General features: G+C 74.7%; 50 protein-coding genes and 2 tRNA genes (2 of these 52 running past the window's edge). 24 read left to right on the top strand and 28 right to left on the bottom strand.

The window, feature by feature from the left end:
• On the bottom strand, positions 1-932 hold the 5' portion of the coding sequence (locus tag ACIRBY_RS10945) for a pyridoxal phosphate-dependent decarboxylase family protein (RefSeq protein WP_403899606.1). Its footprint begins 442 nt before the window's first position; the window shows 932 of its 1,374 coding nt (coding positions 1-932); its start codon is at positions 930-932; the stop codon falls past the left edge of the window.
• Between the two features lie 292 nt (positions 933-1,224).
• On the opposite strand from ACIRBY_RS10945, the gene ACIRBY_RS10940 reads away from it, so the two are divergent.
• Positions 1,225-3,045, top strand: coding sequence for a hypothetical protein (locus ACIRBY_RS10940; protein ID WP_403899123.1), 1,821 nt, complete (start codon positions 1,225-1,227; stop codon positions 3,043-3,045).
• On the opposite strand, the gene pepN is transcribed toward ACIRBY_RS10940, so the two are convergent.
• The 5 genes from pepN to ACIRBY_RS10915 all read right to left on the bottom strand — a co-directional run bounded on the left by pepN (position 3,042) and on the right by ACIRBY_RS10915 (position 8,930).
• On the bottom strand, positions 3,042-5,537 hold the full coding sequence (gene pepN / locus ACIRBY_RS10935; RefSeq protein ID WP_403899120.1) for an aminopeptidase N: 2,496 nt from the start codon (positions 5,535-5,537) through the stop codon (positions 3,042-3,044). The genes ACIRBY_RS10940 and pepN overlap by 4 nt on opposite strands.
• Before the next feature lie 77 nt (positions 5,538-5,614).
• Complete coding sequence (locus ACIRBY_RS10930; RefSeq protein ID WP_366451337.1) at positions 5,615-5,953, bottom strand: chorismate mutase; 339 nt, start codon at positions 5,951-5,953, stop codon at positions 5,615-5,617.
• 120 nt (positions 5,954-6,073) lie between these two features.
• A complete protein-coding gene (locus ACIRBY_RS10925; protein ID WP_403899117.1) occupies positions 6,074-7,222 on the bottom strand; it encodes a sensor histidine kinase in 1,149 nt (382 codons plus the stop codon).
• Between the two features lie 19 nt (positions 7,223-7,241).
• The gene (locus ACIRBY_RS10920) at positions 7,242-7,898 is read right to left on the bottom strand and encodes a response regulator (protein WP_403899114.1); all 657 of its coding nucleotides are present in this window, start codon (positions 7,896-7,898) and stop codon (positions 7,242-7,244) included.
• Positions 7,899-8,111: 213 nt separating this feature from the next.
• Entirely contained in the window at positions 8,112-8,930 is an 819-nt protein-coding gene (locus tag ACIRBY_RS10915) for a serine protease (protein WP_403899112.1), read from the bottom strand.
• Between the two features lie 205 nt (positions 8,931-9,135).
• Between ACIRBY_RS10915 and ACIRBY_RS10910 the strand changes: the two genes are divergently transcribed.
• Positions 9,136-9,813, top strand: a complete 678-nt coding sequence (locus ACIRBY_RS10910; protein WP_366451341.1) for an HAD family acid phosphatase — start codon at positions 9,136-9,138, stop codon at positions 9,811-9,813.
• A gap of 133 nt (positions 9,814-9,946) precedes the next feature.
• On the opposite strand, the gene ACIRBY_RS10905 is transcribed toward ACIRBY_RS10910, so the two are convergent.
• From ACIRBY_RS10905 to ACIRBY_RS10890, 4 genes are all read right to left on the bottom strand, one after another.
• Positions 9,947-10,636 (bottom strand): DUF4360 domain-containing protein, encoded by a 690-nt coding sequence (locus ACIRBY_RS10905; RefSeq protein WP_403899109.1) that lies wholly within the window; start codon positions 10,634-10,636, stop codon positions 9,947-9,949.
• 65 nt (positions 10,637-10,701) lie between these two features.
• The gene (locus ACIRBY_RS10900; RefSeq protein ID WP_403899108.1) at positions 10,702-11,358 is read right to left on the bottom strand and encodes a DUF4360 domain-containing protein; all 657 of its coding nucleotides are present in this window, start codon (positions 11,356-11,358) and stop codon (positions 10,702-10,704) included.
• 799 nt (positions 11,359-12,157) lie between these two features.
• On the bottom strand, positions 12,158-13,066 hold the full coding sequence (locus tag ACIRBY_RS10895) for an SDR family oxidoreductase (protein ID WP_403899105.1): 909 nt from the start codon (positions 13,064-13,066) through the stop codon (positions 12,158-12,160).
• A gap of 109 nt (positions 13,067-13,175) precedes the next feature.
• Positions 13,176-13,979, bottom strand: coding sequence for an SDR family oxidoreductase (locus ACIRBY_RS10890; protein WP_403899103.1), 804 nt, complete (start codon positions 13,977-13,979; stop codon positions 13,176-13,178).
• A gap of 56 nt (positions 13,980-14,035) precedes the next feature.
• Here ACIRBY_RS10890 and ACIRBY_RS10885 point away from each other — a divergent pair, with 56 nt between their 5' ends.
• Genes ACIRBY_RS10885 through ACIRBY_RS10865 form a run of 5 tightly spaced genes read left to right on the top strand, consistent with a single transcriptional unit; the run spans position 14,036 to position 18,416 of the window.
• A complete protein-coding gene (locus tag ACIRBY_RS10885; RefSeq protein WP_403899100.1) occupies positions 14,036-14,782 on the top strand; it encodes an enoyl-CoA hydratase family protein in 747 nt (248 codons plus the stop codon).
• On the top strand, positions 14,779-15,630 hold the full coding sequence (locus ACIRBY_RS10880; RefSeq protein ID WP_403899098.1) for a CoA transferase subunit A: 852 nt from the start codon (positions 14,779-14,781) through the stop codon (positions 15,628-15,630). Before ACIRBY_RS10885 ends, ACIRBY_RS10880 begins: the two co-directional genes overlap by 4 nt.
• Entirely contained in the window at positions 15,627-16,355 is a 729-nt protein-coding gene (locus tag ACIRBY_RS10875; RefSeq protein ID WP_403899095.1) for a CoA-transferase subunit beta, read from the top strand. Before ACIRBY_RS10880 ends, ACIRBY_RS10875 begins: the two co-directional genes overlap by 4 nt.
• A gap of 1 nt (position 16,356) precedes the next feature.
• Entirely contained in the window at positions 16,357-17,454 is a 1,098-nt protein-coding gene (locus ACIRBY_RS10870; protein WP_403899092.1) for an NAD(P)H-dependent flavin oxidoreductase, read from the top strand.
• A 29-nt stretch (positions 17,455-17,483) separates the two neighbouring features.
• Positions 17,484-18,416, top strand: coding sequence for a tyrosine-protein phosphatase (locus tag ACIRBY_RS10865; RefSeq protein WP_403899089.1), 933 nt, complete (start codon positions 17,484-17,486; stop codon positions 18,414-18,416).
• Positions 18,417-18,495: 79 nt separating this feature from the next.
• Here ACIRBY_RS10865 and ACIRBY_RS10860 read toward each other — a convergent pair whose 3' ends face one another.
• The 5 genes from ACIRBY_RS10860 to ACIRBY_RS10840 form a co-directional block, all read right to left on the bottom strand.
• Positions 18,496-20,178 carry a DEAD/DEAH box helicase gene (locus ACIRBY_RS10860; RefSeq protein WP_403899087.1) on the bottom strand — a complete coding sequence of 561 codons (1,683 nt, stop codon included), beginning with the start codon at positions 20,176-20,178 and terminating at the stop codon, positions 18,496-18,498.
• A 102-nt stretch (positions 20,179-20,280) separates the two neighbouring features.
• Positions 20,281-20,484 carry a cold-shock protein gene (locus ACIRBY_RS10855; RefSeq protein WP_390685784.1) on the bottom strand — a complete coding sequence of 68 codons (204 nt, stop codon included), beginning with the start codon at positions 20,482-20,484 and terminating at the stop codon, positions 20,281-20,283.
• A gap of 278 nt (positions 20,485-20,762) precedes the next feature.
• Complete coding sequence (locus tag ACIRBY_RS10850) at positions 20,763-21,920, bottom strand: acetyl-CoA C-acetyltransferase (protein ID WP_403899083.1); 1,158 nt, start codon at positions 21,918-21,920, stop codon at positions 20,763-20,765.
• Positions 21,921-21,948: 28 nt separating this feature from the next.
• Positions 21,949-22,599 (bottom strand): TetR/AcrR family transcriptional regulator, encoded by a 651-nt coding sequence (locus tag ACIRBY_RS10845; RefSeq protein ID WP_403899080.1) that lies wholly within the window; start codon positions 22,597-22,599, stop codon positions 21,949-21,951.
• A gap of 15 nt (positions 22,600-22,614) precedes the next feature.
• A complete protein-coding gene (locus tag ACIRBY_RS10840) occupies positions 22,615-23,421 on the bottom strand; it encodes an SDR family oxidoreductase (protein WP_403899077.1) in 807 nt (268 codons plus the stop codon).
• 74 nt (positions 23,422-23,495) lie between these two features.
• Between ACIRBY_RS10840 and ACIRBY_RS10835 the strand changes: the two genes are divergently transcribed.
• Both ACIRBY_RS10835 and ACIRBY_RS10830 read left to right on the top strand, forming a co-directional pair.
• Positions 23,496-24,641, top strand: a complete 1,146-nt coding sequence (locus ACIRBY_RS10835) for an acyl-CoA dehydrogenase family protein (RefSeq protein WP_403899074.1) — start codon at positions 23,496-23,498, stop codon at positions 24,639-24,641.
• Positions 24,641-25,669, top strand: a complete 1,029-nt coding sequence (locus ACIRBY_RS10830; RefSeq protein ID WP_403899072.1) for an acyl-CoA dehydrogenase family protein — start codon at positions 24,641-24,643, stop codon at positions 25,667-25,669. The genes ACIRBY_RS10835 and ACIRBY_RS10830 overlap by 1 nt, the downstream gene beginning before the upstream one ends.
• Here ACIRBY_RS10830 and ACIRBY_RS10825 read toward each other — a convergent pair.
• The 3 genes from ACIRBY_RS10825 to ACIRBY_RS10815 form a co-directional block, all read right to left on the bottom strand.
• The gene (locus ACIRBY_RS10825) at positions 25,636-26,361 is read right to left on the bottom strand and encodes a class I SAM-dependent methyltransferase (RefSeq protein ID WP_403899069.1); all 726 of its coding nucleotides are present in this window, start codon (positions 26,359-26,361) and stop codon (positions 25,636-25,638) included. The two genes, ACIRBY_RS10830 and ACIRBY_RS10825, sit on opposite strands and share 34 nt — an antisense overlap.
• A 323-nt stretch (positions 26,362-26,684) precedes the next feature.
• Positions 26,685-27,041 (bottom strand): hypothetical protein, encoded by a 357-nt coding sequence (locus ACIRBY_RS10820; protein WP_403899066.1) that lies wholly within the window; start codon positions 27,039-27,041, stop codon positions 26,685-26,687.
• A gap of 42 nt (positions 27,042-27,083) precedes the next feature.
• Positions 27,084-27,434, bottom strand: coding sequence for a hypothetical protein (locus tag ACIRBY_RS10815; protein ID WP_403899063.1), 351 nt, complete (start codon positions 27,432-27,434; stop codon positions 27,084-27,086).
• A gap of 67 nt (positions 27,435-27,501) precedes the next feature.
• On the opposite strand from ACIRBY_RS10815, the gene ACIRBY_RS10810 reads away from it, so the two are divergent.
• Both ACIRBY_RS10810 and ACIRBY_RS10805 read left to right on the top strand, forming a co-directional pair.
• A tRNA-Ala gene (locus ACIRBY_RS10810) sits at positions 27,502-27,576 on the top strand.
• A 56-nt stretch (positions 27,577-27,632) separates the two neighbouring features.
• A tRNA-Ser gene (locus ACIRBY_RS10805) sits at positions 27,633-27,706 on the top strand.
• On the opposite strand, the gene ACIRBY_RS10800 is transcribed toward ACIRBY_RS10805, so the two are convergent.
• Positions 27,669-28,571: an alpha/beta hydrolase gene (locus ACIRBY_RS10800; protein WP_403899603.1), complete on the bottom strand. Its 903-nt coding sequence runs from the start codon at positions 28,569-28,571 to the stop codon at positions 27,669-27,671. The genes ACIRBY_RS10805 and ACIRBY_RS10800 overlap by 38 nt on opposite strands.
• Positions 28,572-28,630: 59 nt before the next feature.
• Entirely contained in the window at positions 28,631-29,359 is a 729-nt protein-coding gene (locus ACIRBY_RS10795; RefSeq protein ID WP_403899060.1) for an SDR family NAD(P)-dependent oxidoreductase, read from the bottom strand.
• Between the two features lie 107 nt (positions 29,360-29,466).
• Here ACIRBY_RS10795 and ACIRBY_RS10790 point away from each other — a divergent pair, with 107 nt between their 5' ends.
• The 3 genes from ACIRBY_RS10790 to ACIRBY_RS10780 are packed head-to-tail and all read left to right on the top strand — an operon-like array spanning position 29,467 to position 31,430.
• Positions 29,467-30,150 carry a PadR family transcriptional regulator gene (locus ACIRBY_RS10790; protein WP_403899600.1) on the top strand — a complete coding sequence of 228 codons (684 nt, stop codon included), beginning with the start codon at positions 29,467-29,469 and terminating at the stop codon, positions 30,148-30,150.
• Positions 30,147-30,884, top strand: coding sequence for a vWA domain-containing protein (locus tag ACIRBY_RS10785; RefSeq protein WP_403899057.1), 738 nt, complete (start codon positions 30,147-30,149; stop codon positions 30,882-30,884). The genes ACIRBY_RS10790 and ACIRBY_RS10785 overlap by 4 nt, the downstream gene beginning before the upstream one ends.
• Before the next feature lie 36 nt (positions 30,885-30,920).
• Entirely contained in the window at positions 30,921-31,430 is a 510-nt protein-coding gene (locus tag ACIRBY_RS10780; protein WP_403899054.1) for a pyridoxamine 5'-phosphate oxidase family protein, read from the top strand.
• A gap of 83 nt (positions 31,431-31,513) precedes the next feature.
• On the opposite strand, the gene ACIRBY_RS10775 is transcribed toward ACIRBY_RS10780, so the two are convergent.
• Positions 31,514-32,215, bottom strand: coding sequence for a hypothetical protein (locus tag ACIRBY_RS10775; RefSeq protein WP_403899051.1), 702 nt, complete (start codon positions 32,213-32,215; stop codon positions 31,514-31,516).
• 139 nt (positions 32,216-32,354) lie between these two features.
• Between ACIRBY_RS10775 and ACIRBY_RS10770 the strand changes: the two genes are divergently transcribed.
• The 3 genes from ACIRBY_RS10770 to ACIRBY_RS10760 all read left to right on the top strand — a co-directional run bounded on the left by ACIRBY_RS10770 (position 32,355) and on the right by ACIRBY_RS10760 (position 36,169).
• A complete protein-coding gene (locus tag ACIRBY_RS10770) occupies positions 32,355-35,285 on the top strand; it encodes an AAA family ATPase (protein ID WP_403899048.1) in 2,931 nt (976 codons plus the stop codon).
• A 70-nt stretch (positions 35,286-35,355) separates the two neighbouring features.
• The gene (locus ACIRBY_RS10765) at positions 35,356-35,766 is read left to right on the top strand and encodes a hypothetical protein (protein WP_365147566.1); all 411 of its coding nucleotides are present in this window, start codon (positions 35,356-35,358) and stop codon (positions 35,764-35,766) included.
• A gap of 169 nt (positions 35,767-35,935) precedes the next feature.
• Positions 35,936-36,169, top strand: coding sequence for a UTRA domain-containing protein (locus tag ACIRBY_RS10760; RefSeq protein ID WP_403899045.1), 234 nt, complete (start codon positions 35,936-35,938; stop codon positions 36,167-36,169).
• Here the strand turns inward: ACIRBY_RS10760 and ACIRBY_RS10755 are convergent.
• From ACIRBY_RS10755 to ACIRBY_RS10735, 5 genes are all read right to left on the bottom strand, one after another.
• A complete protein-coding gene (locus ACIRBY_RS10755; RefSeq protein WP_403899042.1) occupies positions 36,150-36,350 on the bottom strand; it encodes a DUF397 domain-containing protein in 201 nt (66 codons plus the stop codon). The two genes, ACIRBY_RS10760 and ACIRBY_RS10755, sit on opposite strands and share 20 nt — an antisense overlap.
• Positions 36,335-37,171 carry a helix-turn-helix transcriptional regulator gene (locus ACIRBY_RS10750; protein WP_403899039.1) on the bottom strand — a complete coding sequence of 279 codons (837 nt, stop codon included), beginning with the start codon at positions 37,169-37,171 and terminating at the stop codon, positions 36,335-36,337. Before ACIRBY_RS10750 ends, ACIRBY_RS10755 begins: the two co-directional genes overlap by 16 nt.
• Before the next feature lie 209 nt (positions 37,172-37,380).
• Positions 37,381-38,841 (bottom strand): glutamate synthase subunit beta, encoded by a 1,461-nt coding sequence (locus ACIRBY_RS10745; RefSeq protein ID WP_403899036.1) that lies wholly within the window; start codon positions 38,839-38,841, stop codon positions 37,381-37,383.
• Positions 38,834-43,372, bottom strand: a complete 4,539-nt coding sequence (gene gltB, locus ACIRBY_RS10740) for a glutamate synthase large subunit (protein ID WP_403899597.1) — start codon at positions 43,370-43,372, stop codon at positions 38,834-38,836. Before gltB ends, ACIRBY_RS10745 begins: the two co-directional genes overlap by 8 nt.
• A 406-nt stretch (positions 43,373-43,778) precedes the next feature.
• Complete coding sequence (locus tag ACIRBY_RS10735) at positions 43,779-44,510, bottom strand: VIT1/CCC1 transporter family protein (RefSeq protein ID WP_403899033.1); 732 nt, start codon at positions 44,508-44,510, stop codon at positions 43,779-43,781.
• A 269-nt stretch (positions 44,511-44,779) separates the two neighbouring features.
• On the opposite strand from ACIRBY_RS10735, the gene ACIRBY_RS10730 reads away from it, so the two are divergent.
• The 7 genes from ACIRBY_RS10730 to ACIRBY_RS10700 all read left to right on the top strand — a co-directional run bounded on the left by ACIRBY_RS10730 (position 44,780) and on the right by ACIRBY_RS10700 (position 53,308).
• A complete protein-coding gene (locus ACIRBY_RS10730; RefSeq protein WP_366451373.1) occupies positions 44,780-45,766 on the top strand; it encodes an ADP-ribosylglycohydrolase family protein in 987 nt (328 codons plus the stop codon).
• Positions 45,767-46,131: 365 nt separating this feature from the next.
• Complete coding sequence (locus ACIRBY_RS10725) at positions 46,132-47,529, top strand: ADP-ribosylglycohydrolase family protein (RefSeq protein ID WP_403899594.1); 1,398 nt, start codon at positions 46,132-46,134, stop codon at positions 47,527-47,529.
• Positions 47,530-47,537: 8 nt separating this feature from the next.
• The gene (locus ACIRBY_RS10720; RefSeq protein ID WP_403899030.1) at positions 47,538-48,683 is read left to right on the top strand and encodes an ADP-ribosylglycohydrolase family protein; all 1,146 of its coding nucleotides are present in this window, start codon (positions 47,538-47,540) and stop codon (positions 48,681-48,683) included.
• Positions 48,680-50,284 (top strand): ADP-ribosylglycohydrolase family protein, encoded by a 1,605-nt coding sequence (locus ACIRBY_RS10715; protein WP_403899027.1) that lies wholly within the window; start codon positions 48,680-48,682, stop codon positions 50,282-50,284. The genes ACIRBY_RS10720 and ACIRBY_RS10715 overlap by 4 nt, the downstream gene beginning before the upstream one ends.
• Entirely contained in the window at positions 50,281-51,249 is a 969-nt protein-coding gene (gene rbsK, locus ACIRBY_RS10710) for a ribokinase (RefSeq protein ID WP_403899024.1), read from the top strand. The genes ACIRBY_RS10715 and rbsK overlap by 4 nt, the downstream gene beginning before the upstream one ends.
• Before the next feature lie 86 nt (positions 51,250-51,335).
• A complete protein-coding gene (locus ACIRBY_RS10705) occupies positions 51,336-52,502 on the top strand; it encodes a CaiB/BaiF CoA transferase family protein (protein ID WP_403899591.1) in 1,167 nt (388 codons plus the stop codon).
• Complete coding sequence (locus tag ACIRBY_RS10700; RefSeq protein WP_403899021.1) at positions 52,499-53,308, top strand: HpcH/HpaI aldolase/citrate lyase family protein; 810 nt, start codon at positions 52,499-52,501, stop codon at positions 53,306-53,308. The genes ACIRBY_RS10705 and ACIRBY_RS10700 overlap by 4 nt, the downstream gene beginning before the upstream one ends.
• Before the next feature lie 187 nt (positions 53,309-53,495).
• On the opposite strand, the gene lgt is transcribed toward ACIRBY_RS10700, so the two are convergent.
• Positions 53,496-54,512, bottom strand: a complete 1,017-nt coding sequence (gene lgt, locus ACIRBY_RS10695; RefSeq protein WP_403899018.1) for a prolipoprotein diacylglyceryl transferase — start codon at positions 54,510-54,512, stop codon at positions 53,496-53,498.
• An 89-nt stretch (positions 54,513-54,601) separates the two neighbouring features.
• Positions 54,602-55,030, bottom strand: the final stretch of a protein-coding gene (locus ACIRBY_RS10690; protein ID WP_403899015.1) for a DsbA family protein. It continues 507 nt past the right edge of the window; 429 of the gene's 936 nt are visible here — the last part of the coding sequence; the start codon falls outside the window, past its right edge — the gene reads right to left on this strand; it ends in the stop codon at positions 54,602-54,604.

Below are 55,030 nucleotides of genomic sequence, written 5' to 3'. Positions count from 1 at the left end.
TGGGCGAGGGGGGCCAGCAGGCGGGTGTCGGGGACGGCGAGGAGTCCTGCGGCGACGGGTTGCCAGCCGAGTTTGTGCAGGTCGAGGGTGAGGGAGCGGGCGCGGTCGAGGCCGGCGAGGCGGGGGCGGTGGCGGGGGCTGAAGGTGAGGGTTCCGCCGTAGGCGGCGTCGATGTGGAGGTCGGCGCCGTGGTGGTCGCAGACGTCGGCGAGGGCGGGGAGGGGGTCGATGAGTCCGGCGTCGGTGGTTCCGGCGGTGGCGGTGACGAGGACGGGGCCGGGGGTGCGGGTGAGGGCGGCGTCGAGGGTGGCGGGGTCCAGGGTGCCGGCGGGGGTGGGGAGGGTGAGGGTGGGGGGCAGGCCGAGGAGCCAGGCGGAGCGGGGGACGGAGTGGTGGGCGTTGGCTCCGTGGACGACGGTGAGGCGGGGGCCGTGGCGTTCGCGGGCGAGGAGGAGGGCGAGCTGGTTGGCTTCGGTGCCGCCGGTGGTGAGGAGGGCGTCGGGGCGGGGGGTGTCGTAGAGCTCGGCGGCGAGGGCGGTGGTGAGGAGTTCTTCGATGGCGGAGGCGGCGGGGGCCTGGTCCCAGGAGTCGAGGCTGGGGTTGAGCGCGCTGACGGCGAGGTCGGCGGCCGCGGCGACGGCGAGCGGGGGGCAGTGGAGGTGGGCGGCGCACAGGGGGTCGGCGGGGTCGGCGGCGCCCGCGGTGAGGGTGTGGACGAGGGTGGTGAGTGCTTCGTGGTCGCCGGTGCCGTGGGCGGGGAGGACCTCGCCGAGTGCGGCGCGGACGCGGGCGGAGGCGGCGCGGGGGCCGCCGGCGGGGAGGGGGCCGCCGCGTGCGGCGGCTCCGGTGCGCAGGGCGTGCACGACGGTGTCGAGGAGGGGCCGCAGCGCGTCGGCGCCGCCCTGTCCGCCGGCGAGCGGGGGTGGGGGCAGGGGCGCTGTCATGGAGGGCCTCCGGGGCTGGGCGGGTGGGGTGCGCGGGCCGGGGGGCTCGGTGGCCGAGGCCGGGCGGGACACCCGGCCGGTACAACGATCAGACCCGAATGGGGTAACCACCGGGATCCGGCGGGGGTCGGTTTTCGGCCGTCCGACCGGTACGGGCGCGGGGTGGGGGCGGCCGGGCCGGGATGGGGAAACCTTGGGGATCCGGGCTCTGGGAGGCAGGTCGCGGCGGTACTACAGTGCCGTCGGCACGGGGCGCGCGTGCGCTGCGGGAGGGGACCCGATGGCTGGATCCGGGGTGTGGGCGAAGGTGGCCGGCGCGGTCGGCGGGAAGACGGCCGCGGCGGTCGCGGCGGGGGCCGTGGTGGTCGCGGGCGCGGCCGGGGCGGGGGTGTGGTGGACCTCGCGGGGGCCGGAGCCGGTGGTGGTGGTCCAGCGCAGTACGTCGGTGTCGGTGCCGGCGGGCGCGGAGCAGCTGACGGTGGCGGGCTGCCTGCCGCACGAGACGGCGCTGGGCGGCGGATACGCGATCGCGGGGCCGGGGTTCGCGACGAACAGCCGTTTCCTCGGGGGTGCGTGGCTGGCGTCGGCGTTCAATCCGGGTGCCGCGCCGTCGACGTTGACCTCGTACGCGCTGTGCGTGAACGCGAAGCCGGAAGTGCAGGGCAACCTCGATTTCCAGTGGACCGCGTACGCGTTCCTGGACAAGCCGAACAAGCTCGCCGGTCCGGGGGGCATTCACGACGTGACGACCGAAGGTCCGTTCAAGGGGGTGACGGCCACGACGCGGGCCACCCCGCACTGCTCCGGCGGATTCACGATGGTGGGGGCCGAGTTCAAGGCCGACCGGGTCCTTCAGGGGAGGCCGGTGGCGCCGGTTCCGCTGGACCGGCTGACGCCCTTGGCGGCCGTACCCGGTCCGGCTGCCGGCGGGAGCGATTTCCTGGTGACGCTGAACCCGGGTACGGAGTTGAGCTCCCGTCCGTTCCCGCTGGGGGATTCCACGGACGTGCTGCGCATGACGCAGCTCCAGGCTCCGCAGCCGCCGCAGGCGAACTTCGCGGTCGGGGTGCGGCCGGTCTGCGTGAAGCTGAGGAGCGTGTCGGTGGTGACGGCCCGGGTGGCGGTCGCGGCGGGTGGCAGTGCGCGGGCGACGGTGGCCTGTCCGAAGAGCCGGCTGCTGCTGGGGGGCGGATTCACCTTCCCGGCGGCCAACGAGACCGGTGCGCCGGAGGCCCCGCAGCGGTACTTCGGGGACGGCTGGCTGTTCGCCGGGACGAACGGGCCCGCGGTGGCGGGTACGCCGTCGGGGGGCCGGGTGCGGGAGTGGCACGTCACGGGGGTGAACCAGCAGAAGGCGGGCGGGCTGTACCACGATTCGGCGTGGGTCGAGCACAGTGACGCCGAGACCTCGACGGGGAACGTCTACCTCGACGCCCAGGCGCACGGCGGGGACGACCAGAGGCTGCGTCCCTCCTCGGTACCGGACGCGCAGCCGATGATCGCCAGTGCGCTGTGCGCGACCATCGACGCGAAGGCCACCTCGCCCTCGAAGGGGCCGGCGCCGACCTCGGTGGGACGGCCGGACGTCCCGTCGGTGCCGGGGGTGGCGGATCCTTCCGTTCCGGCGTCGGGGCCGCCGTCCGCGTCTCCCGATCCGTCCTCGCCCCCGCCCCCGTCGCAGTCGCCGGGGCCCAGCGCCCCGCCCCCGTCCGGCTCCCCGAACTCCCCCTCCCCCGGCCGGCCCACGAACGGCGGGAACCCCCGGCCGTCGACGGGCGCCCCGCAGCAGCCGCAGCCCCCGGCGGTGGCGATCCGGCAGCCGGGGAGCGGCGGGCAGCTGCGGCGGGGCTGCGAGGAGGCCTTCTCCGCGTCGGCGCGGACCCGGCCGGGTGACCGGGCCATCACCGATCCGCAGTACACGGCCTGGCAGCTGAAGGGGCCGAACGGGCCGGTGGCGGTGGGGGCGGGCCCGTCGGGCGGCTTCCTGGTGCCGCTGCTGCCCGACGGGACGTATCCGCTGGTGTTCACCGCCACCGACCCGGACAGCGGCCTGACGGCCAGTGCCCAGGTGTCGGTGCGGATCGTCGGCTGTATCCGTTAGGCGCCGCGGACCCGCAGGGTGCGGGCGAGGTCGTCGAGCTGGTCGACGAGCACGCGGCGCATCATCGGGGTGATCTCCGGGTCCTCCAGGGCGGCGTGGCCGGCCCGGAGGTTGGCCTCGTCCACGGCGTGGGAGGGGAAGGCCCAGCGGCCGGCGGCCTCGCCGATGGCGGGACCGCGGCGGGCTCCGACGGCGACGGCCTCGGGGTAGTAGCGGGCCACGTACTCGTGTACGAGTTCGCCCTGTTCGGGCTGCCAGAAGCCCTGGGCGGTGGCGCTGAACAGGTAGTTGGACAGGGTGTCGTCGTGGAAGAGGCGCTGCCAGGCGGCGGCCTTGGCCTCGGCGGTGGGCAGGGCGGCGCGGCAGCGGGCGGCGCCCTGCTGGCCGGTGGCGCTGGGGTCGGCGGCGAGGGCGGCGTCGACGGCGTCCTCGTCGACGGCTCCGAGGACGGCGAGGCGGGCGAGGGCCCGCCAGCGCAGTTCGGGGTCGAGCACGGGTCCGCCGTCGACGGTGCCGTCGGCGAGCCAGGCGGCGATGGTGTCGGGCTGGGTGGCGCTGTCGATGAAGGCGCGTACGGCGGCGAGGCGCAGGCCGGGGTCGCTGCCGTCCTCGGTGCGGCGCAGGAGGTCGCGGGCGATGGTGGTGAGGGTGGTGAGGGCGGCGGTGCGTTCGGCGGGGGCGGTGTAGAGGTCGGCGACGTGGTTGCGGGCGAAGCCGAGGACGCCCTGGACGATCGCGAGGTCGCTCTCGTCGGGGAGGTGGGCCGCGGCGGTGGCGAGGTAGTCGGCGGGGGCGAGTTCGCCGTCGCGGACCATGTCGCGCAGGGAGCCCCAGACGACGGCGCGGGTGAGCGGGTCGGGGATGCGGGAGAGGTCGCGCAGGGCGGTTTCGAGGGAGGTCTCGTCGAGGCGGACCTTGGCGTAGCCGAGGTCGCCGTCGTTGAGGACGAGGAGGTCGGGGCGGGGGCCGGCGGCGGAGAGGACCTCGTCGGTGGGGACGTCGAGGTCGAGGAGCGCGGTGCGCTCCAGGAGGCCGTCGGTGGCCCGGCTGTAGGTGCCGGCGGTGATGCGGTGGGGGCGGCTGCCGTGGCGGTCGACGGTGAGGGTCCAGCCGCCGGCGCCCTCCTGGATCCGGGGGGTGAGGGTGTCGATGCCGGTGGTGCGCAGCCAGATCTCGGCCCAGGCGTGGACGTCGCGGTCGGTGTGGGCGGCGAGGGAGTCCACGAAGTCGGCGAGGGTGGCGTTGGCGAACTTGTGGCGGGCGAAGTGGGTGTTGATGCCGGCCAGGAAGTCCTTCTCGCCGAGCCAGGCGACGAGCTGGCGCAGGGCGGAGGCGCCCTTGGCGTAGGAGATGCCGTCGAAGTTGAGGAGGGCGGAGGCGGTGTCGGGGACGTCGTCGGGGCCGGGGGCGACGGGGTGGGTGGAGGGGCGCTGGTCGGCGGCGTAGCCCCAGGGCTTGCGCTCCATGCCGAACTCGGTCCAGGTGCCGGTGAAGCGGGTGGCTTCGGTGAGGGTCTGGTAGCCCATGTACTCGGCGAAGGACTCGTTGAGCCAGATGTCGTCGAACCAGGCGAGGGTGACGAGGTCGCCGAACCACATGTGGGCCATCTCGTGGGCGATGACCATGGCGCGGCGCTGGCGTTCGGTGTCGGTGACGGCCGAGCGGAAGACGAACTCGTCGCGGAAGGTGACCAGGCCGGGGTTCTCCATGGCGCCGGCGTTGAACTCGGGGACGAAGGCCTGGTCGTAGGAGTCGAAGGGGTACGGCTCGGTGAACTTCTCGTGGTAGCGGTCGTAGCAGGCGGTGGTGACGGAGAGGATCTCGTCGGCGTCGGCGTCGAGGTGGGGGGCGAGGGACTTGCGGCAGTGGATGCCGAAGGGCAGTCCGGCGTGTTCGGTGGTGACGCTGTGCCAGGGGCCGGCGGCGACGGCGGCGAGGTAGGTGGAGATGACGGGGGTGGGGGCGGAGGTCCAGACGCCGTCCGCGTCGCGGTCGCCGGTGCGGGTGGTGATGCCGTTGGCGAGGACGGTCCAGTGGGCGGGGGCGGTGACGGTGAACTGGAAGACGGCCTTGAGGTCGGGCTGGTCGAAGGCGGCGAAGACGCGCTGGACGTCGTCCATGAACATCTGGGTGTAGACGTACGTTTCGCCGTCGGCCGGGTCGGTGAAGCGGTGGAGGCCCTCGCCGGTGCGGGAGTAGCGCATGCGGGCGTCGATGCGCAGTTCGTGGCGGCCTTCGGTGAGGCCGGTGAGCGGGAGGCGGTTGCCGCTGAGGCCGGCGGGGTCGAGGGGGGTGCCGTCGAGCGTGGCGGAGCGCAGTTCTTCCGGCTTCAGTTCGACGAAGGTGTCGGCGGGGGTGCGGGCGCTGAAGCGGATGACGGTGGTGGAGTCGAAGGTCTCGTCGCCGGTGGTGAGGTCGAGGGTGACGGCGTAGTGGTGTACGTCGAGGAGCTGGGCTCGGAGCTGCGCTTCGTTGCGCGTCAGTGCGGACATGGGGCCATGCTGCCGGATGGGCGGCCGGGGTCCTAGGGGGTCTCCGGCCGGGGCGGGGAGGCCCGCCCCGGGGCCGGTCAGTCCTCGCCGGCGGCGATGGTCTCGTGGTGGCGGATGACCTCGGCGATGATGAAGTTGAGGAGCTTCTCGGCGAAGGCCGGGTCGAGCTTGGCGTTCTCGGCGAGCTGGCGCAGGCGGGCGATCTGGCGGGCCTCGCGGCCGGGGTCGGCGGGGGGCAGCTGGTGGCGGGCCTTGAGGTGGCCGACCTGCTGGGTGCATTTGAAGCGTTCGGCGAGCATGTGGACCACGGCCGCGTCGATGTTGTCGATGCTGTCGCGCAGGCGGGCCAGTTCGGCGGTGACGTTCTCGTCGATCGCGTCGGGGTCGGTGCCGCTGTCGCGGTCGCTGGTGTTCATGGTCATCGAGAATACGTGGCGGGTGCGTGCGGCACCGCCGGCATGTCGCTGGGTGAGACGGGCCGGGGGGCGGGGGCCGGGCGGGGCCTGGAGGTGGGGCCTGATCAGGGGGAAGAGGGGTCACAGGGGCAGGGTGGCGGTGACGAGCCAGCCGCCCTCGGGGGCCGGGCCGGCGGTGAGGCGGCCGCCGAGGGCTTCGGCGCGTTCGGTCATTCCGACGAGGCCGTAGCCGCCGCCGCGGGCCTTCTCGGAGAGCCGGGCGGGGTGTCCGCCGTCGTCGGCGACGCGTACTTCGAGGCCTTCGGGGACGGTGCGCAGGCCGATGCGGACGGCGGTGGCGGTGGCGGCGTGTTTGCCGATGTTGGTGAGGGCTTCGAGGACGATGCGGTGGGCGGTGGCGGCGACGTCGCCCGGGATGCGTGCTTCCAGGCCCGGCTCGATGGACAGGACGACGGGCGGGCCGGCGAAGCGGCGGGCGAGGTCGCGGATGTCGGCGAGGCCGGCGACGGGGGTGGTGGCGGGGGCCGTGGCGGCCGCGTCGTCCTCGCGCAGGACGCGGACGAGGCGGCGCATGGATCCGAGGGCTTCGCCGCCGGCGGTTTCGATGCGGCCGAAGACCTCGGCGGCGCGTTCGGCGCTGACGCGGGTGAAGCGGGCGGCGCGGGCCTCGACGACGATGCCGGTGACGTGGTGGGCGACGAGGTCGTGGAGTTCGCGGGCGAGTTCGAGGCGTTCGGCGGTGCGTACGGCCTGGAGGTCGCGCAGGCGCTGGACGGACTGCAGGCGCAGCAGGAGCGAGTAGGCGGTGACGACGGCGGTGAGGACGGAGAAGAGGAGGGTGAAGCGGCCGGGGTCGGCGTCGCGTACGGGTACGGCCATGCAGCCGAGGCCGAGGACGGGGCCGAGGACGGCGGCGGTGCGGGCGGGGGCGCGCAGGAGGACCTGGGAGAGCAGGACCAGGAGGGCGACGGCCTCTCCGGCGCCCCAGACGACGGTCGGCCGGGAGCCGAGGACGAGCAGGAGGGTGACGGTCCAGGTGGTGGCGGCGGCGAACCAGGCGCGGGCCAGGAGGGGCAGGCCGGGCCAGGGGGCGGCGCTGAGGCAGACGAGGGTTCCGGAGACCCAGACGGCGGTGTGCGGGGGGCGGGGCTGGCGGGCGAGGACGATGCCTTCGAGGGTCACGAGGCCGAGGAGGAGCACGGGGAGCAGCACCCGGATCGCGTCGGCCGTGCGGGGGTGGCGGCGGGCCCAGGAGGCGAGGGGGCTCATGGGGCCGGCCGGGGCGTGATCACGCGCCGGTGGCGGCGAGGCCGCTTTCCCAGGCCCAGGCGGCGATCTCGACGCGGTTGCGGGCGGTGATCTTGGCCTGGACGCTCGCCAGGTGGGTTTTGACGGTGGAGAGGGAGACGTACAGCTCGGCGGCGATCTCGGCGTTGGTCAGGCCGCGGGCGAGGCAGCGCACGACGTCCCGTTCGCGTGCGGTGAGGGGTTCGCGGGGGCGGCGGGCGGCCTGGGGGCCGGCCATGCGGGGGGCCATCTCGCGCAGCAGGCGGACGGTGATGGCGGGGGAGACGAGGGCGTCGCCGGCGGCCGCGGCCCGTACGGCTTCGACGAGCATGGCGGGGCTGGCGTCCTTGAGGAGGAAGCCGGAGGCGCCGCCGTGGAGTGCCGCGTGGACGTATTCGTCGAGGTCGAAGGTGGTGACGATGACGATGCGGGGGGTGTCCTGGCCGGAGAGGCGGCGGGTGACCTCCAGGCCGTCGACGCGGGGCATGCGGATGTCGAGGAGGAGGACGTCGGGCTGGTGTTCGGCGACGGCGGCGAGGGCGGCCTGCCCGTCGGCGGCGTCGGCGACGACCTCGATGTCCGGCCGGCTTTCGAGGATCATCCGGAAGCCGGTCCTGACCATCTCCTGGTCGTCCGCGATGACCACTCTGATCGTCATGCGCCGCCTGCCCCACTGTCGCCCGCTGCCGGTGGGCCTCCCCACGGCGGGCGCCGGGGGTGTCCCCGTCCCATGGGACCCGGGGGTGCGGCGGCCCGCAACCGGACGGCGGGGAACTCGTCCTTCCGGCCGGTTCGGGTCCGGCCGGAAGGACGAGGTGCGCGGGTGGGGGGGTGCCGGGGCCGGCCCGGGGGATGCGGGCCGGCGGCGGGGTTACAGGCCTGCGGCGGCGTTGCGGATGTCGGCGGCGAAGGTGGAGACCTCGGAGTAGACCCCGGGGTATCCGGCGCGGGCGCAGCCCTCGCCCCAGCTGACGATGCCGACCTGGATCCAGGCGTTGTTGTTGTCGCGGCGGAACATGGGGCCGCCGGAGTCGCCCTGGCAGGTGTCGGTGCCGCCCTGGTCGTAGCCGGCGCAGATCTCGTCGGAGGGGACGAGGGAGCTGCCGTAGGCGGCCTGGCAGGCGGCGTCGGAGACGAAGGGGACGGTGGCCTTGAGGAGGTAGCGCTGCTGGGATCCGCCTTCGCGGGCGGCGCCCCAGCCGGCGACGGTGAAGGTGCCGTTGTCGTAGGCCTTGGTGTCGGCGATCTTCAGGGTGGGGAGGTTGACGGGCTGGGCGAGCTTGATGAGGGCCCAGTCCTTGCCCTGGCCGTTGTAGCCGGGGGCCTGGAGCACCTTGGTGGACTTGACCTTGATGGCGCTGCCGCTCTGCAGGTCCACGACGCCGGCGGTGGCGGTGATGGAGGTGTTGTTGCCGGATCCGTTCACGCAGTGGGCGGCGGTGAGGACGATCTGCTGGGTGTAGAGGGCGCCGCCGCAGCCCATGGAGAGGCGGACCATGAAGGGGAACTCGCCCTGGGCGGCGCGGGTCCCGCCGACGACGGGGGTCGGTGAGGCGCTGGCGCCGGTGGGCTGGAGGCTGACGGCGGCGAGGGCCACGGCGCCGACGGCGAGGCCGCGCTTGAGGATGGTGGCAAGAGTGGACACGGTCGACACACTGCCTTTCGTGGGGGGTTGGGCCGTGCGTGCCATCCGGTGAATGACACGTCCATGACACATCCGCCCCCGCGACGGCAACAAGAACGCGTTTTCGGACAATCCCCGCCGGGCGGCGGGCGTGGCGACGGGGATTCATCCGGCGGCCACGAAAAGTTTCCTACCGGCCAGTAGACATGCGGGGGATTCTGGCCAACTCTGGGCACGTACATGCCAAGTCGTGACCGAGGAGCGCCCCCACATGCGCAGCACCCGCCGCACCCGCACGTCCCGTACCGCCGCCGCCACCGTGGCCGCCGCGGCCGCCGTGATGACCCTGCTGCCGGCCGGCGCCGCCGTCGCGGCCCCGGCCTCCGCGCCCGCCCCGGCCCCGGCGGCCGTCACCGCCTCCGCACCGGGCGGCAACGCGGCGATCCTCGGGATCGACTACGCCACCTGGCAGCGCGACGTGGCCGCCGTCGTCGACGCCGCCCGACCGGCCATCGAGCAGCGGATCGCCGCCTCCCCGGCCGGCGAGAAGCCCGCGATCGTCCTGGACATCGACAACTCCTCCCTGGAGACGGACTTCCACTGGTTCTGGACGTTCCCGACCCCGGCGATCGAGAAGGTCCGCGCCCTGACCCAGTACGCGAACGAGCGCGGGGTCGCGATCTTCTTCGTCACCGCCCGCCCGGGGATCGTGTACTCCCTGACCGAGCGGAACCTCAAGGCGGTCGGCTACCCGGTGACCGGACTGTACGTCCGGGACCTGCCCGCCCTGTTCAGCCAGGTCAGCGCCTACAAGACGGCCAAGCGCGCCGAGATCGAGGCCCGCGGCTACACGATCATCGCCAACATCGGGAACAACGAGAGCGACCTGGTCGGCGGCCACGCCGAGCGCACCGTCAAGCTCCCGGACTACGGCGGCAAGCTCTCCTGACCCGGCGGCCGCCGATTCGGTGCGCCCCGGGCGGTTCGAACCGGCGGTATGGCGGGTAGTCATATCCCATCGCACGAGTGCCGGGCCCGGCCCCTCGCCAGGGGGCCGGGCCCGGCGCCCGTTCACCGGGCGGCTACGCCTTCTTCGGCGCGGGACACGTCTGCCAGGCGAGGTGGTAGAGCGTGCTGACGCTGGTGTCCGTGGAGTCCATGGCCATGAAGCTGGTGGAGGTCTGCGGGTTCGAGGTGCCGGCGTTCACCCGCAGCTCGGTGTTGATGTTGAAGTTGCGCTTCTCGCCGCACGGGGACCAGACGAGGTCCGCGTACTCCGTCTTGTCGCTGGTCTGCCAGTTGTCGTTGAGCGGGCCGCTGAACTGGTGCGTGCGCTGCGTCGTCTGCGGCATCCCCTGGAAGTAGTAGTTCGCCCGCTCCTGGCCCGAGGCCCCGGCCTGGAGGAACGCGAACCCCCGGTAGTCCGCCTGGACGATCGCGTAGGTGAACCCGGACGGGACGTGGACGCGCAGGTTGAGCTGGCAGTTCTTGCGGAAGGCCGTGGGCGGGGCGCCGGGGCCGACCTGGGCGAGGTAGTCGCTGTAGGTGACGGTGAAGGCCGTGTTGTCGGGGGCCACGGCCACCTGGGCGGTGCCCTCGCGGCAGCCCGAGCCGTTCACCGTGGCGAGCTCGATCACGATCTTGTCGGGCGGGACGGTGATCGGCGGACGGCCGCCCGCGCCGGGGGCGGCGGCCCCCGCGGGGGTGGACGTCGCGATCAGGGCGGCGGCCGCACCGGCGGTGAGCAGGGTGCGGAACAGGGAATGAGACATGGTGGTCACTCCTGACTCCTGACTCCCGGCCCTCGGGCCGGGGACTCTCCTGCGGGCACCCCGCATCAGGCCGCGGGGCATTCCTTCCACTCGAAGTGGTAGACCGTGCTGACGCTGCCGTCCGTCGAGTCCATGCTCATGAAGCTGAGGTTCTGCGGGCTGGACGTGCCGCCGTAGACCCGCAGTTCGGTGTTGACGTTGAGGTTGCGCTCCTCGCCGCAGGGGGCCCAGACGAGGTCCGCGTAGTCGGTCTGGTCGCTCGCCTGCCAGTTGTCGCTGAGGGGGCCGTTGAACTGGTGGGTGCTGCGGGCCGTCTGGGCGTTGCCCTGGAAGTAGTAGTTCGCGCGCTCCTGGCCGTAGGCGCCGCGCTGGAGGTGGGCGAAGCCGCGGTAGTCGGCGCGGGCGATGGCGTACGTGAACCCCTGCGGCACGTGGATCCGCAGGGCCAGCTGGCAGTTCTTGCGGAACTCCGTCCCGCCGGCGCCGGCGCCCGTCTGGGCGAGGTAGCTGCTGTAGGTGACGGTGAAGGCGGTGTTGTCGGAGGCGGCGGCGACGTCGGCGCTGCCCTGGGGGCAGCCGGAGCCGTTGACCCCGGCGACCTCGACGGTGACGCGGCCGGGCGGGGGGACGGAGGGGGTCTGGGCGTGGGCGGCCTGGACGGGGGCGGCGAGGGCCGACAGCGCCGTGACGGCGGCGCCGAGCGCGATTCTGCGCAGGGGCATGAGGGGTCTCCGTTCGTGCGGAGGGGAGCCCGGTTTGGGCATGCACATGCCACCACGCTGCCGTTGGGTGGGGGAGGGTTCGATACGGCCATCGGGCGGCGGGGGGCCTTCGGTCCGTACCGGCTGGCCGATTCCGGCGACCGGCGCGCCGCCCCTGCGCCGGTCGGCGGCTCCCGTGCCGGGCGGGAGCGGGTCCCGCCGCCCGCCCGGATGTCCGGAACCCGGGTCCGGTGGTCCCGCTGGGCGGAGCCGCTCCCCGCCCCGCCCCTCCACCGCCCCGCCTCGGGCGCCGGCGCGGCCGGCGAAGCCTCGGGGCTCCGCCCGGGCCCCCGTTCCGGCCGCTGCGCACCCGGGCGCCGCACGGACCGGATTTCGCACACCGACACGCCGCCCCCACCACCGATCCAGGCGCCGCGGGCACCCCCCGGCGGCAGCCGGGGAAAGGGCCGGCGCGGGCCCCCGGGGGTGCCCCCGGCCGAAGCCAGGGGGGCGGGGCCCCCGGGGGTGCCCCCGGCCGCAGCCGGGGGGGGCGGGGCCCCCGACGGTGCCCCCGGCCGCAGCCGGGGGAGCGGGGCCCCCGGACGGTGCCCCCGGCCGCAGCCGGGGGGCGGGGCCCCCGAGGGTGCCCCCGGCGGTAGCCGGGCAAGGGGCCAGGGGGCGGACCCCCCGGGGCACCCCCCCGGGGGTGGCCGGGCAGGGGCCGGGGCGGGGGGCCGGGGCACCTGCACGGGTCGGTCGGGGAGGAGGGGGTGGCGGGCGGGTGGGGACCGCTCCGGGTAGCGGGCCTGGTTCCGGTCGTCTACCGGGTCCCGTACGCCGGGAGGGGCGGCTGCGACTCGGCCAGGAGCTTCGCGGCGGCCTCGCCCGCCTCCCCCGGCGTCCAGCGGGACCCGCGGTCGGCGGTGGGGCCCGGCCGCCAGCCCTCCATCACCGTGATGCGGCCGCCCTCCGCCTCGAACACCCGGCCCGTGACCCCGGCGGACGCCGTCGACCCCAGCCACACCACCAGCGGGGACACGTTCTCCGGCGCCATCGCGTCGAAGGCCCCCGCCTGCGGGGCGGCCATCGTCGCCGCGAAGGCCTCCTCGGTCATCCGGGTCCGCGCCGCCGGGGCGACGGCGTTGACCTGGACCCCGTACCGGCCCATCTCGGCCGCCGCCACCAAGGTCAGCCCGAGGATCCCCGCCTTGGCCGCGCTGTAGTTGCCCTGGCCCACGGAGCCCAGCAGCCCCGCCCCCGAGGAGGTGTTGACGACCCGGGCCGCGACCGGCCGGCCGGCCTTCGCCTCGGCCCGCCACCACGCGGCCGCCGCCCGCAGCGGCAGGAAGTGCCCCTTGAGGTGGACCCGCATCACCGCGTCCCAGTCGTCCTCCCCGAGGTTGACCAGCATCCGGTCCCGCAGGAACCCCGCGTTGTTGACCAGGGTGTCCAGGCGGCCGAAGGCCCCCAGGGCGCACGCGACCAGCGAGTCCGCACCCCCGCCCGTCGCGATGTCCCCGCCGTGGGCCACCGCCTCCCCGCCGCCCGCCCGGATCTCCTCGACCACCCGCGCGGCCGGGCTCCCGGGCCCGGGGAGCCCGTCCAGCCCGACCCCGAGGTCGTTGACCACGACCCGCGCCCCCTCCGCCGCGAAGGCCAGCGCGTGGGCCCGGCCCAGCCCCCGGCCGGCGCCCGTCACGACGACCACTCGTCCGTCCGCGATACCCATGTCAGCTCTCCTCGACGTCGATCCGCATCCACCGGCCGGTCCGACCACCGGACCGCCGGACCACCCGACCGCCGGTCCACCGGACTGCGGTCCTCAAGCCCCCGTACCGTCAGACCCCCGGCCCGCCGGGCCGCCCTCCCCCGCCCCCGGTCTCCCCCCGGTCGGCCGTCGCCGCGTCCAGGAACGCCGGGCGCTCCCCGCCCCCGTGCACCAGCAGGCTCGCCCCGCTCACGTACGCCGCCCGGTCCGAGGCCAGGAACACCGCCGCCTCCCCCACGTCGGCCGGTTCGGCCAGCCGGCCCAGCGGCACGGTGGCGGCGACCGCCGCGACGCCCGCCGCGTCCCCGTAGTGCAGGTGCGCCAGCTCGGTGCGGACCATGCCGAGGACCAGGGAGTTGACCCGTACCTCGGGGGCCCATTCGACGGCCATCGAGCGGGCCAGGCTCTCCAGGCCCGCCTTCGCCGCCCCGTACGCCGCCGTGCCCGGCGAGGGGCGGGTCCCGCTGACGCTGCCGATCATCACGACCGAGCCCCGGCTCTCCCGCAGCCACGGGTGGGCGGCGAGCGAGGCCGTCATCGGCGCCACCAGGTTGAGGGCGAGGACCCGTGCGTGGCGTTCGGCTCCGCCCTCCCCCAGCAGCCGGTACGGGGTCCCGCCGGCGTTGTTCACCAGGCAGTCGAGCCGCCCGTACCGCCCCGCGACCCCGTCGAGGAACTCCCGGACGGCGGCCGGCTCGCGCAGGTCCACGGAGGTGAATGCGGCCTCCCGCCCGTCCCGCGCCACCGGCCGGTCCGGCGGGCGCCGGGCACAGACGGCGACCTCCGCCCCGGCCGCGAGGAACGAGCGGGCGATCCCGGCGCCCACGCCGCGGGTTCCGCCGGTGACGACCACGACCCTCCCCTTGAGCTCCATCGACTGCTACCTTCCTCACCTAACAAATGTTTGGTGGAAAGGTAGCTGATCCGCCCATGGGTGTCTCCACCTCCGGCCCGGACCAGGGCATCGCACGCGTCACAGTGGACTTCCCGCCCGTCAACGCCCTTCCCGTACACGGCTGGTACGAGCTCGCCGACGCCCTGCGCGCCGCCGGACGCGACCCCGGGGTGCGCTGCGTGGTCCTTGCGGCCAGCGGGCGCGGCTTCAACGCCGGCGTCGACATCAAGGAGATGCAGCGCGACAGCGGCCACACCGCCCTCATCGGCGCCAACCGCGGCTGCGCCGAGGCCTTCGCCGCCGTCTACGAGTGCGAGGTGCCGGTGGTCGCGGCCGTGCACGGCTTCTGCCTGGGCGGCGGCATCGGCCTCGTCGGCAACGCCGACGCCATCGTGGCCTCCGACGACGCGGTGTTCGGCCTGCCCGAACTGGACCGGGGCGCCCTCGGCGCCGCCACCCACCTCGCCCGGCTGGTCCCGCAGCACCTGATGCGCACCCTCTACTACACCTCGCGCACCGCCACCGCCGCCGAGCTGCACGCCCACGGCTCGGTCTGGAAGGTGGTCCCCCGCACGGAACTGTCCGCCGCCGCCCTGGAGCTGGCGGCCGAGATCGCGCGCAAGGACGGCACCCTCATCCGGCTGGCCAAGGCCGCCATCAACGGCATCGACCCCGTCGACGTGCGCCGCAGCTACCGCTTCGAGCAGGGGTTCACCTTCGAGGCCAACCTCAGCGGGGTCGCCGACCGGGTCCGCGACACCTTCGGGAAGGGCACCGCATGACCGACAAGACCATGACCCCCGACGAGGTCGTCGGGCGGCTGCGCAGCGGAATGACCCTGGGCATCGGCGGCTGGGGCTCCCGGCGCAAGCCGATGGCCCTGGTGCGGGCGCTGCTGCGGTCCGGGATCACCGATCTCACCGTGATCTCGTACGGCGGCCCCGACGTCGGGCTGCTCGCCGCCGCCGGACGCGTCCGGCGCCTGATCGCCCCCTTCGCCACCCTCGACTCCATCCCGCTGGAGCCGCACTTCCGGGCCGCGCGCGAGAGCGGCGCCCTCGCCCTCACCGAGTACGACGAGGCCATGTTCATGTGGGGCCTGCACGCGGCCGCGAACCGCCTCCCCTTCATGCCGGTCCGCGCCGGACTCGGCTCCGACGTCATGCGGGTCAACCCGGAGCTGCGCACCGTCGTCTCCCCCTACGCCGACGGCGAGGAGTTCGTCGCCGTCCCCGCCCTGCGCATGGACGCGGCCCTGGTCCACCTCAACCGCGCCGACCGCCTCGGCAACGGCCAGTACCTGGGCCCCGACCCGTACTTCGACGACCTCTTCTGCGAGGCCGCCGACGCCGCGTACGTCTCCTGCGAGCAGCTGGTGGAGAGCGCCGAGCTCGCCAAGTCCGGCCCCCCGCAGTCGCTCCTGGTCAGCCGGCACGCGGTCACCGGGGTCGTGGAGACCCCGAACGGCGCGCACTTCACCTCCTGCGCGCCCGACTACGACCGCGACGAGGCCTTCCAGAAGCTGTACGCGGCCACCCCCTGGCCCGAGTTCGCCGCCCGGTTCCTGTCCGGGGCGGGCGAGCACGACTACCAGAGCGCCGTCCGGACCTGGCGGGAGGAGCAGCGATGACCAGTCGCGCGGAGTACTGCGTGATCGCGTGTGCCGAGGCCTGGCGCGGCGACGGGGAGGTGCTCGCCAGTCCGATGGGCCCGATCCCCTCGTTCGGGGCGCGCCTGGCCAAGCGGACCTTCGCCCCCGACCTGCTGCTGACCGACGGCGAGGCCATGCTGGTCGCACTGGACGGGACGGTCGAGGGCTGGCTCCCGTACCGGCGCCACCTGACGATGGTCACCGGCGGCCGGCGGCACGTGATGATGGGCGCGAGCCAGATCGACCGGTACGGCAACCAGAACATCTCCTGCATCGGCGACTGGGAGCGGCCCGCCCGCCAGCTGCTGGGGGTGCGCGGGGCGCCCGTCAACACCCTGAACAACCCGGTGAGCTACTGGGTGCCCCGGCACTCCCCGAGGGTGTTCGTCGAGCGCGTCGACATGGTCAGCGGGGTGGGGTACGACCGCGCGGAGGCGGCGGGGCCCTCGGCGGCCCGCTTCCACCGGCTGCCGCGCGTGGTCAGCGACCTCGGGGTCTTCGACTTCGCCGGACCGGGCCGCACGATGCGGCTGGCCTCCCTCCACCCGGGGGTGACGGTGGACGAGGTCCGCGCCGCCACCGGGTTCGAGCTCGCGATCGGCGCGGACGTCCCGTACACCCGTGAGCCCTCCGCGCAGGAGCTGCGGCTGATCCGCGAGGTGATCGACCCGAAGGGCCTGCGCGACCGGGAGGTGCGGGGCTGACATGGCGGCGAGGGAGTGGGACACGGCGTTCACCAAGCTGGTCGGGGTCCGGTACCCGATCGTGCAGACGGGCATGGGCTGGGTGGCCGGTCCGCGGCTGGTGTCGGCGGCGGCCGAGGCGGGGGCGCTGGGCATCCTGGCCTCGGCGACGATGACGACCGATCAGCTGCGGTCGGCCGTGCAGGAGGTGCGCTCCCGCACGGACGCGCCGTTCGGGGTCAACCTGCGGGCGGACGCCGGGGACGCGGCCGAGCGGGTGCGGCTGATCATCGACGAGGGCGTCCGGGTGGCGTCGTTCGCGCTGGCCCCGTCCCGGGAGCTGATCGCCCGGCTCAAGGACGCCGGGGTGGTGGTGATCCCCTCGGTGGGGGCGCGCCGGCACGCCGAGAAAGTGGCGGCCTGGGGCGCCGACGCGGTGATCGTGCAGGGCGGGGAGGGCGGCGGGCACACCGGGGACGTGGCCACCACGGTGCTGCTGCCGCAGGTCGTCGACGCGGTGGACGTCCCGGTGGTCGCGGCGGGCGGATTCCGCGACGGGCGCGGCCTGGTGGCGGCCCTGGCGTACGGGGCCGCGGGCATCGCCATGGGCACGCGGTTCCTGCTGACCTCGGACTCGACCGTCCCGGACGCCGTGAAGGCCGAGTACCTGAAGGCCGGCGTCAAGGACGTCACCGTCACCACGGCCGTGGACGGGATGCCGCACCGGATGCTGCGCACCGAGCTGGTGGCCTCCCTGGAGCGGGCGGGGCGGGCCGCGGCCCTGGCCCGGGCGGTGCGGCACGCGGCCGGGTTCCGGCGGCTGTCGGGTCTGTCCTGGTCCCGGATGGTGCGCGACGGCCTGGCGATGAAGCACGGCAGGGACCTGTCCTGGAGCCAGGTCCTGCTCGCCGCGAACACCCCGATGCTCCTCAAGGCGTCCATGGTCGAGGGCCGTACGGACCTCGGTGTCATGGCATCGGGCCAGGTCGCGGGGGTGATCGAGGATCTGCCGTCGTGTGCGGAGCTCGTCGACCGCGTCATGGCCGAAGCGCACGCCGTGCTGGACCGGCTGCACGCGTCCGGCCCGCACCCGCTCGGCACCCTGCCACCACCAGGGTGATCCCCTTCTCCGTCACAGGAGTCGCCCGTATGAGACGTGCCCGCATCCGCCTGGCGACCGCGGCGGCCGCCGCCGCTCTCGCCGTCGGCATCCTGCCCGCCGCCGCCGAGGCGGCGGCTCCGGCAGCCGCGGCCCGTACCCCGCACCACCAGCTCCGGCCGGCGTCCGGGGCGATCCGTCAGATCCCCCTCCAGGGGGCCGTCAACCTCCGGGACGTCGGCGGGTACGCCACGTACACCGGGGGCCGGGTCCGCCAGGGGCTGGTCTACCGCTCCGACGCACTGGGCAAGCTGACCGCGACGGACATCACCACCGTCTCCGGTCTCGGCCTCACGAAGGTCGTCGACTTCCGCATCCCGATGGAGCTCCAGTACGACGGCGCCGACCGGCTGCCGCAGGGGCTCTCCCCCACCTCCCGCCCGGTCAGCGACCTGGGGCTGTACGGCACCCTGGTCGGCGCGATATCCAGCGGCGACCCCGTGAAGCAGGAGCAGATGCTCGGCGGCGGGCGGGCCGAGGCCTACATGCGGGACATCTACCGCACGTTCGTGACGAGCCCCGAGAACCGGGCGCAGTTCGCGGCGACCCTGCGGGAGCTCGCGGACGGGAACCAGGGGCCGCTGCTCTACCACTGCACCTCGGGCAAGGACCGGACGGGCTGGATGAGCTACGTCCTGCTGCGCGCGCTGGCGGTGCCGCAGGAGACGGCCGAGAGCGACTACCTGGCCTCGAACACCTTCCGGGCGGCGTACGACGCCCAGGTGCGCGCGGGCCTCAAGCAGTCGGGCCGGATGCGGAACCCGGACCTGCTGATCCCGCTCCAGGAGGTCCGGCAGGACTACCTGGACGCCGCGACCGCCCGGATGGAGGCCGACTACGGCGGCTTCTACGGCTATCTGACGGACGGTCTGGGCCTGGACCTGCGGACGCTGTCGAAGCTCCAGGGCAGGCTGGTCCGGTAGCCGCGGGGAAACGGCACGACGGCGCCGGGCAGTGCTCTGCCCGGCGCCGTCGGCGCGCTGTGGTGCGGGGTCGCGGGGCTCAGACCGCCCGGCGGCGTCCCTGCCCGGCCGTGCCGACGCGGCTGCGCGCCGAGGCCGCGGCCGCGCCGCCGCCGGAGCCGGATCCGCCGGTGCCGCGGCGGGACTGGCCGGCGGAGCCGGAGCCCTGGCCGCCCTGGCCGCGCCGGGACTGGCCCGCCCCGGAGCCGGCGGGGGCCTGGCCGGAGCCGCCGGCCGCGCCGGAGCCGGAGCGCCGGCCGCGGCCGCCGGAGGCGGGGGCGCCGGACGCGCCGGTGCGCGGCGTGCCCGAGCGGCGGCGCGAGGAGCCCGAGCCGGAGCCCGAACCGCTGCGCGGCTTGGGCTGCGGGGGCTGCGGGACCTCCAGGACGACGGGGATGCCGGAGGGCTCGCGGGCGCCGGTCAGCTCGGCGAGCTCCTCGTCGGAGGACTTGATCTGCGCGGTGCGCGGGGAGATCCCGGCGTCCGACATCAGCCGGGTCATGTCCCGCTTCTGGTCGGGCAGGACCAGGGTGACCACGCTGCCGGACTCGCCGGCGCGGGCGGTGCGGCCGCCGCGGTGCAGGTAGTCCTTGTGGTCGGTGGGCGGGTCGACGTTGACGACGAGGTCGAGGTCGTCGATGTGGATGCCGCGCGCGGCCACGTTGGTGGCGATCAGCGCGGTGACCTCGCCGGTCTTGAACCAGTCCAGGGTGCGGTTGCGCTGCGGCTGGGAGCGTCCGCCGTGCAGGCCGGAGGCGCGCACGCCCTCCGCGAGGAGCTTCTTGACCATGCGGTCGACGCCGCGCTTGGTGTCGACGAACATGATGACCCGGCCGTCGCGGGCGGCTATGCGCGTGGCCACGGCCTTCTTGTCGGTCTCGTCCATGACGTACAGGACGTGGTGCTCCATGGTGGTGACCGCGCCGGCCGACGGGTCGACGGAGTGGCCGACCGGGTCGTCCAGGAACATCTTGACGAGCTTGTCGACGTTCTTGTCGAGGGTCGCCGAGAACAGCATGGTCTGTCCGCCGGGCGCGACCTGCTTGAGCAGGGCGGTGACCTGCGGCATGAAGCCCATGTCGGTCATCTGGTCGGCCTCGTCGAGGACGGTGATCGACACCTGCGAGAGGTCGGCGTCACCGCGGTCGATGAGGTCCTTGAGGCGGCCGGGGGTGGCGACGAGCACCTCGGCGCCGCGGCGCAGCGCGCCCGCCTGCCGGTTGATGGACATGCCGCCGACGACGGTCGCGACGCGCAGGTTGACGGCCGTGGCGTACGGGGTCAGGGCGTCGGTGACCTGCTGCGCGAGCTCGCGGGTCGGTACGAGGACCAGCGCGAGCGGGGCCTTGGGCTGGGCGCGGCGGCCGGAGGTGCGGGCGAGCAGGGCCAGGCCGAAGGCGAGGGTCTTGCCGGAGCCGGTGCGTCCGCGGCCGAGGAGGTCGCGGCCCGCGAGGGAGTTCGGCAGGGTGGCGGCCTGGATGGGGAAGGGCTCGGTCACGCCCTGGGCGGCGAGGGTCTTCAGCAGCGCCTCGGGCATGTCCATGTCCTCGAACGCGGCCACCGGCGGAAGGGCCGGGACCTGCGGTTCGGGCATGGTGAATTCCTGCGGCCTGGCCACGGGTGCCGGCTTCTGCCGTCCCGCACCAGCCTTCGGACGTCCCTGGGCCGCGCCTCGGCCCCGGCTGGGGCGGCGGCCGGGTCGTGCGGAGCTGGAGCTGGTCATGCGGAAAAGCCCTCCTGAAACCGGCAGGTCAGACAAACGGTGGAGACAGCAGACAAGCCGGGGCCCGCACCTCGCGGTGCGGACCCCGGCATGCTGAGGAACTTAGGCGGGCTGGATGTTCTCCGCCTGGGGGCCCTTCTGGCCCTGCGTCACGTCGAAGGACACGCGCTGGCCCTCCTGGAGCTCACGGAAGCCCTGCATGGCGATGTTCGAGTAGTGGGCGAAGACGTCCGGGCCGCCGCCGTCCTGCTCGATGAAGCCGAAGCCCTTTTCCGAGTTGAACCACTTCACGGTGCCAAGTGCCATTTGAATCTCCTGAATAGGCGGCAAGGGCCCCATCCGGGAGATTCCGGCAAAAACGATAAAAGCGCCTGCGGAGCAATCCCGTCAGGCGCACATAAAGTTCATGGGTACCACAACTGCAACGCCACCAAGCTAGCACACCTCGCCCGGATCTTGCTTCACTGCGCGGACGACGGCGATCAAACAGCCCTGGGGGCTCGGTGTGCTCGGCGCGGAGGAGGCCTTCGCCGGGGCGGGGCCGGTGTGCGGCCCCGCCCCGTACCGGCTGCCGCCCGCCCGGGTCAGAGGCGTTCGATGATCGTGACGTTGGCCTGGCCGCCGCCCTCGCACATGGTCTGGAGGCCGTAGCGGCCGCCGGTGCGCTCCAGCTCGTGCAGGAGCGTGGTCATCAGCTTCACGCCGGTCGCCCCGAGGGGGTGGCCCAGGGCGATCGCGCCGCCGTTGACGTTCACCCGGGCGGGGTCGGCGCCCGTCTCCTTCAGCCAGGCCAGCACCACCGGCGCGAAGGCCTCGTTGATCTCGACCAGGTCGATGGCGTCGAGGGTCAGCCCCGTCTTCTTCAGTGCGTGGGCGGTGGCGGGGATGGGGGCCGACAGCATCCGGATCGGGTCCTCGCCGCGCACCGACAGGTGGTGGATCCGGGCGCGGGGGGTGAGGCCGTGCTCGGCGACCGCCCGCTCGGAGGCGATCAGCATCGCCGCCGCGCCGTCGGAGACCTGGGAGGAGACGGCCGCCGTGATGGTGCCGCCCTCAACGACCGGCGGCAGCTTGGCCATCTTCTCCAGGCTGGTGTCGCGGCGCGGCCCCTCGTCGACCGCCACGTCCCCGTACGGGACCGTCTCGCGGTCGAAGCGGCCCTCGTCGATCGCGCGGACGGCCCGCCGGTGGGAGGCGAGGGCGAACTCCTCCATGTCCCGCCGGGAGATCCCCCACTTCCGGGCGATGAGCTGCGCCCCGTGGAACTGGTTGACGGGGGCGTCCCCGTACCGGGCGCGCCAGCCGGCCGAGCCCGCGTAGGGGCCCTCGGTGAGGCCCAGGGGCTCGGCCGCCTGCCGGGAGGCGAAGGCGATGGGGATCATCGACATGTTCTGGGTGCCGCCCGCGACGACCAGGTCCTGGGTGCCGGAGAGCACGCCCTGCGCGGCGAAGTGCACGGCCTGCTGGGAGGAGCCGCACTGACGGTCGACGGTGACGCCGGGGACCTCCTCGGGCAGCCCGGCGGCCAGCCAGGCGGTCCGCGCGATGTCGCCCGCCTGGGGGCCGACCGTGTCGAGGCAGCCGAAGACCACGTCCTCCACGGCGGCCGGGTCCACCCCGGTCCGCTCGACGAGCGCCTTGAGGACGTGCGCCCCCAGGTCCGCGGGGTGGACCTGGGACAGGCCGCCGCCGCGCCGCCCGACGGGGGTGCGCACGGCGTCGACTATGTAGGCCTCGGGCATCGGGGGCTCCTCTGCTGGCTGCTGGCTTCTAGGGGCGTACGGCGATCCCGTCGAGCACCATCGACAGGTACTGGCGGGCGATCTCCTCGGGGCTGTGCTGTCCGCCCGGCCGGTACCAGGACGCCGCGACCCACACCGTGTCGCGGACGAAGCGGTAGGTGAGTCGGATGTCGAGGTCGGCGCGGAAGACCTGGGCGGCGACCCCCCGCTCCAGCGTCCCCAGCCACGCCTTCTCGAACTTCACCTGCGAGTCGGAGAGGTAGTGGAAGCGGGGCTGGGCGGAGAGGGTGCGGGCCTCCTTCTGGTAGATCGCGACGGCGGCGCGGTGCCGGTCGATCTCGCGGAAGGACTCGGTGACGAGGGCCTCGATGGTCTCCCGGGGGCCGAGGCCCGCCGCGAGGACGGTGTCGTACCCGTCCCACAGCTCGTTCAGGAAGGCCGAGAGGATCTCGTCGAGCATCGACTCCTTGGAGTCGAAGTGGTAGTAGAGGCTGCCGGCGAGCATCCCGGCGGCGTCGGCGATCTTGCGGACGGTGGTGGCGTTGTAGCCCTGGGCGGCGAAGACCTCGGCGGCGGTGTCGAGGAGCTCCCGGCGCCGCTCGGGCGAGGGGGTCACCTGCGGCTTCTTCTTCGCGGCCGGCCGGGCGGCCGGCCCGGCGTTCGGCTGGTTCGTTGGCACGGGCCCATTCTGGGCCTAGGGGTGCTGGCTGCTGACGGAGACCGTCTCGCCCGTCATGTAGGACGAGTAGCCGCTGGCCAGGAAGACGATGACGTTGGCGACCTCCCACGGCTCGGCGTACCGGCCGAAGGCCTCGCGGGCGGTGAGTTCGGCCAGCAGCTCCTCGCTGGTGACCTTCACCAGGTGCGGGTGCATGGCGAGGCTCGGGGCGACCGCGTTGACCCGGACGCCGAACGCGGCGGCCTCCAGTGCCGCGCAGCGGGTCAGGGCCATCACCCCGGCCTTGGCGGCGGCGTAATGGGCCTGGCCGGTCTGGGCGCGCCAGCCGACGACGGAGGCGTTGTTGACGACGACGCCCGCGCGCCCGGAGTCCTTGAAGGCGCGCAGGGCGGCGCGGGTGCAGCGGAAGGTGCCGTTCAGGGTGACGTCGAGGACGCGGGTCCACTGGGCGTCGGTCATGTCGACGAGGTCGGCGGTGCCGCCGAGTCCGGCGTTGTTGACGACGGCGTCGAGGCCGCCGTGGAGCCGCTCGGCGTGCGCGAAGAGGGCGCGGACCTGCTCCTCGTCGGTGACGTCGCAGGGCAGGGAGGCGATCCGGTCCGCGCCGAACTCGGCGGCGAGGGCGGCCTCGGTCTCCTTCAGGCGGCGGGCGTGGGCGTCGCCGATCAGGACGCGGGCCCCCTCCTCCAGGAAGCGGCGGGCGGTGGCGCCGCCGATCCCGGCGCCGGCGGCGGCCGTGATGACGGCGGTGCGGCCGCGCAGCAGGCCGTGGCCGGGGACGTACGCGGGCGCCTCGTTGCGGGACTCCTCGACGCTGCTCATGGCCGTACGTTAACCTACCAAACACTTGTTAGGGAAGCATGCGGCGGCGCCGCCCCGAAGGAGGCGAACGGCTGATGGACCTCGACCACTCCCCCGAGGTGGCGGCCTTCCGGGCGGAGGCCCGGGCCTGGCTGCGCGAGCACGTGCCGGACCGCCCGCTGCCCTCGTTGGAGACCCGGGAGGGCTTCGCGGCGCACCGGGAGTGGGAGGCGCGGCTGCACGCGGACCGCTGGTCGACGGTGTCCTGGCCCGAGGAGTACGGGGGCCGGGGCGCGGACATCGAGCGGTGGCTGGTCTTCGAGGAGGAGTACTGGGCGGCGGGCGCGCCCGGCCGGGTCTCGCAGAACGGCATCAGCCTGCTGGCCCCCACCCTCTTCGACCACGCCACCCCCGAGCAGCGGGCGCGGGTGCTGCCGCCCATGGCGAGCGGCGAGGTGGTCTGGGCGCAGGCCTGGTCGGAGCCGGAGGCGGGCTCCGACCTGGCCTCGCTGAGGTCTCGGGCGGTGCGCACCGCGGGCGGCTGGCTGCTGTCGGGGCAGAAGACCTGGTCCTCGCGGGCGGCCTTCGCCGACCGGGCCTTCGGCATCTTCCGCAGCGACCCGGGGGCGGCCAAGCCCCACCAGGGGCTGACGTACCTGATGTTCGACCTGCGGGCGCCGGGCGTGACCGTGCGGCCCATCGGCCGCCTCGACGGCAAGCCGGCCTTCGCGGAGCTCTTCCTGGACGGGGTCTTCGTCCCCGACGAGGACGTGATCGGGGAGCCGGGGCAGGGCTGGCGGATCGCGATGTCGACCACCGGGAACGAGCGCGGGCTGACCCTGCGCTCCCCCGGCCGCTTCCTGGCGGCCGCCGGCCGGCTGGCCGGCCTGTGGCGGGAGCAGGGGGACCCGGCGGACACGGCACTGCGCGACCGGGTCGCGGACGCGGTGGTGGGGGCGCGCGCCTACGAGCTGTTCACCTGGGCCGGCGCCACCCGCTTCGCGGCGGGCGGGGAGATCGGCGCCGAGTCCAGCCTGAACAAGGTGTTCTGGTCGCAGTACGACATCGCCCTGCACGAGACGGCCCTGGACCTGCTGGGCCCGGACGCCGAGCTGGCCGGCGGGCCGTGGGCCGAGCCGTGGGTGTTCTCGCTGGCCGGGCCGATCTACGCGGGGACGAACGAGATCCAGCGCGACATCATCGCCGAGCGGCTGCTCGGCCTCCCGAAGGGCCGCCGCTGATGCGCTTCCAGCCGACCGGTGAACAGTCCGACTTCGCCCGCACCCTGCGCTCCCTGCTGGGCGCGGCCGGGGTCCCCGCGACCGTACGGGCCTGGGCGGCCGGAGACCACGGGCCCGGGCGGGCCCTGTGGTCCCGGCTCGCGGACACGGGCCTGTGCGCGCTGGCCGCGCCGGAGGCGTACGAGGGGCTGGGGCCGCTGCCGGTGGAGCTGGCGCTCGGGTTCGTGGAGCTGGGGCGGGCGGGGGTGGCGGGGCCGGTGGTGGAGACGGCCGCGGCGGCGGTGCTGCTGGGGGAGCTGGCGCGGCTCGGGGACGAAGGGCCGGCGAAACGGTTCCTCCCGGGGCTGGTCGCGGGTGACGCCCTGGCCACCCTGACCCTGCCGGGCGGCTCGCCGTATGCGCTGGACCCCGACGCTGCGGCGTACTGCTTCACGGTGTCCGCCGGGCCTGCGGGGGGTGAGCTGCGCCGGGCGCCGGGTGCCGGGGAGCGGCTGCCCTCGCTGGATCCGGCGCGCGGGCTCGGCGTCCCGGCGGCGGGCGGGGAGCTGCTGGCGGAGGGCCCGGCCGTCCTGGCCGCCGCCGAGACGGCCGCGCGGTGGGCGCGGCTGCTGACGGCGGCCCAGTGCCTGGGCGTGGGCGAGGAGCTGCTGGCCCGCACGGTGGAGTACGCGAAGCAGCGCACCCAGTTCGGGGCGCCGATCGGGAGCTTCCAGGCCGTCAAGCACCGGCTGGCGGACACCCTGCTGGACCTGGAGTTCGCCCGTCCGCTGCTGTGGGCGGCGGCGCTGTCGCCGGCGGACGGGGACGTCGCGGCGGCGAAGCTGGCCGCCGGCGGGGCGGCGTACGCGGCCGCCCGCACCGCCCTCCAGCTGCACGGCGCGGTCGGCTACACGCAGGAGCTGGACCTGTCGCTGTGGCTGCGCAGGGCCCGGCCGCTGCGCGACGCCTGGGGCACGCCGTCGCAGTGCCGGGCGGAGGTGGTCCGCGGCCTGCCTCAGAGGACGGCCACGCGCAGGGTGACCACGTAGGACTCCTCGACCGTCCCGTCGGGGAAGAGCTCCAGCAGCCGCTCCCGCTCGGCCCCGGTGAACTCCCGGGTGGCGGGTTCTCCGAGGAGGAGGAAGGCGGAGTGGCTGGAGAGGTTGGCGAGGTGCGCGTCCAGCGGGATCCGGCGCGACCAGCGGACCTCGCGGGTGGTGAGGTCCAGGCCTTCCGGGGTCTGACGCGGCTGGGGGCCGGCGGGGGCCCCGAAGAGCTCCGCGATCCGCTCGTCCTGCCCGGCGATCCAGGGGACGGACGGGTCCAGGTCGTTCCACCAGAGCGCGAGGGCCCCGCCCGGGCGCAGCACGCGGCGGGCCTCGGGGACGGAACGGGCCGGGTCGGTCCAGTGCCAGGCCTGGGCGTAGGTCAGGAGGTCGAGGGAGCCCGAGGCGAGGGGGAGGCGGTCGCCGTCGCCGCGCACGATCGGGATCGCGGGGTGCGCGCGGCGGAACTCGGCGGCCATGCCGTCGCCGGGCTCCACGGCGAGCACCCGCGCCCCGCGGGCGTGCAGCAGCGCGCTGGCGATCCCGGTCCCGGCCCCCGCGTCGGCCACCCGGGCCCCGCGCAGCGGTATCCCGGCGAGCTCCTCGACGGCGTCGAACAGCGCCTCGGGGTATCCGGGCCGGGAGGCGTGGTAGAGGGCGGCGGCGGCATCGAAGGACCTGGCGCGAGTCGTCATGCCGCCATTCTTCGCCGCCCCGCCGCCCCCTGACGACCGCTTATCCCGCCGCTGATCGTGGCCGCCGCTGCACAGATCGGTCCCCTACCCCGCCCTTCCACCGTTCCTCGTGCACTCGCCAACGGGAGGCAGCCCCGCGCCTCAAACGCCGGCGGGGCTGGGTACAGCCCCGCCGGCGTTTGAGGCGCGGGCGCGGAGCGCCGTGTCGTGAGCGTCGCGGCCGAGAGAGTCAGAGGCCCCCGGACAGAGCATGGCAAGGAAGGGTGGAAGGGTGGGGTGGGGGACCGCTCCGCATAGCGGCGACCGACCCGGGCACGCCCCCGTCAGCGGAACTCACGCACCACCTCGATCCGCCCGACGATGTGGGCGTTGAACTCCGGCAGCTCCTCCGCCGGGACCCACAGCTCCAGGATCGTCTCGCCGCCGGCCCGCTGGACCGGGTAGCGCTCCAGGAAGGCCGAGTCCACCTCGAAGCGGGTGACGAAGCCCGCCCCGTCATGCCTGACGTTCCAGTCGCGGGCGATCCGGACCGCGTAGTCCTCGTTCAGCACCGGGTAGAAGATCGGCTGCTCGGGCAGCCTGGGCGGCCAGGCGCGCCAGTCGAGGGCGCGGACCAGGTCGAGCTCGACGGGACCGGTGGGGCGCCAGAGGGTGGTGGTGGGCGGAGGGGTGCTGGACATACGGGCGACCCTAGGCGGGAGGGCGGCGCCGGGCCAGCGGATTCAGCGGCGGCCGCGGCGGGGCGGCGGACGGCGACGGCCACGGGCGCGGCCGCGCCGCGAGAGCCGCAGCAGGGCCGCCGTCTGGAGCACCAGCAGCGCCCCGAGCCCCGCCGGGGCCACGGCCCCGTGCCCCTCCCACACCGCGGCCCCGACCTTCGCGACCCCCACCGCGGTGAGCGCGACGAGGAAGCGGGCCGCGAACTCCGCGTCGGTGCCGTGCGGCACGGCCGAGCCGGCCACGAACACCGCCAGCAGCACGGGGATCCAGGGCGTCCCGGGGTCGCGCAGCAGCAGGGCGGCGCCGGACTCCACGGCGAGGAGCAGGACGGTGCGCAGGAGGAATCCAGGCATGGACACATCATGCCGGGGAAATCCCCGCGCGCACCCGCCCCGGATCCGCCTAAGATCGAACACAAGGGCGGGGTCGTAGCACAGAGGCAGTGCGCCTACACAGCATGGAGGAGGACGCCGGTTCGAATCCGGCCGCCCCGCCCCCTTCCCCTCCCCGGGGAGCGACCGCAGACCGGTGACTAGGATCGTCCGCAAGGACGGGGCCGTAGCACAGAGGTCGTTGCGCCTCCCTGCTCAGGAGGAGGACGCCGGTTCGAATCCGGCCGCCCCGTCCCCGTCCCCCTGGCCCCGCCGCCCCGTGGCGCCCAGCCATGCCGCCGCCCCCGCACGGGCCGCCGCCGCGGCCGGCAGCGGCAGGCCGAGGAAGCCGTGGAAGACCCCCGGGTACAGCCGGACCTCGCACTCCACCCCCGCCCCGCCCAGTCGGCGCGCGTACTCCAGTCCCTCGTCCCGCAGCGGGTCGCAGTCGGCGAGGACGATCAGCGTGCGCGGCAGCCCGGACAGGTCCGGCGCCCGCAGCGGCGAGACGTGCGGGTGCGCGGGGTCGCCGCCGTACTGCTCCCAGTACCAGGCCATGTGCGCGGCGGTGTGGAAGTACCCCCGCCCGTACGCCGTCACCGACCCGGAGCCCATCGAGGCGTCCAGCGGCGGGTAGACCAGCAGCTGGCCGGCGAGCAGTTCCGGCGCCCGCAGCGCGGTGACGGCCGCCAGGTTGCCCCCGCTGGAGTCCCCGGCCACCACCACCCGGCCCGGGTCGCAGCCCAGCCGGCCCGCCTCGGCCCGCGCCCACAGCAGCACGGACAGGGCGTCGTCGGCCGCCGCCGGCCAGGGGTGCTCCGGGGCCAGCCGGTAGCCGGCCGAGACGACCACCGCCCCCGAGGCCCCGGCCAGCCCGCGGCACAGGGCGTCGTGGGTGTCCAGCCCGCACATGACCCAGCCCCCGCCGTGGAGGTAGACGACGAGCACCCGCCCCCGCCGCCCCGGCGCGGGGTCGTAGACCCGTACCGGGACCCCGCAGGCCTCGGCGTCCCGCACCCGGGCCGCCTGCGGCCACGGCGCACCCGGCCGGTCCGCCCCGGCGGCGGCCGCCGCCCGCAGGGCCGCCACGTCCCCGGGCCCCGGGAAGGACGCCGCCATCGCGTCGCACAGCCGCCGCGCGTCCGGCGACAGCGGGTCCCCCTCCGCGAAGGCCCCGCTCATCGCGCCGTCATCCCCCCGTCGACCACGAACTCCGCGCCCGTCACGTAGGAGGCGGCCTCCGAGCACAGGAAGAGGACCAGCTCCCCCACCTCCCCCGGCCGCCCCATCCGCCCCAAGGGCACGTGCGACCAGTCCCGCCCCTCGACCGCCCCGGCCACCATGGGCGTGTCGACGGCGCCCGGGTGCACGGAGTTGACCCGGATCCCGTCCCCGGCCAGGTCCAGGGCCGCCGCGCGGGTCAGCCCGCGCAGGCCCGACTTCGCGGACCCGTAGGCCGCGTGGCCGGGGACGCCGACCAGTCCGGCGGTGGAGGAGACGTTGACGATCGAGCCGCCCCCGCCCGCGCGCAGCACGGGAGCCACCGCCCGGATCCCGAGGAACGGCCCCAGCAGGTTGACCCGCAGCAGTTCCTCGAAGCCCTCCGGGCTCTGCTCCTCGATGTGCGCGGTGCGCCACAGGGCGGCGTTGTTGACCAGCGCCGACACCGTCCCGAAGGCGGCCACGGCCGCCCGCACCACCCCGGCCCAGCCGTCGGCGTCGGCCACGTCGTGCCGGACGAACAGGCCCCGGCCGCCCAGTTCCGCCGCGACCGCCCGGCCCTCCTCCTCCCGGACGTCCGTGACGACGACCCGCGCCCCCGCCCGCGCGCACATCCGGGCCTCCTCGGCGCCCTGGCCGCGCCCGGCGCCGGTGATGACGACGACCTTCCCGTCCAGCGAGATCACGCTTCCTCCATGCGAACGGCGGGAGTTGAGCGAATATATGCCTAATAGGAACACTTCTAGCAGTCATGCCCGTCGGACGGAAGGGCACCGCGGCAACCGGTCGTAGACTGCGCTGCGTGGCAGACGAGACGGCAGAAGACACTCCCGGTACAGCGGCCCGGCGCGCGCTCCCCGCGACCAGCTGGGCCGTGCTCGGACTGCTCTCCTTCGGCGAGGAACTCTCCGGCTACGACCTGAAGAAGTGGTCGGACTGGTCGCTGCGCTTCTTCTACTGGAGCCCCTCCTTCAGCCAGATCTACAGCGAGCTCAAGCGCCTGGAGAAGGCCGGCTACGCCTCCTCCCGGATGGTCGCCCAGGACTCCGGCACCCGCGACAAGCGGGTGTACCGGATCACCGACGAGGGCATGGACGCCGTACGCCACTGGGCGCGCGAGACGCCCGTCGACCCGCCGGTGCTCAAGCACGGGCCGATGCTGCGGCTGTGGCTGGGCCATCTGCTGGAGCCGGAGCAGATGCGCGAACTCCTGCTCCAGCAACAGGAGTTCGCCGAGGGCATGCGGCTCGGCGCGCAGGCGGACGCGGCGGCCGCGCAGGAGGAGGCCTGGGCGTACCCCACCCTCACCCTCAAGTGGGCCGAGCGGTACTACGCCTCCGAGCGCGACCTGGCGGCGGCCATGCTGGAGGACATCGAGGCCCTGCACGCGCCCGGAGCCGCCGGAGCCGCCGCTCCCTCGGGCCCGTCCGTCCCCTCCGGCCCCTCCGACCCCTCCGGAACGGACCGCACCCCGTGACCGCCACGGGCCGGAGCGCGATCGACCTCCGCAAGGTCGAGGAGACCGCCCCCGCCCTCGTGAACCTGTACAAGAGCGCCGGGGTCTCCCTCCGCAAGCACGGCCTGGACGGCGGGCGCGCCTCGGTCTACCTGGTCCTGGACTACTCCGGTTCCATGCGGCCCTACTACCGGGACGGCAGCGTGCAGGCCCTCGCGGACCGCGTCCTGGGCCTGTCGGCGCACCTGGACTCCGACGGCCGCGTCCCCGTCGTCTTCTTCTCCACCGGGGTCGACGCGATCGAGGAGGTATCCCTCCGCGGCCACGAGGGGCGGGTCACCCAGATCGCCGCCGGCCTCGGCCACATGGGGAAGACCGCCTACCACCTGGCCATGGACGCGGTGATCGACCACTACCTGGACTCGGGCTCCCCCGACCCGGCCCTGGTCGTCTTCCAGACGGACGGCGGGCCCGTGGACAAGACCGCTGCGGAGCGGTACCTGTGCAAGGCGGCCCGGCTCCCCCTGTTCTGGCAGTTCGTCGGCTTCGGCGACACCCGCAGCAGCCAGTTCGACTTCCTGCGCCGCCTGGACGAGCTGCCCGTGCCGCAGAAGCGGGTGGTCGACAACGCGGGCTACTTCCACGCGGGCGACGACCCGGGGGCCGTACCGGACGCCGAACTGTACGACCGCCTCGTCGGCGAGTTCCCGGCCTGGCTGGCAGCGGCACGCCGGGCGGGCGTCGTGCGCGCCTGACCGGCCGCCGTCCGGGGCGCGCGCTTTGATGGGCGTATGACGATGAACAACTGGGCGGCGTTCGAGAAGGCGGAACCGGAGTTCGCGGCGGCGGTACGGACCCGCTTCGAGCAGTTCCCGCACCACGTCCTGGCCACCCTCCGCAAGGACGGCTCCCCCCGGGCGACCGGGCTGAACGTCGAGTTCCGCGGCGGCGAGCTGTGGCTGGGCATGATGGCGGGCTCGATGAAGGCCCGCGACCTCCAGCGCGACCCGCGCTTCGCCCTGCACACCAACCCGGGGCCGGGCGACACCATGCCCGACGGGGACGTACGGGTCTCCGGCCGCGCGGTGGAGATCGTGGACCCGCCCGAGCTGCACCGCTACGCGGAGGAGAAGGACACCCCGCACCCCTTCCACCTCTTCCACGCCGACCTGACCGAGGTGGTCCACACCGCCGTCGACGGGGAGGAGCTGGTCGTCCGCAGTTGGACCCCGGCGCGCGGACTGCGCGTCCTGCGCCGGGGCAACGACGACGAGCCGGCCCGCGAGGTCCCCGCCGGCTGACCGGGGGCCGTACGGCCGGGCGGGGCGGTGCGCACCCCCACGGTGCACCGCCCCGTCCGGCCGTCCGGGTCCCGTCCGGCGGCTCAGCAGTCCCGCGCGCCGGGCGGGGGCTTGAAGACGGCGTCCAGGACTCCGTCGCGCTCCACGTCGATCAGTACCCAGTCCAGCGTGGAGTCCTTGCCCGGCAGCCGCAGGCTGTGCGGGAGGTCGCTCTGGACGAGGTCCCGCCCCACGTAGGAGACGGACAGGACGCCGCCGCAGCCCGAGGGCGCCGGGGGCAGGCTGCCGTCGACCTTGCCGTCCGACGGGCCCACGGAGACGGTCGTCGTCCGGATCGGGGCGTAGGTGAACGCGTAGCCGGCCGAGTCGGTGGAGCGGGTCATGTCCACCCGGAAGAAGCCGAGCTTCACCGGGACGGGCTCGCAGGGCGGCTGGGTCTTCACCAGCCGGAGGTACACCCCGTCGTCCACCATGAACAGGGCCCGGGAGTCGGTGCGGTCGCTGCTCTTGAGCCCCTTGAGGTAGTCGGTCAGGGCGGGGGCGTCCAGGCCCTTGGTCGAGGTGCACGGGAGGGCCGGGGCGGCCGAGGGGATGACACCCGACGCGCCGGAGGAGGAGGGGGAAGCGGAAGGAGACGCGGAGGCGGAAGGGGAAGCGGGGGCGGGGGACTTGGACCGGGCCGCTCCCGCCCCGATGTCCGCCCCCGACCCGGCGCCCGAGCAGCCCGCGAGGACGAGTGCGGAGAAGGAGAGGAACGCGGCGGCGGGCAGCCGTAATCGACGCATCGGGACTCCCAACTGGCAGGACCGGAACCACTTCCGATGCTGACAGCCCGGCCGCACGAGCGGCATCCGTAGAACCGCCTACGTAGCCCGTACGTATCCCCGGCGCCGAATGCGGGTACCGGTCCCCCGGGGAGGCGTCATGGTGGACAGGGCTCCGCTGGTCGGCCGGGGGGCCGAACTCGACCGGCTGGACGCGGTGATCGGCGCGGTGATCGGCGCGGCGGGCGAGGCTCCGGGGGTCGTGGACCTCACGGGCCCGGCGGGCATGGGCAAGAGCCGGCTGCTCACGGAGGTCTGCCGGCGGGCCCGCGCCCGGGGCCTGACCGTGCTGCGCGGCCGGGCCACGGAGTACGAACGGCACATCCCCTTCAGCCTGTTCACGGACGCCTTCGCCGACCTGGACCCGGAGGCGACGACGGGACGCGCCCCGGACCCGGCGGTCGCGCCGGTCCTGTACGGGATCCCGTCCGGCCCGGACCCGACCACGACGGGGCCGGGCGCGGGGACCGGCCCGGCACCGGGACCGCCCTCACACGCGGAGCCGTACGGCGGCGCGGAAGCCCCGGTGGACCGGTTCGCCGTGCACCGGGCGACGGCCCGGCTCCTGGCGGCCCTCGCCCAGGGGAGCGGCGGCGGCAGCGGGACGGGCGGGGGCCACGGCCTGCTGGTCGCCCTCGACGACCTGCACTGGGCCGACCCGGCCTCCCTGGAGCTCCTCGACCACCTCGTGCGCCACCCCCCGCGCGGGCCCGTGCTCCTCGTCGTGGCCCGCCGGGACCGGCAGACCTCCGCCTCCCTCGCCGCCGCCCTCACCCGGGGCGTCGACACCGGAGCGGTCCTGCGCCTGGACCTCGGCCCCCTCGCCGAGCGGACGTGCGTGGAGCAGCTGGCGCCGGGGCTGCCGCCGGCCCGCGCGGGCCGGCTGTACGCCGCGAGCGGCGGCAACCCGCTGTACTTCCTCACGCTGCTCCAGGGCCAGGCCGCCGGACCGGCCGTCCCGGCGGGCGGGCTCACCGCGCTGCTGCTGGACGAGCTGACCCCGCTGACCGCCGCCCAGCGCCGTACCGCCGAGGCGGTGGCGGTGCTCGGCGACCAGGCCACCGCGCCGGTACTCGCGCGGACGGCGGAGGTGGCCGGCCGCGCCCTCCTCGACGCGCACCTCGCCGCCCTGGCCGGCCGGGACCTGCTGCGGCCGGGCCCGGGCGGGAGCTGGTCGCTGCGGCACCCGGTGCTGCGGACGGTGGTCTACGAGAACACCGAACCCCGCCGGCGCACGGGCATGCACCGGCGGGCGGCCGCCGCGCTGGCCGCGGCGGGCGCGGCGGCCGCCGTACGGGCCCACCACGTGGAGCGGGCGCTGACGGGGTGGGACCCGCGGGCCGCGGCGGCCCTGCTGGAGGCGGCGGAGCAGGCGCAGACCACGGCCCCCGCGAGCTGCGCGCACTGGCTGGGAGTGGTGCTGGAGATCCTGCCGGACACCCCGGAACAGCTCACCCGGCGCCGTGGACTGCTGCTGCGGCGGGCCCGGGCGCTGGGCGCCTGCGGCGAACTGCGCGCGAGCCGGGACCTCCTCGTGTCCCTCATCTCCCAGGTGGACGGCGCCGGCCGGGACGACGGTCTGCGCGCGTCGGCCGTCACCCTGTGCGCCTCGATGGAACGCCACCTCGGCCGGTACGGGGAGGCGGTGGCGCTGCTGCGCCGCGAGCTGGCCCGCCGGCCCGCCCCCCGCCCGGCGGACGCGCTGGCGCTGGGGCTGGAGCTGGGCTCGTGCGCCCCGCACGTCCTGTCGTACCCGGAGGTACGGGAGGACGTGCTGCGGACGTACGGGCTGGCCCTGCGGCTGCGCAACGAGCCGGCGGCGGCGGGGGCGCTGACCACGGCCGCGCTCGGGGAGACGTACGGGGGCGCCGCTGCGGCGAAGGCCCGGAGGCTGGCCGACCGGGCCGCCGCACGGGTCGACGCGCTGGCGGACCGGGAACTCGCGGACCTGAGCGAGCCGTTGGCCCGGCTCGCCTGGACGGAGTTCTACCTGGACCGCTACCCGGAGGCGGAACGGCACGCGGACCGGGGGCTGGCCCTGGCCCGGCGGGTGGGGCCGCCGCACCTGCTGCCGCACCTGCTGGTGTGCAAGTCGGTCGTGTCCATGAACACCTGTCGGCTGGAGTCGGCGCTGGAGCTGTCGGAGGAGGCCGAGAACATCGCGCGCGGCATCGGCAGCGACGAACTCCTCGGCCTGGTCCTGGGCAACAGGGCCCAGGTGCTGATCCCGTCCCTCCCGCCCGGTGACACCGCCCCTCTGGCGCTGGCCGAGGAGGCGGTGGCGCTGTCCGGGATCCGCAGCAGCTGGTGGGCCTCGCTCGGATGGTGCGTGCTGGGTTACGCGGCCCTGTACTGCGGGGACCACCAGCGGGCGCGGGCCGCGATGCTGCGGGCGGGGCGCGGTCCGGAGCTGACGGGCCTCCAGCCGTCGCTGCGGCCGCTGTTCCTGGAGGCCCTGGTCAACGCGGCGGTGGCGGCGGGTGACCTCGCGGAGGCGGAGTCCTGGGCGGCGCGGGCGGCCGAGGACGCGCTCCGCCTGGACCTTCCCAGCCAGCACGCCTCGGCCCTGCGCAGCGAGGCCGTGCTGCGGGCGGCGCGGGGGGAACCGTCACGGGCGGCGGACCTCTACGTCCGGGCGGCCGCGGTGTCGGCCGGCGCCGGGGCCACCCTGTGGGAGGCCCAGGCCCTCGTGATGGCGGCCCCCCTCGCCGCCCGCGCGGGCGGCTCCCGCAGGGCGTCGGCCCTGTGGCACCGGGGCCGCCGTCTGGCGGAGGCGGGCGGCTCCCGCCTCCTGACGGGCCTGGCGGACCTCTTCCCCCCGGTCCCCGCCCGGCCCCCGCTCCCCCACCTCACCCCGCGCGAGCGGGAGATCGCGGCCCTGGTGACGGAGGGCCTCACCACCCCGGCGATCGCGGCCCGCCTCTACCTGAGCCCCCGCACGGTGGACACCCACCTGTCCCACATCTTCCGCAAGACGGGAGTCACCACCCGAGCGGCCCTGGCGGCCCTCACGGCCCGGAACGCTCCCTGACCCCACGGGCGTTGTCAGTGGGGGCACTTACCGTGGAACGGTCGACTCACCGACATCCGAGGGGGAAGAGATGAAGCACAGGGCGATCACGCTCGCGGCGGTCACAGCGGTCCTCGCACTGGGTACGGGCGCGGGCCAGGCGTCGGCCGCGGAGGAACTGATCGGCTATCCGGGGCCGGACGGCGTGATCTGGGTACCGGAGGTCACCGGTTCCAGCGGGTTCGTCTCGGCCGGCCTCAACGCCCACCTGGACACCTCCACCACCTTCGCGTGCGAGGGCGGCGGCAGCATCGAGGTGTCCTTCCACTTCCACAACCAGCCGGACCGGGACCCGGCCCCGTTCACCCTGGACTGCCCGCCGGACACCCCGTCCCGCGTCACGGTCCCGCTGGGCACGGGCCTGTCGGGCAGCTTCGGCGCCACGGTGACCGCCTCGTCCCCGTCCATACGCTGGGGCGCGGTGGTCGTCCAGCCGGAGTAGTCCCGCCGGAGACCCCGCGCCCCCTCGGGACCCCGGACGCCTGGACCGAGGGGGCCCGGGGAGCCGGCCGCCGGGGCGGCCAGCGCATCGTCCACGCCGGGGAGACGCCGGCGCCGCCCGCCGTCGCCCTGATGCTGGGCCTGCCGACCCGGGACACGGTCGTGGTGCGGTGACCCTGCTGGCCGCCCTGGGGCACGTCGGCGTGCGGGTCGTGGAGACGGTGACGGCCCGGATGCCGGACGAGGAAGAGTACGAGCGACTCCGCCTGGGCCTTGGGCAGCCCGTGCTGCAACTCGCCCGCACCACGTACGACTCGGCGGACCGGGCGATCCAGGCGGACGTGATGGTCATGCCCGCCGGGCGTCAGCAGCTGCGGTACGAGATCAGGCTCGGGTCTTCGTAGCCTGGATGAACGGAGCCCACGCCGCCGCGGGGAAGAACAGGACCGGACCGGCGCCCGCCTGCTTGCTGTCCCGGACGGGGACGATGCCGGGGAGATCGTCGGACACCTCGACGCAGCTGTTGGCCTCTGAGTTGCTGTACGAGGACTTCCTCCAGGACAGGCCGTTCACGTCTGCGCGCATTTCGCGTATTCCTCCGCCACCGACTCGATCAAGGCCAGGGATGCCTCAGGCGACAACGCGGCAGCCCTGCTCAGATCGTAGAGCCTCCAATGGTCCTGAACCAGCGCCGGATAGTCGACCAACTGCCCCACGCGGGGCCCTTCCGTGTACACCACGTCCGGGGCATCGGCGAACTTCATGATGGTCACCAAGGAGCCCAGTGCGCCCTGGGAGCCGGCCGAAAAGGGCACCACCTGGACGGTGATCCGATGCGCGCGGACGTAACCGGCGATGTGCAGCAGTTGAGCGGCCATCACGCCCGGTCCCCCGACCGCCGTCCGCAGTACTGCCTCGTGCAGGACGATCCACAGCTGGGGTGTCGTCGGATGGTCGAGCAGTCGTGCGCGGGCCAGACGGGACGCGACAAGGCCTTCGACGTAGTCGGCGAGCGCGGTGGGGTTGCCGCCCCGCATCACGGCCCGGGCGTAGTCCTCCGTCTGGAACAGCCCGGGAACCAAGGTGGACGCGTACTCGTAAATGGCCGTCGCCACACGTTCCAGCTCGACCGCTTCGGCAAAGTACTCCACAAACTTGGTCTTGAACGCATGAGCCAGACGCAGGAAGTAGTCCCCCGTACCCAGCTCTTTGTCGATCAGCACCGCCAGCTCCGGCCTCAACCGTCGCGTACCGCACTCCATCTGCCCGACGTACGACCCACTCACGAAGATCCGCTCGCCCAGACCCTCCTGGGTCATCGCGGCCGCCTCGCGGTGCCGCCGCAGCTCCTCGCGGGCGAACTCCTCCGGAGTCTGAGCGGCGCCGTCGTCCTTCGGCTTGGCCATGAGCCAACTCCCTGCGTCCGCAGTCCCATCGCTTGCGAAAAAGCGTAGACCCGCCAACCTGACGATTCAGCCGAACGCATTCATACGACTACCGAACGCCACCGCGCCCGCCATCCCTGGTCGGGGACATGGCGGGCGCGGTGTCGGAATGCCGTACTCCGTTGTACGGACCGTATGAGGGGTCCCGCCTGGAGGGCGGGGGGTGGAACTCAGACCATCAGCGAGCGGTCCGTCGGCTTGACCGGGTACGGGAGGGTGCTCGTGCCCGTCAGGTAGCGGTCCACGCCGCGGGCGGCCGAGCGGCCCTCCGCGATGGCCCACACGATCAGCGACTGGCCGCGGCCCGCGTCGCCGGCGACGAAGACGCCGTCGGCGTTGGTCGCGTACGAGGCGTCGCGGGCGATGTTGCCCCGCTCGTCCAGGTCCACCCCGAACTGCTCGACGAGGCCGTTGGCCTGGTCGGTGCCGGTGAAGCCCATCGCCAGGGTGACCAGCTGCGCGGGGATGACGCGCTCGGTGCCGGGCTTCTGGACGAGCTTGCCGTCCTCGAAGGAGACCTCGACCAGGTGCAGGGCCTGGACGTTGCCGTCCTCGTCGCCCTCGAAGTGGGTGGTGGAGACGGAGTAGATCCGCTCGCCGCCCTCCTCGTGGGCCGAGGTGACCTTGTACAGCATCGGGAAGGTCGGCCACGGCATGGCCGTCGGGCGGTCCTCCGACGGGCGCGGCATGATCTCCAGCTGGGTGACCGACAGGGCGCCCTGGCGGTGGGCGGTGCCGACGCAGTCCGCGCCGGTGTCGCCGCCGCCGATGACGACCACGTGCTTGCCCTCGGCGGTGATCGGCGGGGCCAGGAAGTCGCCCTCCTGGACCTTGTTCGCGAGCGGGAGGTACTCCATCGCGAAGTGGATGCCCTTGAGGTCGCGGCCCGGGACCGGGAGGTCGCGGGAGACGGTGGCGCCCGCCGCGACGACCACCGCGTCGAACCGCTTGCGCAGGTCCGTCGCCGTGATGTCGCGGCCGACCTCGATGCCGGTGCGGAACTTGGTGCCCTCCGCGCGCATCTGCTCGATGCGGCGGTTGATGTGCACCTTCTCCATCTTGAACTCGGGGATGCCGTAGCGCAGCAGGCCGCCGATGCGGTCGGCGCGCTCATACACGACCACGGTGTGGCCGGCCCGCGTCAGCTGCTGGGCGGCGGCCAGGCCGGCCGGGCCGGAGCCGATGACGGCCACGGTCTTGCCGGAGAGGCGGTCCGGGGCCTGCGGGGTGACGTCGCCGTTGTCCCAGGCCTGGTCGATGATCGAGACTTCGACGTTCTTGATCGTCACGGCCGGCTGGTTGATGCCGAGCACGCACGCCGACTCGCAGGGAGCGGGGCACAGGCGGCCCGTGAACTCCGGGAAGTTGTTCGTGGCGTGCAGGCGCTCCGACGCGGCCGCCCAGTCCTCGCGGTAGGCGTAGTCGTTCCACTCGGGGATCAGGTTCCCGAGCGGGCAGCCGTTGTGGCAGAACGGGATGCCGCAGTCCATGCAGCGGCCGGCCTGCTTGCTGATGATCGGGAGCAGCGAGCCCTTGACGTAGACCTCGTTCCAGTCCTTGACGCGCTCGGCGACGGGACGGGTGCAGGCGGTCTCGCGCGCGGTGGTGAGGAAGCCCTTCGGGTCAGCCATGGGTCGCCGCCTCCATCATCTTCTCGGTGGTCTCGGACTCGGAGAGTCCGGCCAGCTCAGCGGCGTCCTTGGCGGCGAGCACTGCCTTGTACGTGGTCGGGATGATCTTGCTGAAGCGGGCCGCGGCGGCGTCCCAGTCAGCCAGGAGCTTCGCGGCCACGGTCGAGCCGGTCTCCTCCTCGTGGCGGCGCACCACATCGTGCAGCCACTGCTTGTCCTCGTCCGAGGGGGCCTCGACGGCCTCCGCGTTGCCGGAGTTGACCTGGCGGGGGTCGAGGTCGATGACGTACGCGACGCCTCCGGACATGCCGGCCGCGAAGTTGCGGCCGGTCTCGCCGAGGACGACGGCGGTGCCGCCGGTCATGTACTCGCAGCCGTGGTCGCCCACGCCCTCCGAGACGACCAGGGCGCCGGAGTTGCGGACGCAGAAGCGCTCGCCGGTGCGGCCGCGCAGGAACATCTCGCCGCCGGTGGCCCCGTAGCCGATGGTGTTGCCGGCGATGGTGGAGTACTCGGCGAGGTGCTCGGCGCCGCGGTCCGGGCGGACCACGACGCGGCCGCCGGAGAGGCCCTTGCCGACGTAGTCGTTGGCGTCGCCCTCCAGGCGCAGGGTGACGCCCTTGGGGAGGAAGGCGCCGAAGGACTGGCCGGCCGAACCCGTGAAGGTCAGGTCGATGGTGTCGTCGGGCAGGCCCGCGCCGCCGAACTTCTTGGTGACGTGGTGGCCGAGCATGGTGCCGACGGTCCGGTTGATGTTGCGGATCGCGACCCGGGCGCGGACCGGCTGGGCCGCCTCGGCGGTCTCGGCGTTCAGCGCGTCGGCGGCGAGCTCGATCAGCTCGTTGTCGAGGGCCTTCTCCAGGCCGTGGTCCTGCTCGACCAGGGCGTGGCGGACCGCGCCCTCGGGCAGGTCCGGCACGTGGAAGAGGGGCTCCAGGTCGAGGCCCTGCGCCTTCCAGTGGGTGACGGCCTTGCTGGTGTCGAGGATCTCGGCGTGGCCGACGGCCTCCTCGATGGTGCGGAAGCCCAGCTCCGCGAGGATCTCGCGGACCTCCTCGGCGATGAACTCGAAGAAGTTCACGACGAACTCGGGCTTGCCGGAGAAGCGGTCGCGCAGGACCGGGTTCTGGGTGGCGATGCCGACCGGGCAGGTGTCCAGGTGGCAGACGCGCATCATGACGCAGCCGGAGACGACGAGCGGCGCGGTCGCGAAACCGAACTCCTCGGCGCCGAGCAGCGCGGCGATGACCACGTCGCGGCCGGTCTTGAGCTGGCCGTCGGTCTGGACGACGATGCGGTCGCGCAGGCCGTTGAGCAGCAGGGTCTGCTGGGTCTCGGCGAGGCCGAGCTCCCAGGGGCCGCCCGCGTGCTTGAGCGAGGTGAGCGGGGAGGCGCCCGTTCCGCCGTCGTGGCCGGAGATCAGGACGACGTCCGCGTGGGCCTTGGAGACGCCGGCCGCGACCGTTCCGACGCCGACCTCGGACACGAGCTTCACGTGGATGCGCGCGACCGGGTTGGCGTTCTTCAGGTCGTGGATCAGCTGGGCCAGGTCCTCGATGGAGTAGATGTCGTGGTGCGGCGGCGGGGAGATCAGGCCGACGCCGGGCGTCGAGTGACGCGTCTTGGCGACCCACGGGTAGACCTTGTGGCCGGGCAGCTGGCCGCCCTCGCCGGGCTTGGCGCCCTGGGCCATCTTGATCTGGATGTCGTCCGCGTTGACCAGGTACTCGGAGGTGACGCCGAAGCGGCCGGAGGCGACCTGCTTGATCGCCGAGCGGCGCGCGGGGTCGTACAGGCGGTCCGGGTCCTCGCCGCCCTCACCGGTGTTGGACTTGGCGCCCAGCTGGTTCATGGCGATGGCGAGGGTCTCGTGCGCCTCCTGGGAGATGGAGCCGTACGACATGGCGCCGGTGGAGAAGCGCTTGACGATCTCGGAGACCGGCTCGACCTCGTCGAGGGGGATCGACGGGCGGTCGGAGGTGAAGCCGAAGAGGCCGCGGAGCGTCATGAGGCGCTCGGACTGCTCGTTCACCCGGTCCGTGTACTTGCGGAAGATGTCGTACCGGCGGTTGCGGGTGGCGTGCTGGAGGCGGAAGACCGTCTCCGGGTCGAACAGGTGCGGCTCGCCCTCGCGGCGCCACTGGTACTCGCCGCCGATCTCCAGCGCGCGGTGCGTGGCCGCGATGCCGGAGGCCGGGTACGCCTTGGCGTGGCGGGCGGCCACCTCCTTGGCGATGACGTCCAGGCCGGCGCCGCCGATCTTGGTGGCGGTGCCGCTGAAGTACGTGCCGACGAACTCCTCGTTCAGGCCGACGGCCTCGAAGACCTGGGCGCCGCGGTAGGAGGCGACGGTGGAGATGCCCATCTTGGACATGACCTTCAGGACGCCCTTGCCGAGGGCGTAGATCAGGTTCTTGATGGCCTTCTCGGGCTCGATGCCCTCGATGAAGGTGCCGGCGCGCAGGAGGTCCTCGACGGACTCCATGGCCAGGTACGGGTTGACGGCCGCGGCGCCGTAGCCGATGAGCAGGGCGACGTGGTGGACCTCGCGGACGTCGCCGGCCTCGACGAGCAGGCCCACCTGGGTGCGCTGCTTGGTGGCGATGAGGTGGTGGTGGACGGCGGAGGTGAGCAGCAGCGAGGGGATCGGCGCGTGCTCGGCGTCCGAGTGGCGGTCCGACAGGACGATGAGGCGGGCGCCGGCCGCGATGGCGGCGTCGGCCTCGGCGCGGATCTCCTCGATCCGGGCGGCGAGGGCGTCGCCGCCGCCGGAGACCCGGTAGAGGCCGGAGAGCGTGGCGGCCTTCATGCCGGGCATGTCGCCGTCGGCGTTGATGTGGATGAGCTTGGCCAGCTCGTCGTTGTCGATCACCGGGAAGGGCAGGGTGACGCTGCGGCAGGACGCGGCGGTCGGCTCCAGCAGGTTGGACTGCGGGCCGATCGAGGAGAGCAGCGAGGTGACGAGCTCCTCGCGGATGGCGTCCAGCGGCGGGTTGGTGACCTGCGCGAACAGCTGGGTGAAGTAGTCGAACAGCAGGCGCGGGCGCTCGGAGAGGGCCGCGATCGGGGAGTCCGTGCCCATGGAGCCGAGCGGCTCGCCGCCGGTGCGGGCCATCGGCGCGAGGATGACGCGCAGCTCTTCCTCGGTGTAGCCGAAGGTCTGCTGGCGGCGGGTGACCGAGGCGTGGGTGTGGACGATGTGCTCGCGCTCGGGCAGGTCCGTCAGCTCGATCTCGCCGGTCTCCAGCCAGTCCGCGTACGGGGCGGCGGAGGCGAGCTCGTCCTTGATCTCGTCGTCCTCGATGATCCGCTTCTGGGCGGTGTCGACGAGGAACATCCTGCCGGGCTGGAGGCGGCCCTTGCGGACGACCTTGGCCGGGTCGATGTCGAGGACGCCGACCTCGGAGCCGAGGACGACGAGGCCGTCGTCGGTGACCCAGTAGCGGCCGGGGCGCAGGCCGTTGCGGTCGAGGACCGCGCCGACCTGGGTGCCGTCGGTGAAGGTGACGCAGGCGGGGCCGTCCCAGGGCTCCATCATCGTGGAGTGGTACTGGTAGAACGCGCGGCGGGCCGGGTCCATGGAGGCGTGGTTCTCCCACGCCTCCGGGATCATCATCAGCACGCTGTGCGGCAGGGACCGGCCGCCGAGGTGGAGCAGCTCCAGGACCTCGTCGAAGGAGGCGGAGTCGGAGGCGTCCGGGGTGCAGATCGGGAAGATGCGGTCCAGGGCGGCCTCGCCGAAGGCGGAGGTGGCCAGCTGGGACTCGCGGGCCTTCATCCAGTTCCGGTTGCCCTTGACCGTGTTGATCTCGCCGTTGTGCGCGACGAAGCGGTACGGGTGGGCGAGCGGCCAGGACGGGAAGGTGTTCGTCGAGAACCGGGAGTGGACCAGGGCGAGCGCCGAGGCGAAGCGGCGGTCGGAGAGGTCCGGGAAGAAGGGCTCCAGCTGGCCGGTGGTCAGCATGCCCTTGTAGACGATGGTGCGGGCGGAGAGCGAGGGGAAGTAGACCCCGGCCTCGCGCTCGGCGCGCTTGCGCAGGACGAACGCCTTGCGGTCCAGCTCGATGCCGGTCGTGCCGTTGCTGACGAACAGCTGGGAGAAGGCGGGCATCGTGGTGCGGGCGCCGTTGCCGAGCAGGTCGGGGCTGACCGGCACCTCGCGCCAGCCGAGGACCGTCAGGTCCTCCTCGGCGGCGATGGCCTCGATGCGCTCCACGGCGACGGCCTGTGCGGTGCCGTCGGCGGGGAGGAAGGCGATGCCGACGGCGTACGCGCCGGCCTCGGGGAGCTCGAATCCCGCGACCTCGCGCAGGAAGGCGTCCGGGACCTGGGACAGGATGCCCGCGCCGTCGCCGGAGTCCGGCTCGGAGCCGGTGGCGCCGCGGTGCTCGAGGTTCCGCAGGACGGTCAGGGCCTGCTCGACGAGGGTGTGGGTGGCCTCGCCGGTGAGGTTCGCCACGAATCCGACGCCACAGGCGTCCTTCTCGTTGCGCGGGTCGTACATGCCCTGCTGGGCGGGGCGACCGTCCATGGGCGACCAGGCGGTGGTGCTGGGGCCGGTCGCGGAGTGCGTGGATGCGGAACGCATCGGCTCTCCCGTCGTCGTCGTGGCAATGTGCTGGCCGAGGGACGACGTTGGCCCTCTGCAAAATTTCGTGCAGGTTACATGATGACGGCAATTCCGAGAAGCGGATATTGCATTCCAGCATGCGGACACTGCGCGAGGCAGAAAGAAGGGACCTTCTAGGGGCCGCGGGGGATGGAGCGAGCTGGGAGGCTTTCCGCGGATACGGATACGACTCGGGGTGAAGGTCCCGGCGCGAAACGGGCATCTTTGCCCGGCGCCCTGGTCTGATGCCCGGCGGCAACGGAAGTGAAACCACCGGATTCGAGACTACTTATGTTGCGTACTGCATAGTGTCTCACTCCCAGGCCGCTCAGCCTATGGCTCCGCCGATCCAGGTTCCCAGGATGTACGTCACACCGGCGGCGGCACCACCCAGGACGAGCTGGCGCACACCGCTGTACCACCAGGACCGGGCCGTCACCCGCGCCACCACCGCGCCGCAGGCGAAGAGCCCGGCGAGCGCCAGCAGCACGGCCGGCCACAGGGCGGTCGCCCCGAGCAGGTACGGCAGTACGGGAAGCAGCGCGCCCAGCGCGAAGGAGCCGAAGGACGAGACGGCGGCGACCAGCGGCGAGGGCAGGTCGTCGGGGTCTATGCCGAGCTCCTCGCGGGCGTGGATCTCCAGGGCCTGCTCCGGGTCGCGGGACAGCTGCATGGCGACCTCGCGGGCGAGCGCGGGCTCGACCCCGCGGGAGACGTAGAGCTCGGCGAGCTCCTCCATCTCGTCGACCGGGTGCTTGCGCAGCTGCTGGCGCTCCACGTCGAGCTCGGCGAGGACCAGCTCGCGCTGCGAGGCGACGGAGGTGTACTCGCCGGCCGCCATCGAGAAGGCGCCGGCGGCGAGGCCGGCGAGGCCGGTGATGACGATGGTCGCGGGGGCCACCGCGCCGCCGGCCACGCCGGTCATCAGCGCGAGGTTGGAGACGAGCCCGTCCATGGCACCGAAGACGGCCGGGCGCAGCCATCCGCCGTTGACGTCGCGGTGGGTGTGGTTGTCGCGGTGGGCGGTGTGCAGCGGCGCTTCGGTGTCGATGATGGACATGCGGCGTATCTCCCCTTTTCGCATGAGTGGGTACGCGAAAGCGACGCGCAGCCGGGCCCTCCCCGGGCACTCCCCTGAACACCTCGAAACTACGCACGATTTTCGACTCCCGCCAGCAAGGAAGGCCGTACTTACCTGGGGTTTCGCGGATCGGCGACCGGGTGACGGGGGTGTTCGCGGGGTGTTTCGCGGCGACCGACAAACCTCATGGCGTGGCACAAATCCCCCAGGGGCTCATGATGGGTCCCATCACGTGGGAGAGGCGTGCCATGGAGCTGGTCGCATGCAATCCGCAAGTCCTCCTCGAGCGGGCCAGGGGCGCACTGCTCGGCCTCGCGGTGGGTGACGCGCTGGGCGCTCCCGCGGAGAACATGAAGCCCTCGCAGATCCGGGCCCGGTGGGGCCGCATCGAGGGCTTCGTGTCGGAGGACCCGGCGGGGACGGACGACACGGAGTACGCCATCTTCTCCGGTCTGCTGCTGGCCCGTCACGGCTCGGCGCTGACCGTCGCGCACGTCGAACGGGCCTGGCACCACTGGATCGCCGACCTCGACGAGGGCCCGTTCCGCGGGGCCGGCTTCTCCGAGCGGGGCACGCTGGAGAACCTGCGGCGGGGCCTGGCCGCGCCCATCTCGGCGCAGCACCGGCACGCCTGGTCGGACGGGCTGGCGATGCGGGCGGCCCCGTTCGGGGTCTTCGCCGCGGGGCGCCCGGCGGAGGCGGCGCGGCTCGTCGCGATCGACGGCACGGTCAGCCACGACGGCGAGGGCATCTACGGCGGCCAGGCCGTCGCCGCCGGGGTCGCCGCCGCGATGGCGGGGGGCTCCCCCGCGTCCGTCGTCTCGGCGGCCCTGTCGGTCATCCCCTCCGACTCCTGGACGGCCCGCTCGCTGCGCCGCGCGGTCACCGCCGCCCCGCGCGGGGAGCGGGCGGTGCGCTCGGCGGTGGTCATCGGCGGCTACCCCTGGACGGACCTGGCGCCGGAGGCGGTGGGCCTGGCGTTCGGCGCGTTCGCGGCCTGCGCGGGCGACTTCCCGTCCTCGGTCCTCACCGCGGTGAACATGGGCCGCGACGCCGACACCACGGCGGCCGTGGCGGGCGCCCTCTCCGGCGCCCTGTCGGGCGCCGCGGCCATCCCCACCGCCTGGTCCTCGGCCATCGGCCCGGTCCGCGGCAGCTGCCTGCCGTCGATGCGCGGCTACCACGTCCTGGACATCGCCGACCTGCTCACCCCCGAATCCGAGCCCGCCCGGTGACCCCGCCGACCGACCCGCGCCCCCGAACCGCCACCCCGCCACCGGGCACACCGACCGCCCCCGGCCCGGCCCCCGCGCCGGGCCCCGGCCCCACGCCGAGCCCCGCCCGCACGGCCACCGCACCGGGCCCCGCGCTCACGGCCACCGCACCGGGCCCCGCGCTCACGCCGAGCCTGGCCCCCACGCCGGGCCCGGCCCCCACGCCGAGCCGCACTCCCACGCCGAGCCTGGCCCCCACGCCGGGCCCGACCCCCACGCCGAGCCCCACTCGTACGCCGGGCCCGACCCCCACGCCGAGCCCCACTCCCACGCCGAGCCTGGCCCCCACGCCGGGCCCGACCCCCACGCCGAGCCCCACTCCCACGCTGGGCCTGGCCCCCACGCTGGGCCCGGCCCCCGCGCCGAGCCCCGCCCGCGCGGCCACCGCGCCGGGCTCCGAGCTCACGCCGGGCCCCGGCCCCGCGCCGAGCCCTGCCCCCGCGCCGAGCCCCGTCCGCGCGGCCACCGCGCCGGGGCCGGGCGGCCCTGTCCTGTCGCCGGGACGGGCGGCCGGGGCCGGCGACGGGGCGCGCCGCGGCCCGGGGGCGCTGCCGGGGCCGGCCCGCACGGACCGCCCCGGGGCCGGAGCGCCGGAGGCGGCGGCCCCCCGCCGGATCGAGGGGCTGCTCCTCGGGCTCGCCGCGGGCGACGCCGCCGGGTGGCCCGCCGCCCGGCACCGGGCGAGCCGGATGCCCGAGTGGACCCGCCGCCTGACCCGCGAGCTCGACACCTTCGCCGAGCAGAACGCCACCACCACCCTCCCCGTCCCCATCGCCCTCAACCAGCCCCCCGAACCGCTGCGCCTCGGGCCCTCCGACGACGCCGAGTGGGCCGCCTTCGCCGCCGAGTCCGTCCTCACCGCCGCGGGCGCCCTGCTCAGCGACCTCTCCCGGTCCCGCCGCATGCGCGCCGCCATCGACCTGGCCTGGAACGCCCTGGCCAGCGAGGTGGCCGCGGCGGCGGAACGGGCCCCCGAGGTCGAGTCCGCCGTACTGCCGATGCGCGCGCGGATCTCCGTACGGGCGGGCCTGGGCAACCTCGCCGCCGGGCTGCGCCCGCCCGCCACCGGGCACGACAATCCGCACTATTTCGACGATGCCGCCTGCGTACGCGCCTGCGTGCTCGCCGTCGTCCACCCCGGCGACCCTTCCGCGGCCGCGGAACTCGCCGAATTCGACGCCCGCTACACCCAGGACGGGGACGGAGTCCACGGCGCCCGCGCCATGGCCGCCGCCGTCGCCTGCGCCCTGGCCGGGGCGGACACCGACACCGCCGTCGAGGCGGCCCTGCACCAGCTGCCCGCCGCCACCGAGATCGGCCGCAACGCCCGGCACGCCGTCGCGCTCGCCCGCGCCGGCGGGGACGGCGAAGGCGCCTTCGCCCTGGTCCCGCTCCTGGAGCACCAGATCGTGGACCACGTCTACAGCTACGGCATCGCCGCCGCCGAGACCGTCCCCGTCGCCCTGGCCCTGGCCACCGCCGCACGCGGCAGGGCCGTCGAGGCGGTCCCGGCCGCCGCCTGCCTCTCGCGCGTCGCCGACTCCGCCCCCGCCCTCGCGGGCGCCCTCACCGGCGCCCTCGGCGGCGGCGGCTCCCTGCCCGCCCCCTGGCGCGAGGCCTGCCGCGTCCTGTCCGGCTGTGCGCTGCCCCGGCTGGCCGGGACCGACCTGGTCGAGCTCGCCGCCCTCCTCACCCGTACGGAACTCACCGCACCCAAGGAATGATCTCGCTCATGACGTTCACACTGGAGGACCGGATCACCGGCTCCCTCGTCGGGGCCGCCGTCGGCGACGCCCTCGGCGGCCCGGTGGAGGGCTGGTCCCCCGACCAGATCGCCGAACGGCACGGCGGCCGCGTGCACGGCGTCGTCGGCCCCTGGTACGAGGACTGGCGCACCGCCCGCCCCATCGCGCCGTACCACAAGGGCGACGGCCACGTCACCGACGACACCCTCATGACGCACGCGCTGGTACGGGTCTACGAGACCGTACGGGACCACCTGGACGCGTACGCGGTCGCCGACCACCTCGTCCCCGACCTGATGTCCGTCCCGCGCTGGATCCCCGAGCTGGAGGCCGAGGCCCTGCCCCTCCAGCGGGTGTTCCTCGCGGAGAAATGGATGGTCACGCGGCTGCACTACGCGCACGCCGACCCCCGCGAGGCCGGCACCGGCAACATCGTCAACTGCGGTGCGGCGATGTACATGGCGCCGGTCGGACTGGTCAACGCGGGCAATCCGCAGGGCGCCTACGCCGAGGCGCTGGACGTCGCCGGGGCGCACCAGTCCTCGTACGGCCGGGAGGCGGCGGGGGTCTTCGCGGCGGCCGTGGCGGCGGCCTGCCTGCCGGGGGCGACGGCCGCGTCGGTGGTGGACACCGTCCTGGACCTGGCCAAGGACGGCACCCGGGAGGCCATCGCGGCGGTACGGGAAGCGGCCCTGCGCCACCGGGACGTCGAGTCCGCGCTCGGGCCGCTGCGGGAGGCGGTGGCCCCGTACGACTCGGTCGGCCCGGACTACCGGGCGCCCTCGCTCGGCGCCCGGCGGCCGTCGCGGCTCCACTCCATCGAGGAGCTGCCGATCGCGCTCGGGATGCTGCTGGTCGCGGACGGCCGGTACGAGGCGTCGGTCCTCGGCGCCGTCAACTACGGGCGGGACTGCGACTCCACCGCCGGCATGGCGGGGGCGATCGCGGGGGCGCTGGGCGGGGCCGGCGCGGTGCCGGCCGGCTGGGCCGCGCAGGTCGCCGGGGCCAGCCGCCTGGACCTGCACGCCCCGGCGGCGGCGCTGGCCTCCGTCGCCCGGGAGGTCTTCGCGCGCGACCACGCCCGCCGCCGCGCCCACGAAACGGCCTTCACCACCCTGGCGACCCCCCGATGACCCCCCGCCCCCCACTCCCCTGCGACCCCGCCCCGCGCACCACACCACCCGTGCCGGGAGGGACCGTGCCGGTGGGGCCGGCGGGTGTCGGGGACGGGGTCGTGCGGCTGACCTGGGCGCAGCCCGAGGATCTGGTCGGGCACGAGCTGCGGCAGGCCGCCGAGGACGGGCGGGACGCCGGGGCGCAGCTGCGCGCCTGGCGCGCGGCGGGCGGGCGGCCGGCCCCCGCCCGGGCCGGCGCCTCTACCGTCCCGGCCGGGCCGCGGCTGCGGGCCCTCGCCACCCGCCTCCTGGACGAGCTCGCCGCCCTCCCCGTCCCCTCGGCCCCCGACGAGCCCACCGCCTGGCCGGCCATCCGCGCGACGTGGCCCCCCGCCCCGCCGGCCGGGGTCGGCCGCACCGACCGCCCGGAGGCCGCACCGGTCCGGCCCGAGCCCCCGGCGGAGCCGGGGCGCGGACCCGCCCCGGACGGTCGGCCGGGCCGCGTGCGGGCGGCCGACCGCCCGTGTGCGGAGCGTCCCGCGGCGGCCGGCCCGGTCGATCCCCTGCTGTGCGCCCGGCTGGAGGCCGCGTGGCTGGGGCGGGCCGTGGGGTGCGTGCTGGGCAAGCCCGTCGAGAAGCTGCCGCTGCCGGGGATCCGGGCGCTGGGCCGGGCCGCCGGGAACTGGCCGCTCGACGGCTGGTTCACCGCCCGCGGGGTCCCCCCGGAGCTGCTCGCCGCCCACCCCTGGAACCGGCGTTCCGCCGCCACCTCCCTCGCCGAGAACATCGACGGCGCTCCCGCGGACGACGACCTCGACCACCCCCTGCTCGGCCTGCTCCTGCTCCAGCGGCACGGCAGGGGCTTCACCACCGCCGACCTCGCCCGCCTCTGGCTCGACGAGCTCCCGGCCGGCCGGGCCTTCACCGCCGAGCGGATCGCGTACCGCAACCTGCTCCTCGGCCTGGAGCCCCCGCTCACCGCCACCCACCACAACCCCTTCCGCGAGTGGATCGGCGCCCTCATCCGCGCCGACGTCCACGGCTGGACCAACCCCGGCGACCCGGCCGCCGCCGCCGAGCAGGCCTGGCGGGACGCCTCCCTCAGCCACACCGCCGGCGGGGTCCACGCCGCCCTCTTCGCCGCCGCAGCCATCGCGGAGGCCGCCTCCGGCCGGGCCGACGTGCACGGCGCGCTGCGGGCCGGGCTGGCCGTCGTCCCGCCCCGCTCCCGCCTCGCCGGGGCCGTCCGCTTCGGGATCGCCGCCGCCTGCGGCGAAGGGGACTTCGACCGGGTCGTGGACCGGCTGCACGCCCGCTACGGCGGCTACCACTGGGTGCACGCCCTGCCCAACACCGCCCTGATCGCGGCCGCCCTCACCCACGCCGACGGGGACTTCACGCACTCCGTGTGCCGCGCGGTGTCCGGCGGCTGGGACACCGATTCCAACGGGGCCACCGCCGGCTCCGTCGCCGGGCTGCTGGCGGGCTCCGCCGACCGGATCCCGGACCGGTGGACCGCGCCGCTGCGCAACCGCCTCGCCAGCACCGTCGCCGGATTCGACGGCGTCGGCTTCGACACCCTCGCCCGACTCACCGCCCAGGAGGCAGCCCGCCCATGACGGCCATCGCCGTGCTCGGCAGTACGAACATGGACCTCGTCGCCTACGTGCCCAAGGCCCCGAACCCCGGGGAGACCGTCACCGGACGGGAGTTCCGCACCGTCCCCGGCGGCAAGGGCGCCAACCAGGCGGTGGCCGCCGCCCGCCTCGGCGGGGAGGTGGTGATGATCGGCGCGGTCGGCGCGGACGCGTTCGGCGTACGGCTGCGGGAGGCCCTCGCCGGGGCGGGGGTGGAGACCGCCGCCCTGCGCACCGTCGAGGGCGCCAGCGGCACCGCCCACATCACCGTCGACGACGAGGGCGCGAACAGCATCGTCGTCATCCCCGGCGCCAACGGCCGGGTCACCGGCCTGGAGCCGGGCGACGACTCGCGCATCGGCGCCGCCGACTCCCTGCTCCTCCAGCTCGAACTCCCCCTGGAGGCCGTCCTCGCGGGCGCCCGGGCCGCCCGCGCCCACGGCGTGCGCACGGTCCTCACCCCGGCCCCGGTCCGGCCGCTGCCGGACGAACTCCTGGCCGCCACCGACCTGCTGGTCCCCAACGAGCACGAGGCGGCCGCCCTGACCGGGCTCACCGATCCGCACCGGGCCGCCGAGGCGCTGCTGCGGGCGGTGCCGGAGGTGGTGATCACCCTGGGAGCGGCGGGCTGCCTGTACGCGGCCCGGGGGTGCGAGCCCCTGGCCGTGCCCGCGCCCCGGGTGCGGGCCGTGGACACCACCGCCGCCGGGGACACCTTCGTGGGGGCGCTCGCGGTGGCCCTCGGGGAGGGACGGGCGGTGCCGGAGGCCCTGCGCTGGGCCTCGGTGGCGGCGTCGCTCTCGGTGCAGCGGCCCGGGGCGCAGTCCTCGATGCCGACGCGCACGGAGACGGACGCCGCCGCCCTGGCCGGCCGCTCCGGGCCGCAGGCCGATGGCACCGCCTGCGGGGAGTCCGACGGCGCCGTCCGTGCGGGGGGCGCCGCGTGACCCCGGCACGGGCGGCCGCCGGGACCGTCCCCGGGCGGGAGTCGGCGGCCGCCTCCCCCGGACCGGGGGGCGGGCCCCTCGCCGGGCTGCGGGTGCTGGACCTGGCCACGCTCTTCGCCGGGCCCCTCGCCGCCACCCTGCTCGGGGACTTCGGGGCCGAGGTGGTCAAGGTCGAGCACCCCGGGCGGCCCGACCCCTCGCGCGGGCACGGCCCCGCCAAGGACGGCGTCGGGCTGTGGTGGAAGCTGCTCGGACGGAACAAGCGGACGATCACCCTCGACCTGTCCGCGCCCGGCGGCCGGGACACCCTGCTGCGGCTGGCCGCCACCGCCGACGTGATCGTCGAGAACTTCCGCCCCGGCACCCTGGAGAAGTGGGGCCTGGGCTGGCCCGAGCTGTCGGCGGCCAACCCCCGTCTGGTGCTGGCCCGTGTCACGGCCTTCGGCCAGCAGGGGCCGTACGCCCGCCGACCCGGCTTCGGCACCCTCGCCGAGGCCATGAGCGGCTTCGCCGCGATCACCGGGGAGCCGGACGGCCCGCCGACCCTGCCGCCGTTCGGGCTCGCGGACTCCATCGCCGCGCTGACCTGCGCGTACGCCGTGATGACCGCGCTCGCCGGGCGGGAGCGGACCGGGCACGGCCAGGTCGTGGACCTCGCCATCGTCGAGCCGATCCTCACCGTGCTGGGCCCGCACCCGCTCTGGTACGACCAGCTCGGCTACGTCCAGGCCCGTACCGGCAACCGCTCCGCGAACAACGCCCCCCGCAACACCTACCGCAGCGCGGACGGCCGCTGGCTGGCGGTGTCCGCCTCGGCCCGGTCCATCGCGGAGCGGGTGGTCCGGCTGGTCGGGCGGCCCGAGCTGGCCGACGAGCCCTGGTTCGACAGCGGGGCCGGCCGGGCCGCGCACACGCACCTCCTCGACGAGGCGGTCGGCGGCTGGATCGCCCGCCACAAGGCGGAGGAGGTGGTCACGGCCTTCGAGGAGGCCGAGGCGGCCGTCGCCCTGGTCTACGACGTGCGGGACGTGATGGCCGACCCGCAGTTCGCGGCCCTCGACACGGTCACCGAGATCGAGGACCCGGAGCTCGGCCCGCTGCGGATGCAGAACGTCCTCTTCCGGCTCTCCGAGACCCCCGGCGGGATCCGCTGGGCGGGCCGCCCGCACGGCGCGGACACCGAAGCCGTCCTGACCGAGCTCGGCCTGACCCCGGCCGAGATCACCGCTCTGCGCACGGAGGGTGCGTTGTGATCCTGACCTGGCTTTACGCGCCCGGGGACCGCCCGGCGGTGGTGGAGAAGGCCCTGCGCTGCGGGGCGGACGCCGTCATCGTGGACCTGGAGGACTCGGTGTCGGCCTCCCGGAAGGAGTACGCCCGCGCCGCCACCGCCGAGCTGCTCGGGGAGCGGCCGCCGGTGCCCGTACACGTACGGGTGAACGCGCTGGGCTCCCCCTGGGCGGGGGCCGACCTCACGGCGCTGGCCCGCCTGCACGGGCTGGCGGGGCTGCGGCTGCCGAAGGTCGACGCCCCGGAGCAGATCGTCCGGGTCGCGGACCGGACGGGCGGAGTGGCGCTGTACGCGCTGCTGGAGTCCGCGCTGGGGGTGGAACGGGCGTACGAGATCGCCCGCGCCCACCCTTCCCTGCAGGGGCTGACCCTGGGCGAGGCCGACCTCTGCGCCGACCTCGGGGTGTGCGCGGAGGGCGGGCTGGACTGGCCTCGCTCCCGGGTGGTGGTGGCCGCCCGGGCCGCCGGGCTGGCGCCGCCGGCGCAGTCGGTGTTCCCCGACATCCGGGACCTGGAGGCACTGGCCGCCTCCTGCGCGCGGGGGCGTTCGCTGGGCTTCCTGGGGCGGGCGGCGATCCATCCCCGGCAGCTCCCGGTGATCGAACGCGCCTTCCTCCCCCGGCCGGAGGAGGTCACCGCGGCGCAGGAGGTCGTCTCGGCCTTCCGCGCCGCGCCCGGTGCGTTGGCCCTGCCGGACGGGCGCTTCGTCGACCCCGCCGTCGTGGCCGCCGCCCACCGCACCCTCACGCTCGCGCGGCGCTCCCGGTAGCCCTGCGGGGCCGTTCCCCCGGCCGCCCTTCCGCCGTTCCCTGGGGGCTCCGCCCCCAGACCCCGGCGCTTCAAGCGCCGGCGGGGCCATGAACAGCCCCGCCGGCGCTTGAGGCGCCGGGCGCGCAGCGGCACCCGGTACGCCGAAGGGGCGCCGCAGCACGTGCGGCGCCCCTTCGGGCAGAGGTTCAGCTCTTGTCGGCTTCCGGGGCCGACTTCGTCAGGCCCACCGGCTTCGCGTCGGCCTCCGGCTTCGCAGGGGCCTCAGCGTCCTCGGAAGCCCCCTCGGAAGCCCCCTCCGGCTTCGCGTCGGCGGCGGCAGCCCCCGGCTTCGCCTCCCCGGCCCCGGCCTGCGCGCCGGCCGCCTCGTCCCCCGCACCCGCGGCGGGCTCCGACTCCGGCTCGACGACCTCCTCGCGCCCCGGCCGCAGCTTCGCCGAGAGGACGAAGTAGACGACCGCGAGGACGAAGACCACGATGGCCGTCCACACGTTCAGGCGGACGCCCAGGACGTGGTGCGCCTCGTCGACGCGCATGTACTCGATCCAGACCCGCCCGGAGCAGTACGCGGCCACGTACAGGGCGAAGGCCCGCCCGTGCCCGAGCCGGAAGCGGCGGTCGGCCCAGATCACCAGGGCGGCGACGCCCAGGCACCACAGGGACTCGTACAGGAAGGTCGGGTGGTAGAGGCCGGCGACCCGGTTCGGGCCCTCGCTGATCTTCAGCGCCCACGGCAGGTCGGTGGGGCGGCCGTAGAGCTCCTGGTTGAACCAGTTGCCCCAGCGGCCGAAGGCCTGGGCGATGGCGATGCCGGGGGCGAGGGCGTCGGCCCAGGCGGGCAGCGGGATGCCGCGCAGCCGGCAGCCGATCCAGGCGCCCACCGCGCCCAGGGCGATCGCGCCCCAGATGCCGAGGCCGCCCTCCCAGATCTTGAAGGCGTCGACCCAGTCCCGGCCCTCGCCGAAGTAGAGCTGGTAGTCGGTGATCACGTGGTAGAGGCGACCGCCGACCAGGCCGAACGGCACCGCCCACACGGCGATGTCCGCGACCGTGCCCGGCTTTCCGCCGCGCGCGATCCACCGCTTGTTGCCGAGCCAGACGGCGACGAAGACGCCGATGATGATGCAGAACGCGTAGCCGCGGAGCGGGATCGGCCCGAGATGGAGCACGCCGGTCGACGGACTGGGGATGTAAGCAAGGGTCATGGCAAGGCTGACGCTACCCTGCCGGGCGGTGGCCACCGCAACCCGCCCGGCAAGCTGAAACCAAAACCACACACGGCGGTCGCCGCGGCTCAGTCCTCCGCAGTCCCCTTGGACACCGTCTTCGAGCCGGGCGAGACCGCGGATCCGGCCGTTCCCGTCTTCGTCGCCGAGCCGGGCTTCCCGGAGGCGGAAGCCGCGGGCGAGGGCGAAGCGGAAGCGGACGGCTTGGCCGCCACCCCGGCGTTGGCCTCGACCTTCTCCTTCAGCTTCTGCGGGGTCAGCGGGTTGGCCTGGTCGCCGAAGATGTCCTTGCCGTCGAGCAGGATGGTCGGGGTGCCCCGGAACTTCCCGGTGCGGAACGCCTCGTGCGACTTGGCCACCCAGCTGTTGTGGGTGCCCTGCTCCACGCAGGACCGGAACTCGGGGGTGTCGAGCCCCTCGACCTGGCCCGCCAGTTCCAGCAGCCTGGCGTTCTTGGCGTAGGCGTCGTCCGTCTCCTGCGGCTGGTTCTTGAAGAG

The organism is Streptomyces sp. NPDC096136, assembly GCF_044763325.1.
In the GTDB taxonomy this organism is placed as follows: Bacteria; Actinomycetota; Actinomycetes; order Streptomycetales; family Streptomycetaceae; genus Streptomyces.
The sequence above is the reverse complement of the archived record's forward strand: the minus strand, read 5'-3'. Positions and strand labels throughout refer to the sequence as shown.

What these genes read in the sequence shown, in the direction of transcription:
- ACIRBY_RS10890 (WP_403899103.1), bottom strand. Translation starts at nt 13,979, where the DNA reads ATGGAGCTCAAGGGGAGGGTCGTGGTCGTCACCGGCGGAACCCGCGGC.
- ACIRBY_RS10720 (WP_403899030.1), top strand. Translation starts at nt 47,538, where the DNA reads ATGACGTTCACACTGGAGGACCGGATCACCGGCTCCCTCGTCGGGGCC.
- ACIRBY_RS10920 (WP_403899114.1), bottom strand. Translation starts at nt 7,898, where the DNA reads ATGACGATCAGAGTGGTCATCGCGGACGACCAGGAGATGGTCAGGACC.
- ACIRBY_RS10855 (WP_390685784.1), bottom strand. Translation starts at nt 20,484, where the DNA reads ATGGCACTTGGCACCGTGAAGTGGTTCAACTCGGAAAAGGGCTTCGGC.
- ACIRBY_RS10880 (WP_403899098.1), top strand. Translation starts at nt 14,779, where the DNA reads ATGACCGACAAGACCATGACCCCCGACGAGGTCGTCGGGCGGCTGCGC.
- ACIRBY_RS10850 (WP_403899083.1), bottom strand. Translation starts at nt 21,920, where the DNA reads ATGCCCGAGGCCTACATAGTCGACGCCGTGCGCACCCCCGTCGGGCGG.
- rbsK (WP_403899024.1), top strand. Translation starts at nt 50,281, where the DNA reads ATGACGGCCATCGCCGTGCTCGGCAGTACGAACATGGACCTCGTCGCC.
- ACIRBY_RS10930 (WP_366451337.1), bottom strand. Translation starts at nt 5,953, where the DNA reads ATGAACACCAGCGACCGCGACAGCGGCACCGACCCCGACGCGATCGAC.
- ACIRBY_RS10730 (WP_366451373.1), top strand. Translation starts at nt 44,780, where the DNA reads ATGGAGCTGGTCGCATGCAATCCGCAAGTCCTCCTCGAGCGGGCCAGG.
- ACIRBY_RS10915 (WP_403899112.1), bottom strand. Translation starts at nt 8,930, where the DNA reads ATGGCACGCACGGCCCAACCCCCCACGAAAGGCAGTGTGTCGACCGTG.
- ACIRBY_RS10745 (WP_403899036.1), bottom strand. Translation starts at nt 38,841, where the DNA reads ATGGCTGACCCGAAGGGCTTCCTCACCACCGCGCGCGAGACCGCCTGC.
- ACIRBY_RS10735 (WP_403899033.1), bottom strand. Translation starts at nt 44,510, where the DNA reads ATGTCCATCATCGACACCGAAGCGCCGCTGCACACCGCCCACCGCGAC.
- ACIRBY_RS10750 (WP_403899039.1), bottom strand. Translation starts at nt 37,171, where the DNA reads ATGGCCAAGCCGAAGGACGACGGCGCCGCTCAGACTCCGGAGGAGTTC.
- ACIRBY_RS10895 (WP_403899105.1), bottom strand. Translation starts at nt 13,066, where the DNA reads ATGGGTATCGCGGACGGACGAGTGGTCGTCGTGACGGGCGCCGGCCGG.
- gltB (WP_403899597.1), bottom strand. Translation starts at nt 43,372, where the DNA reads ATGGACGGTCGCCCCGCCCAGCAGGGCATGTACGACCCGCGCAACGAG.
- ACIRBY_RS10870 (WP_403899092.1), top strand. Translation starts at nt 16,357, where the DNA reads ATGGCGGCGAGGGAGTGGGACACGGCGTTCACCAAGCTGGTCGGGGTC.
- ACIRBY_RS10840 (WP_403899077.1), bottom strand. Translation starts at nt 23,421, where the DNA reads ATGAGCAGCGTCGAGGAGTCCCGCAACGAGGCGCCCGCGTACGTCCCC.
- ACIRBY_RS10715 (WP_403899027.1), top strand. Translation starts at nt 48,680, where the DNA reads ATGACCCCCCGCCCCCCACTCCCCTGCGACCCCGCCCCGCGCACCACA.
- ACIRBY_RS10775 (WP_403899051.1), bottom strand. Translation starts at nt 32,215, where the DNA reads ATGCGTCGATTACGGCTGCCCGCCGCCGCGTTCCTCTCCTTCTCCGCA.
- ACIRBY_RS10815 (WP_403899063.1), bottom strand. Translation starts at nt 27,434, where the DNA reads ATGCCTGGATTCCTCCTGCGCACCGTCCTGCTCCTCGCCGTGGAGTCC.
- ACIRBY_RS10765 (WP_365147566.1), top strand. Translation starts at nt 35,356, where the DNA reads ATGAAGCACAGGGCGATCACGCTCGCGGCGGTCACAGCGGTCCTCGCA.
- ACIRBY_RS10925 (WP_403899117.1), bottom strand. Translation starts at nt 7,222, where the DNA reads ATGAGCCCCCTCGCCTCCTGGGCCCGCCGCCACCCCCGCACGGCCGAC.
- ACIRBY_RS10940 (WP_403899123.1), top strand. Translation starts at nt 1,225, where the DNA reads ATGGCTGGATCCGGGGTGTGGGCGAAGGTGGCCGGCGCGGTCGGCGGG.
- ACIRBY_RS10800 (WP_403899603.1), bottom strand. Translation starts at nt 28,571, where the DNA reads ATGGCGGCGTCCTTCCCGGGGCCCGGGGACGTGGCGGCCCTGCGGGCG.
- ACIRBY_RS10860 (WP_403899087.1), bottom strand. Translation starts at nt 20,178, where the DNA reads ATGACCAGCTCCAGCTCCGCACGACCCGGCCGCCGCCCCAGCCGGGGC.
- ACIRBY_RS10900 (WP_403899108.1), bottom strand. Translation starts at nt 11,358, where the DNA reads ATGCCCCTGCGCAGAATCGCGCTCGGCGCCGCCGTCACGGCGCTGTCG.
- ACIRBY_RS10835 (WP_403899074.1), top strand. Translation starts at nt 23,496, where the DNA reads ATGGACCTCGACCACTCCCCCGAGGTGGCGGCCTTCCGGGCGGAGGCC.
- pepN (WP_403899120.1), bottom strand. Translation starts at nt 5,537, where the DNA reads ATGTCCGCACTGACGCGCAACGAAGCGCAGCTCCGAGCCCAGCTCCTC.
- ACIRBY_RS10830 (WP_403899072.1), top strand. Translation starts at nt 24,641, where the DNA reads ATGCGCTTCCAGCCGACCGGTGAACAGTCCGACTTCGCCCGCACCCTG.
- ACIRBY_RS10910 (WP_366451341.1), top strand. Translation starts at nt 9,136, where the DNA reads ATGCGCAGCACCCGCCGCACCCGCACGTCCCGTACCGCCGCCGCCACC.
- ACIRBY_RS10905 (WP_403899109.1), bottom strand. Translation starts at nt 10,636, where the DNA reads ATGTCTCATTCCCTGTTCCGCACCCTGCTCACCGCCGGTGCGGCCGCC.
- ACIRBY_RS10755 (WP_403899042.1), bottom strand. Translation starts at nt 36,350, where the DNA reads ATGCGCGCAGACGTGAACGGCCTGTCCTGGAGGAAGTCCTCGTACAGC.
- ACIRBY_RS10820 (WP_403899066.1), bottom strand. Translation starts at nt 27,041, where the DNA reads ATGTCCAGCACCCCTCCGCCCACCACCACCCTCTGGCGCCCCACCGGT.
- ACIRBY_RS10825 (WP_403899069.1), bottom strand. Translation starts at nt 26,361, where the DNA reads ATGACGACTCGCGCCAGGTCCTTCGATGCCGCCGCCGCCCTCTACCAC.
- ACIRBY_RS10885 (WP_403899100.1), top strand. Translation starts at nt 14,036, where the DNA reads ATGGGTGTCTCCACCTCCGGCCCGGACCAGGGCATCGCACGCGTCACA.
- ACIRBY_RS10770 (WP_403899048.1), top strand. Translation starts at nt 32,355, where the DNA reads ATGGTGGACAGGGCTCCGCTGGTCGGCCGGGGGGCCGAACTCGACCGG.
- lgt (WP_403899018.1), bottom strand. Translation starts at nt 54,512, where the DNA reads ATGACCCTTGCTTACATCCCCAGTCCGTCGACCGGCGTGCTCCATCTC.
- ACIRBY_RS10780 (WP_403899054.1), top strand. Translation starts at nt 30,921, where the DNA reads ATGACGATGAACAACTGGGCGGCGTTCGAGAAGGCGGAACCGGAGTTC.
- ACIRBY_RS10875 (WP_403899095.1), top strand. Translation starts at nt 15,627, where the DNA reads ATGACCAGTCGCGCGGAGTACTGCGTGATCGCGTGTGCCGAGGCCTGG.
- ACIRBY_RS10865 (WP_403899089.1), top strand. Translation starts at nt 17,484, where the DNA reads ATGAGACGTGCCCGCATCCGCCTGGCGACCGCGGCGGCCGCCGCCGCT.